Source organism: Parabacteroides faecalis (assembly GCF_022809355.1).
GTDB lineage: Bacteria > Bacteroidota > Bacteroidia > Bacteroidales > Tannerellaceae > Parabacteroides > Parabacteroides faecalis.
This window is the reverse complement of the sequence record NZ_JAKZMM010000011.1, coordinates 1-57,671: the sequence shown is the minus strand read 5'-3', so window position 1 is coordinate 57,671 and position 57,671 is coordinate 1. Positions and strand designations below refer to the sequence as shown.

Sequence of the window (57,671 nt, the reverse complement as noted above, 5' to 3'; positions counted from 1 at the left end):
ATTGGGATCGTAGTCTGCCTATCTTCCCGATTGAGCAGATAGAACTGCAGGCTCATGGCAGTAAGTGTTCTTTCCGTAATTTGTATATTAAGGAACTGAAACGGCAGGAGCCATTCCAGTTGTCTGAACAGGAAAAGAAAGAAGGCTTCCAAATTCTGTTCGATGGTACGAATATGTACGAATGGCAGGGTAATACAGTCGATTATGTATTGGAAGACGGTTGTATCGCCATGAATCCTTCCAAGAGTTTTGGTGGAAACTTATATACGAAGAAGGAATATGCCAACTTCATCTACCGATTTGAATTCCAATTGACACCGGGTGCTAATAATGGTGTCGGTTTACGTGCTCCGCTGGAAGGCGATGCTGCCTATGTCGGTATGGAAAGTCAGATTCTGGATTGTGAACATCCGATTTATAAGGATATTACTCCGCTCCAGCATCATGGTTCTATTTATGGAATTATTCCAGCTAATGAGAATCATAAGAAAGCCATTAAGCCGGTAGGTGAATGGAATGAAGAGGAAATTGTTTGTGACGGAGATAATATAAAGGTAACGGTGAATGGTATTGTCATCGTAGAAGGCAATATTCGGGATGCCGTGAAGAACGGAACTCCTGACGGTCACGAGCATCCGGGATTGTTCAATAAGAAAGGATATATCGGTTTCTTAGGACATGGTTCGCCTGTGAAGTTCCGTAACATTCGCATTAAGGAACTGAAATAACAGTTACTCGATACTAAGTTTACCGGAGTTTCTGGTGGATGGGCTTTGCCTCCACAAGGAGCTCCGGCTTTTTTCATATCTGTAGTTTTGGTGAACAGATCTAATGGAGGTTGGCTTTTCGAAAGGAAAGTTGTACATTTGTGCATCATCATTCTAATCTTAAATATAAATGTCTATGAAATCCGTATTGATTTTAGGAGCGGCAGCTGCTTTGTTGGCTTCCTGTTCTTCCCAGTCCAAGAAAGAAAATTCTTCTGCAGATATACAAAAACCGAATGTAATCTTTTTAGTGGCCGATGATATTGGCTTTGGTGATTTTAGTTGTAATGGTGCGACAGAGATAAGTACGCCGAATGTGGATAAACTGGCTTCGCAAGGGGTTCGTTTTACGGATGCTCATGCCGTAGCGGCTACCAGTACGCCTTCCCGTTATTCGTTGTTTACAGGACATTATGCCTGGAGAAGAAATGATACGGGTATTGCTGCCGGAAATGCTGGTATGGTGATTCGTCCTGAACAGCCTACAGTAGCTGATATGTTCCAGTCGTGCGGTTATGCGACGGGTGCAGTTGGCAAATGGCATTTGGGCTTGGCAAATAAGACAGGTGAACAGGATTGGAATGGTTTCATTACACCGGGACCAAAAGATATTGGATTTGAATATTCTTATATTATGGCAGCAACGGGCGATCGTGTTCCGTGTTGTTGGGTGGAGAATCAACGGATTGTCAATTTAGATCCGAATGATCCGATTGAGGTGAGCTATACAACGCCGTTCCCGGGAGAACCTTTAGGAAAAGATCATCCGGAATTATTGACAAAGTTGAAGCCGAGTGTCAATCATGGGCATGATCAGGCGATTGTGAACGGAATTTCCCGTATCGGATATATGAAAGGAGGAAAGCAGGCTTTGTGGGAAGATGAGTTTATTGCGGATAGTATCACAACGAAAGCAGTGCAGTTTATCGACCGTCATAAGGATGAACCGTTCTTCTTGTATGTAGGAACGAATGATGTACATGTTCCTCGTTATCCGCATCCTCGTTTTCAGGGTAAGAGCGGTATGGGTTTTCGTGGAGATGCTTTGTTGCAGTTTGACTGGACTGTGGGAGAGATCATGAAGGCATTGGAGAAAAACGGGTTAGCAGAAAATACATTGATTGTACTTACCAGTGATAATGGTCCGGTGGTAGATGACGGATATCAGGATCGGGCTGTAGAATTGTTGGGAAATCATCGTCCTTGGGGTGAATTCCGAGGTGGAAAGTATAGTAACTTTGAGGCAGGAACACGTGTTCCGCTGATTGTATCTTGGCCGAAACAAGTCAAGCCGGCAGTATCGGATGCGTTGGTTTCGCACATTGATTTATATGCTTCGATGGCAAAGCTAATGGGGAAGACTCTGGAAGCTGGTGCTGGAGTGGACAGTCAGGATTATCTGGATGCTTTCTTGGGCAAAGATACCAAAGGTCGTGATTATGTGATTGAATTTGCCGGAGCATTGTCGGTGTCTGACGGACAATGGAAGTATATCACACCGAATAATAAGCCGGCGTATGCCAAACTGACGAATACTGAATTAGGAAATAGTCCGGAAGATCAGCTTTATCATTTGAAAGAAGACATTGGCGAGAAGAATAACGTCGCATCCGAACATCCGGATATTGTAGCGAAACTGAAGAAAATACTGGAAACAGAAAGTTCTAAGTAATCAGAAAGGGAATGATGATGGTAAAAGCTGTTTTGTTTTCGGTGTTGCTGACTTGTTCCTGGCAGGCGGAAGCCTTGCAACCGGAGATGCAAGAAGAGAAACGTGCTGCCGAATATGTGAATCCTTTTATCGGTGCAAGTACGAATGTGCGGGATGCCGGTGCTTATCATGGATTGGGAAAGACTATTCCGGGAGCGACTTATCCTTTTGGGTTGGTACAGCTGAGTCCGAATACGATTACCGGAGGTGATAATGGTTCGGGCTACAGTGATGAGCATGAAAGTATCGAAGGTTTTGCCTTTACGCAGATGAGTGGAATCGGTTGGTATGGCGATTTAGGAAATTTCTTAGTCATGCCAACGATCGGACCGATGCATACAAATTCCGGAAAACTGGAGAATCCGGATGCCGGTTACCGTTCACGTTACGATAAAGCATCGGAATATGCCCGGGCCGGATATTATTCCGTTTATTTGTCGGACTACCGGATTCGGACGGAAGCGACGGTAGCTCAGCGGGCAGGAATGCTTCGGTTTACTTTCCCGGAAGGAAAGGATTCGCGTATCCAGATTGATTTGGCACGTCGCGTAGGCGGAACTTCTACTTGGCAGGAAATCAAAGTGGTGGATGATCATACGATTTCTGGTAAGATGATTTGTACACCCGGCGGTGGCGGTTGGGGAAATGGCGATGGAAAGCCTGACTATACGGTCCATTTTTATGCACAGTTTTCCAAACCGTTGAAGAATTATGGTGTTTGGTCGGTGGCTATTCCCGAAGGACAATCCCGAAAACGGGAATTTGTTGAATCGGAAGCGTTTCAACAGCTGACTGCCGGAGCCGAGATTCACCGACAGGTTTCTTCGTTTGAAGGGAAACATCTGGGTTTCTTTACCGAGTTTGAAACAACTAAAGATGAGGTAGTCTTGATGAAAGCTGGTATCTCTTTCGTCAGCGAAGAGAATGCACGTGAGAATCTGGAAACCGAAATAGCTGATTGGGACTTCGAACGTGTATTGCAATCCAATCAGCAGGCTTGGAATGAGGCGTTGTCGAAAGTGGAAGTGGCCTCGGCTGATGAAGAGCTGAAGCATATTTTCTATACGGCTTTGTATCGTACGATGATTGATCCGCGTTTGTATTCGGATGCGAATGGCGAGTATATGGGCGGAGACAAGAAGATTCATCAGACGGGTAGTTTCCAGAAACGGACGATCTTCAGTGGTTGGGATGTTTTCCGCAGCGAGATGCCGCTCCTGACTTTGATTCGTCCGGATGTGATCAGTGATATGCTCAATTCGTTGATTACGCTGGCTGATGAGAGTGGAAAAGGTTACTTGGAACGTTGGGAGTTCCTGAATGCCTATAGTGGATGTATGATCGGAAATCCGGCTATTTCTGTGCTGGTTGATGCCTATAAGAAGCATATACGGAACTATGATTTGGAGAAGGCATGGCAATATGCGGAAGAATCTTCGCATCTGTTTGGTAATGCGAAGTATGGTTATGTGCCGGGTTCGATTTCTTCGACGCTTGAGTATGCTTATACCGAATGGTGTATGGCTGAACTGGCAAAGGCTTTGGGCAAGATTTCCGAAGAACAGCATTATCGGAAGCTGGCTAAATCGTATCAGCATATTTATGATGCCGAGCATCGTAGTTTCCGACCGAAGGATGAAAAGGGAAATTTCTTGCCTTGGCCCGAAAAAGGAAGGTTGACGGAAGGTTATGGAAGTGTTGAGTCGAATCCTTTCCAGCAAGGTTGGTTTGTTCCGCATGATATCGAAGGTCTGACTCAATTGATGGGCGGACGGGAAAAGACAATTGAAGAACTGGATTATATGTTTGCCAATACACCGACCGACTTCCTTTGGAATCAGTTCTATAATCATGCGAATGAGCCGGTACATCATGTTCCTTTCTTTTACAATCGGTTGGGACAACCTTGGAAAACGCAGTATTGGACGCGCTTTATCTGCCAGAAGGCTTATAAGAATGAGGTGAAAGGCTTGGTGGGAAATGAAGACGTCGGACAGATGTCGGCCTGGTATGTGTTGGCATCTATCGGAATGCACCCGATCTGTCCAGGTGATACACGAATGGAACTAAGCGCACCTTTATTCGACGAAGTAACGCTTCGGCTGGCCGGAGGCAAGGTGTTTACGATCCGTGTCAAAGGACAATCTCCGCAGAATACGTATATTCAGTCTGCTACACTGAACGGTAAGCCTTATACAAAATGCTATATCGATTATCAGGACGTTGTACAAGGCGGTGTATTGGAGCTTACTTTGTCTGATCAGCCTAATAAAAAGTGGGGCGTAGGGGAATAATGAGTTCCTGAATGGCTTATTGAAGAAAAGAGAATTAGAGTTTAATTCGTTTGGCGATGAAACAGGCCTTTTTGCAATTACATCTTGCTGTTTTGTTGGCTTCTTGTTCCGGTATCTTCGGAAATCTTATATCGTTGGATCCAGTATTGATTACTGGATACCGGATGCTGTTGGCAAGTGTGATGCTGTTACTCCTTTTATTCATAAAGTATGGCAGGATTATCGTTGGTAGAAAAGACAGTCATATTCTGTGGCTTGGAGTGTTATTGGCTTTTCATTGGATATTTTTCTATGGAAGCATCAAGTATGCGAACGTATCGGTTGGAGTAGTTTGCTTTTGTTTGTCAGGTTTCTTTACGGCTCTTATTTCGCCCTGGATAAACCGGAAGAGGATTTCGTGGGTTGAACTGTTGCTCAGTTCACTGACTTTGGCAGGTATTTCGCTGATATTCCATTTTGATGCTTCTTTTCGTATTGGTATTGTATTGGGATTTGTTTCGTCTTTGCTGTTTGCGTTCTATGCTACATTGAACGAACGAGTTAACCAGTCGGGACAGGTCGTAAAGACAACGGCTTTGCAGATGGTAGGTGGAACTTTTGCCATAGGATTACTACTTCCTTTTTATCATGTAAGCAAATCTTCGTTATCCTTGCTTCCCTCTTGGGAAGATCTCGTGTTTTTGATCCTGTTAGCCTTGGGTTGTACGGTCTGTATGTGCATGTTATTGAACCGGGCACAGAAGACAATCAGTGCTTTTACCGTGAGTCTGAGTTTTAATTTAGAGCCTGTTTACAGTATTCTGCTGGCAGTTCTTTTATTTGATGAAGACAAAATGTTGGGAACATCCTTTTATGTAGGTTTGTCATTGATTGTCCTTTCGTTGGTTCTTCAGATGGTGTATCAAAAATTCTCTTCTCAATAAAACTCATTTTTAGGACTGAATAAAACAGCTGAAACGAGTTTCTTTGTCATCTCGTTTGTTCGTCAATATCGATATTAACGAACTTTATTCCTGTTTCCCGTTATATTTTTATCGTTTCACCCTTGTGATACGATCGTCTCACCTAGGTGGAACGATCGTTCCACAGCTGTGAAGAGATCGTTCCACCCGGGTGAAACGGTAAAAAATTGCTTTCTAAAGGAATTAGAAGTGTCATTTAACGGATTTAGTTGACTTGAAATCTCTTTATAAATAAAAGGGGTTGACTTTCGTTTAACTTATTTCTGAACGAGGTTGACTCGTTTATTCTTTCTCATCTTCCTCCAGCGGTCCGATTTCCGGAATGATTTTTCGGGCATCTTCTGCACTTAATGTATCCACATCTTTCAGGCGGCGTTGGATCGCACGGGTACGAACTCCCAAGACATTGTCGATTTGTCCGTTGGCAGTTTCCAGATGTTTCTTTGCCTTTTCCAGCATTCCGCCCATCGATTCAAATTCTTTCTTGACAGCTCCCAGTATCTTCCAAACCTCACCCGAATATTTCTGAATGGCAAGGGTACGGAATCCCATTTGCAAACTGTTCAGGATGGCTGCCAAGGTTGTTGGGCCTGTAACTACGACGCGATAATTACGTTGTAAATCTTCCAGCAAGGCCGACCGGCGAACCACTTCGGCATATATCCCTTCGAAAGGCAGAAACATAATCCCGAATTCGGTCGTAGCTGGCGGATCTAGGTATTTGTCTGAAATATCTTTCGCCATCTTCCGGATGGTTGTTTCCAGATTCTTCCCGGCCGTCTCGATTTGTTGCGGGTCGGCCGTATCGTACGCATCGAGCAGTTGTTCATACATATCCTTTGGAAACTTCGCGTCGATCGGTAGATAAACACATTGAGCCAGATCATCTTTTCCCGGCAATTTGACGGCAAATTCGACCAACGCGTCCGAACCTTTCTTGGTTTTTACATTGGCTTCATACTGTTCGGGAGCCAACAGTTGCTCAAGCAACATGCTTAACTGTATTTCTCCGATGTTTCCTCTCGTCTTGACGTTGCTTAATACCCGTTTCAATCCGCCTACATCCTGCGCCAAAGTCTGCATTTCACCCAAACCTTTCTGCACATTCTCCAGTTGTTCGTTGACGAGGCGGAACGACTGGCTGATACGTTCGTTGAGGGTTTTCTGTAACTTTTCTTCTACCGTGATGCGGATTTCTTCCAGTCTTTTTTCCGTATGATTCACCAAAAGCTGTTGTTGTTCGTTCAGTGAAGCAAACTTTTCCCGTTGCAACGCATTGAAACTGGCAATTCCCCGGTCGAATGCTGCCCGGAATTCATTCATGGAATTAGCCAGTTCCGCCCGGTTCTCTTTGGCTACCATACGACTTTCTTCGCGATTCAGTTTGAAATCTTCGCGGAAGTTCTTTTCAATCCGTTCAAAGCCCTGCTGGATATCGCGACGTAACAAGTCTGTTTGATTTACCGATTCTTTCTCAGAAATCCGTTTCCAGATGAAAAACTGGAAAAGTAACACCAAGAATAATAAAATGAGAATAATCCAATCCATATTGTTTGTTTTTGATTTATACGAATCTGTTTCCTCTTTAAAGGCTGCCAAAATTAATGAATGTTTCGGATGAACGAAGCTGTATAACCATATTTTTTATGTCAAAAACACACTGCTTAAAAGAAGTTAAAACGGGGAACTTTTTGCGGAAATGCTTGTTTGGTAAATGAAAAGCGTATTATATTTGTAACGCTTTGGTAATGTTTAATAATAGAAAACAAAAATCCATGGCAGAAATAACATTTAAAGGGATGGCCGTTCATACGAACGGAAACTTACCCCAAGTAGGAGCTGAAGCTCCCAATTTCAGAGGTGTTAAAAACGATTTGTCTGAATTATCTTTAACTGATTTGAAAGGCAAACGTGTAGTCTTGAATGTCTTCCCCAGTTTAGATACACCTGTGTGTGCAAATTCGGTAAGGCGTTTTAATAAAGAGGCCGCCTCTCTTCCCAATACAGTGGTATTGGCTGTTTCCAAAGATTTACCTTTCGCTCAGAGTCGTTTTTGTACGACAGAAGGAATTGAGAACGTGATCAGTTTATCTGCTTTCCGTTGTTCTTGTTTTGAGGATGGTTACGGAATGTTGATGACGGATGGTCCATTGAAAGGTCTGTTGGCTCGAGGTGTTATCGTTGTTGACGAAGCCGGAAAAGTAATTTATGAAGAATTGGTATCTGAGATTATAAACGAGCCCAATTATGAAGCAGCGTTAGCTGTATTGAAATAAATAGATTATTGTTTTTCATTGGTTAAAGTTAAGGGTTAGTGTAGGAGGCTGCTAGATGTGAATCTCGCAGCCTTTGTTTTTGTTGGCCTTCATTAATCTCTCCTTTCGATTGTGCTATTATTTGGAAAATAATCGTTTATTTTGCACCCGATTTAAATGATACAATAAAGTTATGTTGAATTTCATCAAAAACTGGACATTACCTATTGCCATGCTGGCAGGTGTCCTGGGATATTTATTGTTTGTTCATGTCCCCTTGTTAGAACCAACCAAACCCCTCGTAAATCAACTGATCGCTTTTCTGACTCCTTCATTGATTTTTGCTCAGTTATTGCTTACTTTCTGTAAGGTAAATATTCGGGATTTAATGCCGGTGCGCTGGCATGGTTGGTTACTCTTGTTTCAGATAATCTCTTGTCTGCTGATGGTAGCTGTTTTATTGTTGAGTAAACTGGATGTGGCTTATCGGGAAGTATTCGAAGGAGCGATGGTTTGTCTGATTTGTCCGACAGCTACGGCTGCTGCAGTTATTACCGGTAAGTTGGGAGGAAGTGTTTCTGCGCTGACAACCTATACGTTGTTATCCAATATCTTGGCCGCTGTGGCCGTGCCTTTATTGTTCCCATTGGTCGAACCACATGCCGATTTGTCTTTCTTTACCGCTTTCCTGAAGATATTAAGTAAAGTCTTTCCATTATTACTATGTCCGTTCTTTGCTGCCTGGCTGATTCGTCTGTATTTGCCGAAAATACATCAATGGTTATTGAATATGCATGACTTGGCTTTTTATCTGTGGGCTGTTGCATTAACCATCGTAACGGCACAGACCTTTAAATCGTTGGTGGAAAGTGATACTCCTGCATCTGTCAAGATACTGATCGCTTTAGCCGGCTTGTTTGCTTGTGCTGTCCAATTCTTGTTGGGAAAGAAGATAGGTACGCATTATCACGACCGGATCAGTGCAGGCCAGGCTTTGGGACAAAAGAATACCGTCTTGGCAATCTGGATGGCTTATACGTATTTGGATCCGGTATCGTCGTTGGCTCCCGGTTCATACGTTTTATGGCAAAACATCATCAATAGCTATCAGCTTTGGAAGAAGCGGAAGAAGGAAGGGAAATGATGTTCAAACGTTGATGAGATAAAAAACGAAAATAGAAAAGTGGGGTTATAAACGATACCCCACTTTTAGCATCAGATCGTATGTAGCGTAATCTACGGTATCGTGATATTTGTAATCGGTTTTCCGGTTGAAGAAACGATTGGAAAGAGCAATGCTCCATTGTTTCTTGAACTGATAGGCCAGAAGAATGGAGAATACCGTCAGTCGGGCATTGCTTTTGTCGCCTTGCACACTTAATTCATTCGGATCAACCGTGCTCCAGTCTAAGTCCGGATCGTATCCTTTCCAGGTAAAGATATGATAGTTTTCCAGGTTAAGCAAGAGAGCTAACTGTTTGTTATAAATCAAACCGGCTCCGCCTTTGATACTATATCCGCTTCCCAAATTATAATCGCGTTCGCCCAACTTCATATAATCCGAGAGACTAGCTCCCAAAGCAACTCCGTTGGTGTATAATTCGCCATATACCAATGTCTTGTTTCCCGGATCCGGATTCTTATAATAAATAGCGCCCAGACCGGCTGCGGCCGCTTCGGATATACGGTAAGGAGCAATTAGCTGGTTGTTTTTCGAGTTAATATCAGAATCGTAATAGTCGAAATGCTGGAAGATTCCGAACATCAGTGAGCGGTTGTCTTTCTGCCATATATTCTTTCCCCACAAGGCTCCGATTGCATTTACCTGGTTGATGAGAGGCTGATTAATTACATCCATGCCCAATTTGAAGCGAAACCATTCGTAGGGTGTATAATTCTCATCATTAAATGGATTACCATAATTCAAGGCTAAATCAAAATGCAAGCTGGAAGAGCCTTTTCTCGATTTCTCTTCGTCTGCCAGAAACCGCGGACCCATACTGAGGATCAAGTTGACGGGAACATTCGAATAACTGCGACCTTTATAACTTCTCCGTTTCCAGGATTCGCCGGTGATAAGACGATTGATTCCCCGCATGGGCGAAATGATACCGGTAAGCAATTCGCGTCCGACACGTTCCCAGCCGGTTGCTCGGTTATCGATAAATAAGTCCGACAGCCGGTAGGTGATTTCTCCCAAGGCAACTCCTCCGAAAGTAGTAGCCATCATGTCATTAATGGAAGGAGCTTCCGTTTCCATGAAAAACTCCCACATCAGGCTTCCGCCGGCCGAATAAGGTATGGATTGCCAAAAGTTCAAGCCATTACTACGTGCTGCGTTGAAGTATAATCCGCCATGATACGGATGAGCAAACAGATTGGTGGTGAATTTATCGCTGTCCCATACCGGTCCGCGCTTGAAATTGTTTTTGATGGTGTTCCAATTGATGCGAGCCCAGCTTTCTTTTACTACATAACGGTCAAAAGCCCATACGGCCAGATTGGTTCCGATAACTTCGCCGGCAGCCCAAAAAGGTTTGGGTTTCAATACAGAGATCGAATCACTGGTGAAATAACGAGATTCCATCTGAGGCAAGTATTCCTGGCTATAACTGTATCTGAAAGTAAAGATAGATAAGAATATAATAAGTAGATACTTGAACTTCATGTGTCGATAGTTTGAATTAGAACGGCAAATATCTGTAAAAATCTTTTTATATCAATGGTCAATATCACTATAAAAGTATTTGTTTTCGCAAGACAGAAGGGCTTTTTCAGCCAATACGTTGGTTTGGATAGAAAACAGTTCTTATCTTTGCGCCTAAAAAATAAAATGATAGACTTCATTACTTTATGTGATTATGTAGGAACATTTGCTTTCGCTATCAGTGGAATCCGTTTGGCATCTGCCAAGAAATTCGACTGGTTCGGGGCTTATGTTGTGGGTGTGGTAACAGCCGTCGGTGGTGGAACCATTCGAGATGTGTTGTTGAATGCTACGCCTTTCTGGATGTTGCAATTATCTTATTTGGTTATTTCCGGGTTAGCCCTGTTGTTTGTATTGGTATTCCGGAAATACGTCGTTCGCCTGAATAATACATTCTTTATATTTGATGCCATCGGACTGGGGCTTTTTGCTGTGGTGGGTATTGCCAAGACGCTCGACTTCGGTTTCCCGATGTGGGTGGCCGTTGTCATGGGAACGATTACCGGAGCATTTGGCGGTATGATGCGAGATATTCTGATTAACGAAGAGCCTCTTATCTTCCGGAAAGATATTTATGCTTTGGCCTGTGTATTCGGCGGATTGATTTATTATCTCTGTACTTGCTTTGAGCTGCCTCTTCCTCTTACCCAATTCGTATCGGCGGCATCAGTTTTTATCGCACGTGTCGTAGCAGTCAAGTATCATATCAGTTTGCCGGCTTTGAAAGGGGAGGAATAATGGTTTCTCCCTTTGTCCGGATGTCCTTTTTAGATAAACGAAGAATGTTTTCAAGATAAACGAGAATCGATTTTGATTCTCGTTGGAATCAAATTAGAAAGTCAATAGGGTAGATTCTTTTCCCAAGATAGAGGAAATTTCCGCTAGTTTGGTTATCTTTGTGATTCAAAAACAAAGGTTATGACGGATAATAAGCAGCAGGCATCTATCTTATTGATATATACAGGTGGAACAATCGGTATGATTGAAAACCCGGAAACCGGAGTGTTGGAAGTATTCGACTTTCAGCATCTGGCCGAGAATGTTCCGGAATTGAAGTTCTTGGGACACCATGTCGATACCTATCAGTTTGATCCGCCATTGGATTCATCAGCCATGGGGCCTGATTCGTGGATGAAAATCGTAAAGATTATTGCGGATACGTATCAGAAGTATGACGGATTTGTGATCCTGCACGGAACGGATACCATGTCATATACGGCTTCGGCCCTGAGCTTTATGTTGGAGAATCTGACTAAGCCGGTGATTCTGACCGGTTCTCAGTTGCCAATCGGTATGTTGCGGACGGACGGGAAGGAAAACCTGATTACCGCCATAGAGATTGCTGCTGCCAAAGAGAACGGTTTCCCGATAGTTCCAGAAGTCTGCGTATTCTTTGAGAATGAATTGATGCGCGGCAATCGTACCTGTAAGGCCAATGCGGATAACTTCAATGCCTTCCGTTCGTATAATTATCCCTCGTTGGCACATGCCGGTATTCATATCAAGTATGACGTGACTCAGATTTATTATCCGGTATCTCGCAGACCTTTGAAACCTCATTATTTATTGGATCGGAATATTGCCATCCTGAAGCTTTTCCCGGGAATATCGCCTTCGGTAGTTGAATCTATTCTGAACATTCCCGGATTGAAGGGTGTTGTTATGGAAACATTCGGTAGCGGAAATGCGCCCGTTGACAAGTGGTTCTTGCAAATGTTGGAAGAAGCCGTTGGACGTGGGGTGGTTATCGTAAACGTTACGCAATGTCGGGCTGGAAGTGTTGAGATGCATCGGTATGAAACCGGGCAGAAATTACTCGAGATAGGTGTTATCAGTGGGTACGACAGTACAACGGAAAGTGCCGTGACCAAACTGATGTTCCTGTTCGGGCACGGATTAACTCCGAATGAGGTAAAAGAGCATATGAATTGTTCGCTGATAGGTGAAATAACCATTCCCGATTCGTTTGTGCGCTCTTGAAGAAGAATAAAAATAGAACAATATATGAAATTGATTTTTTTTAGCCTGGCTAGTGGTAGCAGTGGTAATTGCTACTATTTGGGGACGCCGGAGTACGGATTGCTGATTGATGCCGGAATCGGTATCCGTACTATCAAAAAGGTATTGAAAGATCGTTCCATTGATTTATCGCAGATTGTGGCTATCTTGGTCACACACGACCATGCAGACCATATTAAGACGGTAGGTTATTTGGGAGAAAAAATGAGTATTCCGGTATATACAACCGAAGGTGTTCACCGGGGAATAGCAAAAAGCCGGTATGTGGAAGAAACTCTTACAACCTCTAAGCGGGTCATTGAGAAAGAAGTCCCATTCTTTATCCGGGATTTTGAAGTAACAGCATTCCCTGTTCCTCACGACAGTACCGACAGTGTCGGGTATTATATAAAGTATGGAAAGCATCGTTTCACAATTGCAACCGATGTGGGACATATCAATGAGAAAGTCAGTGAATACATCTGCAAGGCAAATCATTTGGTGCTTGAAGCCAATTATGATGATGAAATGCTTCGGTATGGAAATTATCCGCAGTTCTTGAAAGAAAGGGTAGCCGGACCAATCGGGCATCTGAGTAATCAGGAAGCTGCTGAATTTTTGGCAACACATTATACACTCGATTTGAAGAATATCTGGCTTTGCCATTTAAGCCGGGATAACAACCATCCGGAACTGGCTTATAAGACAGTAGATATCCGTCTTTTTGAAGAAGGAATCCGTGTCGGAAAGGATGTTTCATTGGTAGCATTGAAGCGAACGACTCCTTCGGATGTTTATGAGTTTGATGATTAATTTATAGAAAAAGGCGGGAAAGTTTTTGGTATTTCAAAAAATGTTCCTATCTTTGCACCCGCAATCGCGAAGGAGATTGTAGATAAAGTGTTGACTTCGTAGCTCAGCTGGTAGAGCAAATGACTCTTAATCATTGGGTCGAGGGTTCGATCCCCTCCGAGGTCACCTTTCAGGAAATAGAAGAATGACTTCGTAGCTCAGCTGGTAGAGCAAATGACTCTTAATCATTGGGTCGAGGGTTCGATCCCCTCCGAGGTCACTTCTTTCAGGAAATAGAAAAAATGACTTCGTAGCTCAGCTGGTAGAGCAAATGACTCTTAATCATTGGGTCGAGGGTTCGATCCCCTCCGAGGTCACAGTAATTATCTTAGATGGGAAGCCTTTTACAGCAAGAAAACTGTAAAAGGCTTTCTTTCATTCTGAGGATAATGAAAACAATATCATTGCTTTTTGTAGATTAGTCTAAAAAACGTATTTTTGTCGCGCAAAGAATCGATATATTTGAAGTATGGAAAATAAAAATAGTGGACTCATGTCGGCTGCTATGTCCTATGGTTTTTCTTTAGGAATATTCTGGATAGTGAAATATATATTCTATATGTTCAGTATGCGCTTCTCTTATTTAGTTGTTATCTATTGGGGAATGTCGCTGGTAGTTCCTTATTTGGCTTATTTGCTGACGAAGCGTTACCGGGAAGATTTAGGAGGTGTTATTTCATTTAGTCAGGCATGGCGGTTTGGTGTCCTTATCTATTTGTTTGCTGCTATGCTTGTATCTATCATGCATTATGTGTTTTATCGATTTGTAGCTCCTCCTGATTTCTTATCATCGGCAGTAGAGCAGACAATTGCTTCCTTAAAGCAGATGCAGGTAGATAGTAAGATCATTTCCTCTATTGAGTCCATGAATTTCTCGCCGATTCACATGGCACTTCAAGGTATTTTGAATAATATATTTTACGGTATCATATTGTCTCTTCCTGTAGCTGCTTTGGTTTGCCGGAGAAAGAGCTGATATGGAATAAAAGAAACATCGGTTATAAATAAAATAATATGGATATATCAGTCGTAATTCCGTTATATAATGAAGCTGAATCACTTCCGGAGCTGTTTGCTTGGATTGAGCGTGTGATGGAAGAAAACCATTTTTCGTATGAAGTTATTTTTGTAGATGATGGTAGTACCGATAACTCATGGGAAATCATAGAAGGTTTTCGACAGAAATCATCAGTTGTAAGAGGAATCCGTTTCCGTAGGAATTATGGAAAGTCTCCAGGTTTGCACTGTGGATTTCAGCGTGCAGAAGGTGATGTTGTGATTACGATGGATGCCGATTTGCAGGATAGTCCGGATGAAATTCCCGAATTGTACCGGATGATTACTGAAGACGGTTATGATTTGGTTTCCGGATGGAAGAAGAAACGGTACGACCCGCTGTCAAAGACAATACCAACCAAGTTGTTTAATGCAACGGCCCGCCGTATCTCGGGTATTCATAATCTGCATGATTTTAATTGTGGATTGAAAGCTTATAAGAAAATAGTGGTGAAGAATATTGAGATTTATAATGACATGCACCGCTATATTCCTTATCTGGCTAAGATTGCCGGCTTTACCAAGATAGGAGAGAAGGTGGTTCATCATCAGGCTCGAAAGTATGGAACAACCAAATTTGGTTTGGATCGTTTTGTCAATGGTTATTTGGATCTGATTACGCTTTGGTTTACATCTAAGTTCGGTAAAAAACCAATGCATTTCTTCGGCTTGTGGGGAAGTGTCATGTTCTTTGTCAGTTTCATTTCTTTACTGATTGTATTGGGAGCTAAAATGGTTTCTCTGATGGCTGGTATGCCAATGCGTTTAGTAACGGATTCGCCTTATTTCTATGTGGCACTGACAGGTATGATTTTGGGAACTCAGATGTTTTTATCCGGATTTGTCGGAGAATTGATTTCCCGAAGTTCTCCTAATCGTAATAATTATAAGATTGCAGAAGAATTATAATGCTTAGATAATAAAGATTGTGTCCTGTTCCTTTGGACACAATCTTTCCTGTTTTTAATACGCTATATATCTCATTCATCTTGTATGTCTTTTCTTGAAATCTTGTTGTTGGCAGTCGGCTTGTCGATGGACAGTCTGGCTGTATCGGTGACTAGTGGAGCCGTTATGAAGGAATGTTCCGTGCGCCGGGTTGTTAAGATTGCGTTTGTCTTGGCTTTTTTTCAGGCCATGTTTACTTTGGTTGGTTATTTATTGGGTTTTAGTTTTCTGAAACTGATAGAAACAATCGATCATTGGATTGCTTTTGGGCTGTTACTTTATTTGGGTGGACGGATGATCTGGGAAAGCCGTCAGGAAAAGGAAGAGGATAAAAAGATGAATCCGCTTTGTCTGAAGACTCTTTGTGGATTAGGAATTGCCACTAGTATAGATGCATTGGCCGTAGGAGTTTCATTAGCCATTATGCAAACATCGTTGTCTGTCATTACCTGGACAATTGGAATTGTGACTTTCCTGTTTTCTTCTTTTGGTGTTTGCTTTGGTGTGAAAGTCGGAAACAAAGTGGATTTGAAGTTAGACTTGATAGGTGGTGTTATCCTAATCGGAATAGGAGTAAAAATCTTGATAGAACATCTTTGGGGATTTTAATAACATCCTCTTGTCTGAGGTAACGATAAATTCTATCAAGATTCTACTTTGTGAAGTCGTTTGCGGTTGCTTTATCTTCTGCGCCTGATTTATTTCATTCTGACATCTGCTCCCCACATCAGTTTTTCCCGAAGTGTCTCGTAGAATGTATGGTTATATCGTTTGATCACCTTAGTCGTATAATCCGCTTTGCTGACCTTAAGCTGGATTCCAGCCGGGAATATTTCTGATCTTCCATCCAGCGAGATGAGGAACGTGCGGTTACGGCTTTCCACACCCAACGTAATCTCAAAGTCATTAGGAATTACCAGCGGACGAACATTCAGTGAATGAGGTGCTACCGGACTCAATACGATGCTATTATCTTGCGGTAGAATGATCGGGCCGTTTACACTCATGGAATAAGCCGTTGAACCGGTTGGTGTTGCAATAACCAGTCCGTCGGCTTGATAGGAAGTCAGATATTCTCCATTCAAGGAAGTATGAATGGTAATCATGGAAGAAGTATCACGCTTTAATACGGCTACTTCATTCAACGCATAGTTATAACCTTTATAAGCCCGGCTTTCAGTTTCCAATCGGAGCAGAATACGCTCTTCTACTTTATAGTAATGCTTGAAAAGCTCTTCGAGTGTGTCTTCTACGTCTGTGCTACCTACATCGGCCAGAAAGCCTAACCGGCCGGTATTGATACCGAGAATAGGAATATTCTGGCGGTTGACTCTGGCTGCTGTCCGAAGAAAAGTTCCGTCTCCTCCGAGGCTGATGGCAACATCGAGGTCGAAAATATCACCTGTTAAGAGGCCGTTTATTGGTGGCTCAAATCCAAAAGCATCCAGCAGATAGTCGTGAAAAAGTGTATCCACATAAATCTCTGCCTCTAAAGAAGTCAGTTTACTGAATACCCGTCGGATGATACTCTGCTTTTCTTGCTGATATTGACTGCCAAAAATTCCTACTTTCATATATTCATGTAATGTATTAATTCGTTCATTCGTTGTTGAAAAATATCATCTACCAGACCGTTTTCCATAAAGTGCCATAGGACAGTATAGTTAAAACGCTCAAAACTCCGGATAACGGCAGAGGCATCTTCCGAATCAAGTTTTAAGGTAATCAAAAGTTGTCCGTTCTTTTCTTCAGGATGTGTCTGCATGGAAAGTATATGCGCATTGTTCGATTCTACGATACGGGCAATATCTGTCACGGAATAATCAGAAGGAACAACTTCCAGAACGATTGTACTTCCTGGTGCGTCTGCCTGGAAAAAGTCTGTGCAGACATCGACTAAATGTTCGCGGGTTACGACGCCTTCGTACTCATCCATGTCGGATATGACAGGAAGAATACTCAGCTTGTTGCGGGTGATCAGCGTCAAGACCTCAAAAAGATGTGTTTCTAGCCGTACAGAAGGTACTTCCGCCAAATACAGATTCCCGATATTTGTGGATAGGTCTGTATGCGAAAGCAGTTCTTTTTCCGAAATAATTCCTTTGTAATAGAATGAATTATCCGATACAACGGGTAGATGCTTCAGCTTATAGTCGTCCATCAAGGTCAATGCATACTCACCCGTATCAAAACTTTTTAACACGGGGATTTCCTTTGTTATGAAATCTTTCACCAACATTTGTCTGCTTATTTCCTAAATACTGCTAATTTTGCAAATTACTAGGTACAAAAGTAATCAAAGAAAAAGATTTAATGATATACGATGACAAATTTAAGTGTAAACATTAACAAAGTAGCAACAATCCGTAATGCCAGAGGTGGCAATATGCCGGATGTATTGAAGTTTGCTCAGGATGCGGAAGCGTTCGGAGCACAAGGTATAACGGTTCATCCTCGTCCGGATGAGCGTCATATTCGCTACAGTGATGTGTACGGCTTAAAGCCGTTGATCAGGACGGAGTTTAATATCGAAGGTTATCCGTGCGATAAGTTCATTGATTTGGTATTAAAGATAAGACCAACGCAAGTTACTTTAGTGCCGGATGCTCCTGATGCCATTACATCAAATGCCGGTTGGGATGTCAAGACGAATCATGCTTTCTTGCAGGATTTGGTAGAACGCTTCACAAGCCATGGTATTCGGACTTCGATCTTTGTTGGAACGGAGTTGGAAAATATAGAGTGGGCAGCCAAGACGGGAACCGACCGTATCGAGCTTTATACGGAACCATACGCATCTCTTTATCCGAAAGACCGCGATGCTGCTGTTGCTCCTTTTGTGGAAGCGGCACGTTTTGCCAAGAATTTAGGCTTAGGTGTCAATGCCGGACATGACTTGAGTCTGGAGAATCTGGCTTTCTTCAGCAAGAATATTCCTTTTTTAGATGAAGTGTCAATTGGTCATGCGCTTATTTGTGATGCTTTGTACTTAGGATTAGAGGAAACGATCAAACAATATAAAGCTTGTTTGGAACAATAAAATATTAATAAAAACCTATTTAAACGATGAGTCTATTTCTTTTATTGCAGTCAGCCGCTCAGGCTGCTGATCAGATGCCTGATTTGACGCAGGTGGCAGAAACAACAGTTCCAACGGAAGCACAGATAAACATTATTGATCTGGCTTTCAAAGGAGGGTGGATTATGGTAGTGTTGTTGTTATTGTCGTTGCTGGCTATCTATATTTTTATCCAGCGCTTTATGGTTATTAAGCGGGCCGGTAAGGAAGATGAGAACTTTATGAATCGCATCAAGGATTATATACATGAAGGCAAGGTAGAATCGGCCTTGAATTTATGCCGTTCGACAAATACTCCTTCTGCCCGTATGATCGAAAAAGGAATTACACGTTTAGGACGTCCGATGAATGATGTATTGGTTGCTATTGAAAATGTAGGTAACTTGGAAGTTGCTAAGTTGGAAAAAGGTTTCCCGGTGATTGCAACGACGGCTGCTGGTGCTCCGATGTTAGGCTTTTTAGGAACAGTAACCGGTATGGTTCGTGCCTTCTTTGATATGGCAAATGCTGGAACGAATGTGGATGTCTCTTTATTATCAAGTGGTATTTATGAAGCTTTGGTAACAACTGTAGGTGGATTGGTTGTGGGTATTATTGCTTTGTTTGCATACAACTATTTGGTATCGCAGGTTGACAATGTAGTCAATAAGATGGAAGCCCGCACGATGGAATTCATGGACTTATTAAATGAGCCTGCCAATTAATAGTATATTCATCCATCTATAAATTGATTGGTTATGGGGTTAAAAAGAAGAACTAAAGTATCAGAAGCTTTCAGCATGGCATCTATGACGGATGTGATTTTCCTGCTGTTGATCTTCTTTATGGTGACATCGACGGTCGTAATTCCGAATGCAATCAAGGTAACTTTGCCGCAAGCTCAAAAGCAAACGGCGGCTAAACCGCTGACACGTGTTACCATCGATGCTTCTTTGAATTATTATGTGGCATTCGGCAAGCAGAAGGAAGTGCAGGTCTCTTTCCAGGAGATTACTCCTTTCCTGCAGGATTGTTATGCCAAAGAACCGGAAATGTATGTGGCTTTGTATGCAGACGAAACAGTTCCTTATAAAGAGATTGTTAAGATTCTGAATATCGCAAACGAGAATAAATTCAAAATGGTACTTGCTACCAGACCGCAGAAATAATCGGATGTAGATATGTTTAATAAAGATGACATATATGGAGCAATCGGATCGTTGGCTTTCCATGCGGTCATTTTTCTGATTCTCTGGTTTACTGTCCTGAAGACGGTCGTTCCTGAGGAAGATGGAGGCGTTTTGGTTAACTTCGGAAACGTTGATTCTTCTGCCGGAACTTTCGAACCGCAATATACCGGACAGCAGCTTCCGCAAGAGACAACGACTCCTCCGCCTCCAACTCCTACACCAAAGGTGGAAACGCCCAAGGAAGATTTGTTGACGCAGGATTTGGAAGAAAGTGTTTCTTTGGATGATAAGAAGAAGGAAGAGGAGAAGCGCAAGAAAGAGGAAGAAGAGAAGAAACGGAAAGAAGCTGAGGAAAAAGAACGTATCCGTAAGCAGAAAGAAGCCGAGGCCAAGCGTATTGCTGAAGAGCAGCGTAAGAAGGCCGAAGCCATCAGTAATAAGGTGGCGGGTGCGTTTGGTATCGGTAGTGCCGAAGGAAATAACCAGGGTGATGCCGAAACCGGTACAGGCAATCAGGGAAGTCCGTTCGGAAATTCGGATCATGGTGAGAATGATGGCATCGGAGGATATGGTTCGTTCAACCTGAATGGCCGTTCGATTGGTGCCGGAGGTTTGCCTCGTCCGGCTTATACGATCCAGGAAGAGGGAAAGATTGTGATTAATATAACCGTTAATCCGAAAGGTAAAGTTATATTTGCTGAAATAGGTCGAGGTACAAACATTGATAATGCTTCGATGAGAAAAAGTGCCCTTGAAGCTGCCAAGCGGGCAACTTTCAACAGCATCAGCGGTGCAAACAATCAGAGTGGTACAATCACCTATGTGTATAAACTTAAATAAACAGACAACAAGATGAAAAGTGCATTTGTATTTTTAGCTACAGGCTTCGAAGAAACGGAAGCTATTGGAACGGTAGATGTATTGCGTCGTGCTGGTATTCAGGCGGCAACCGTATCCATTACAGGCAGTAAGCTTGTGACAGGTTCTCATCAAGTAACGATTGAAGCAGATTATCTGCTGGAAGAAGCTCCGCTGGCAAATGCTGCCGCTTTGATATTGCCGGGCGGACTGCCTGGGGCAACAAACTTGAATGCTTGTGTTCCTTTGAAAGAAGCTTTATTACAGCAGTATCGGGACGGTGGAATTGTGGCTGCAATTTGTGCTGCTCCGTTGGTATTGGGTGGATTAGGTTTGTTGAAAGGTCGTAAGGCTACTTGTTATCCGGGCTTTGAAGAATATCTGATTGGTGCTGAAACTTGTGGCGCCGACGTTGAAGTGGATGGCAATGTCATTACAGGTAAAGGTCCGTCGCTGGTATTTAAGTTTGGTTTGGCTTTGGTGGCTGCTATCAAAGGTAATCCGGTTGCCGAAGAGACTGCTGCAGGAATGTTGTTATAAGTATTGTATATAAATTGTTTTTATCCCGGAAAGATTTCCTGTCTTTCCGGGTTTTTTTGTTTCTTGTTTTTGGCAGATAAGGCGATTTTTCAGAAATTTGCCGCTCATTTTATAGAAGGTGTATGTCATGAATAATTTGAAAGGTTTTTTGTACGGGATAGCTACTTCGGTTACATTCGGATTAATCCCGTTGTTTACTTTGCCGCTGATGGCGAAAGGATTGATTTTTGATTCCATCTTGTTTTATCGTTTCCTGTTGGCTACCGCTGCATTGGGCGTGATGATGTTGCTGAAAAAGGAGACCTTCCGGATACAGATGCGCGACGTTCCGGTATTGATTTTATTGGGTTTGCTTTATACGGGTTCGGCTATGTTTCTTTTCTGGGGATATAATTTCATGGGAGCCGGCGTCGCTACAACGATTCATTTTACGTATCCGATATTTGTTACCCTGCTGATGTTTGTTTTCTTCCGTGAGAAGGCTTCCTGGATTACCTGGCTGGCCATATTATTGGCAATAGCCGGCGTGGCGAAGCTGTCGATTAAAGGAAACGAACTGACACTCGATCCGCTGGGTATGCTGATTGTAATTCTTTCTGCCATGGCTTATGCCTCTTATATCATTGTGGTGAACAAATCACGTGTCCGTTCGATGAATGGGCGCAAACTGGCTTTTTATGTCTTTATTGTGAGTACCTTGCTTTTCGCTGTCAAAGCCATGTCTAACGAAGGGATTCAGCCGGTTCCTGATGCTCTTTCCTGGATAAACCTGTTTTTGTTGGCTGTTGTCCCGACAGTAATTTCGAATATTACGCTGGTTTTGGCTGTTCATCATATCGGTGGAACGCTGACTTCGGTACTGGGTGCTATGGAACCGGTGACGGCAGTCTGCATCGGTGCCTTTGTTTTCCAGGAAGAATTTACCTGGCAGTCTGGCTTCGGTATTCTATTGATCATTACAGCCGTAACACTGATTATCCTCTCGAAAACGATTCAGAAAACATTATCTACGGTGGTCCGGAAGATTCGTCCGCGCCATGCCTGATCCTTCCCTGAGTTTTTACTGTCAGAGAGAAGAGCGTTGAATAAATTCCTGAGGATATATTCTTACGAAGCTATTTGTCTCTTCTTCTCAATCCAATGAATAAAACTTTGTTCTTCGGTGGCGATTTTATATTCGCCGTCGGAGAATATATATTCGTCGTGGGCAACTATATGTTCGCCCAGGGCGAACAAAGAAAATCTCCTTGTTTCTATCCGAATAATTGGTAGGTTCTGGACGTTTTTATTACTACCTTTACCTCGGCTAATGGAAACGGAAAAGGAAAGATGAACTATATTGCGAAATTATATCAGCGTTGGAATGACTTTCTGCATAATGAAGAATTAAAGGAAAAAATTTACACCATCGTTTTTGAGTCGGATACACCGAAAGGAAAACTGTTCGATATCGTGCTGATCGGAAGTATTATCCTGAGTGTGTTGTTGGTGATTTTGGAAAGCATGCATATATTCCCGCATTCGGCATATATCGTCTTGCGCGTGCTGGAATATCTGCTGACCTTATTCTTTACGATTGAGTATCTGGCCCGTATTTATTGTCTGAAACAACCCCGGACGTATGTTCTCAGTTTCTTTGGTATTGTCGATTTGCTGGCAACCCTGCCGGTATATCTGAGTTTCTTTTTGCATGGTTCGCATTACCTGTTAGTGATCCGGGCTTTTCGTCTGATCCGGATATTCCGTATCTTCAAACTCTTCCAGTTTATCAACGAAGGAAATCTGCTTTTGCGCTCTTTGTGGATCAGCGCTCCGAAGATCTTTATCTTCTTTTTCTTTGTCTTGATCCTGGTAACTTCGATGGGAACGGTGATGTATATGATAGAAGGGACGAATCCGGATTCCGGGTTTAATAATATTCCGAATAGCATTTATTGGGCGATTGTTACGATGACGACCGTCGGGTATGGCGATATTACGCCGGCAACGCCTTTGGGACGTTTCTTTTCGGCCGTTATCATGCTGATCGGTTATACGATTATTGCTGTCCCGACTGGTATTGTTTCGGCAACGATGGTCCGACAACATAAAGCATTGGAGAAACGCCGTTGCCCACGTTGTCACCGCGACGGACATGAACCGGAAGCTCTTTATTGTAAATATTGCGGGGCTAAGTTGAAGACGGAGCGTGTTCGGAAAGAAGAGAAGCAGTCGGACGATATGAAACTTTAAGGAGATAATTTATAAAACAGATAGCATATGAAAGGAAAAGTGATTTTCATCACCGGTGCTACAAGTGGTATCGGTGAAGGTTGTGCCCGCAAGTTTGCGGCGATGGGCAGCAACCTGATATTGAACGGACGGAATACAGAAAAGTTGGAAGCTTTGAAGCAGGAACTGACGGCACAAGGAGTGGATGTATTGACATTGCCTTTAGACGTCCGTGACCGCCAGGCTATGCGCCAGGCTGTCGATTCGCTTGAAGGAAAATGGAAAGCGATTGACGTGCTGATCAATAATGCCGGACTGGTTATCGGGATGGATAAGGAATACGAAGGTTGTTTAGACGAGTGGGACGTCGTGATTGATACCAATATCAAAGCCTTGTTGGCCATGACTCGGATGATTGTGCCCGGAATGGTAGAACGAGGTTGCGGACATGTAATCAATATCGGCTCCATTGCCGGAGATGCAGCCTATGCCGGAGGAAGTGTCTATTGTGCAACCAAGGCAGCTGTGAAAGCCTTATCCGACGGATTACGGATTGATTTGGTCGATACACCAGTACGCGTGACCAACATCAAACCGGGTATGGTAGAAACGAACTTCTCTGTTATTCGTTTCCGGGGTGATAAGCAGAAAGCCGATGCGGTATATGACGGTATTCGTCCGTTGACAGGCGACGATATCGCCGATGTTGTTTATTATGCTGCTTCAGCTCCGGCCCATGTGCAAATAGCCGAAGTTTTGGTGATGCCTACTTATCAGGCAACCGGTACCGTGTGTCACCGACAGAAGTAAACCGGAAAGAAATGAACGTGATTCGTTCTTTGCTGGTTTGGCTATGCTTCATACCCGTCGCTATCTTAAACGGCGGGTTGAGGCAATATGTTCTTGTCCGATGGTTAGGCGAAGTAGGAGCGAATGCCTTGAGTGGTGTACTGCTTAGCTTATTTATCTTATTAATTACCTGGCTGCTTTTACCCCGTATTGTCAGGTACAACCAGAAAGAAAGTTACCGGATCGGAATCGTATGGATGCTGCTAACAATCGGATTTGAATTCACTTTTGGTTTGATGGGCGACATTTCATTCCGAGAATTATTGTCTGCCTATAACCCAATGTCAGGTAATTTATGGCTGTTGGTAGTCATAACTACATTCGGGGCACCAAGACTAGTAAGTAATAAGGAAAGGAGATAAACAATTATGAATGCAAAGAAAGAATCGCAAGAGTCGTTTGACCGACAAGCTTTAACCTATGATATGGATAGAAATGGTTCTCATGCTCGGGAACAATATTCAATCATATTACAGAAAATGGAAAACTTTCGGTTCGCGAATGTACTAGATGTAGGATGTGGTACTGGTGAAATCTTAAAACGAATACATAAACGTTATCCGGAGGTTTCACTTACAGGAGTTGACATATCAGAGAAAATGCTAGAAGTGGCCAAAGTGAAAATTGGAAATAAAGCTACATTATTATGGGCCGATGCAGAGATGTTACCTTTTAGTGATGCTACATTTGATTTAATTGTTTGTAGTGATTCGTTTCATCATTATCCGAATCCACAGAAAGTTCTTGCAGAATTTCGCAGGGTTCTTAAAGGAGGCGGTAACCTTTTGATTTGTGATTATAGTATTGGTTTCCCATTGAGACAACTAATGAATCTCTTTATTCGATTTAGTCATGATGGTGATGTGCACATCTATTCGAAAGAGGAAATAACTAAATTAGTTATTCAGGCTTCGTTCAGTAATATCCAGTATGAACGTACAAATGCCACTGCATTTATTATAACGGGAGAGAAATGTAAATGATCTTAATATCGGAGCTAGATGACGAAAAAAGAAGGAACAAAGCAGCATGAACTACGAAAAATACCGAACGTAGGAGTTCAGACCCAACGGGATTTGATCGCGATGGGTTACACGACGATAGACTCTTTGAAGGGTAAACGGGCAGAAGAGCTTTACGCGGAGGAATGTCGTCTGCGGGGTTGTGTTATCGACCGTTGCCAACTTTATCTTTATCGGGCTGTTGCGTATTTTGTGAATACCGATAATCCTGATCCGATCAAGTGCAAATGGTGGTTGTGGAAAGATGATTTTGTGAATCCATCGCCTTGTGGGGCAGTATGTATAGAATGCAACTATTATCCTTCAGCTTGTGTTGGTTGCCGAAAGATTCGGGGAAAAGCTTTCTGGTTACCTAATACCGGAGATGATGTATGTCCCATTTATCAATGTTGCCGGAATAAAAAGAAACAGAACTGCGGAGGATGTCCGGAATTACCTTGTGTTCGTTTCATGAAAGATCCGACAATATCGGACGAAGAAAATGAAACTAATTTACGACGGATGCTGGAAAGGTTAAAGGACTGGAAGGAATAAACGCCTTATCCTTTGCGCTTCTGTCTGAAAAATACTATCTTCGCAAGAGGAAGATAGTTAATAATCCACGATTATGGCAAAATTATATCCAGTTGGCATACAAGACTTCAAGAAGATCCGTACGGGCGGATATGTTTATGTGGACAAGACGGCACTACTTCATCGGTTGGTTAGTACCGGTAGTTATTATTTCTTTGGTCGTCCGCGCCGCTTTGGTAAAAGTCTGATGATTTCTACATTGGAAGCATACTTCGAAGGTAAGAAAGAACTTTTCGAAGGACTTGCGATGGAGCAGTTGGAAAAAGACTGGATTGAGCGTCCGGTTTTGCATATTGATCTGAATAGCCAGGAATATAACTCTCGTAAAAGCTTGGAAGATATTCTGGATGGTTACTTAACGCGTTGGGAAGAACAGTACGGTCGTGATCCGGGAGGTAATTCATTATCCCTTCGTTTTGGAGGTGTTATCCGTCGCGCAGCCAAACAGACGGGGCAGAATGTGGCAATTCTTATTGATGAATACGACAAACCTCTTATTCAGGCATTAGGTAATGAAGAGTTGCAGGATGAATATCGTAATATTCTGAAGGCCTTCTATGGGAATTTAAAATCGTGCGACGGTTATATTCGTTTTGCTCTGCTGACAGGTGTGACACGTTTTAGTCGAGTTAGCATCTTTAGCGACTTGAATAACCTGAATGATGTAACGATGGATCCACAATATGCCACTATGTGTGGAATTACCGAATCCGAACTTTTACCCAATTTTGAGGAAGATATTCAAGAATTGGCACAACGGCAGAAGATCAGTTTTGAGGAAGCTTGTACACTCTTGCGCAATAAGTTTGACGGATATCATTTTGTTCCCGGCGGTGAAGGTATATATAATCCTTTTAGTCTGCTGAATACATTCTACCGGATGTCTCCGGATAATTATTGGTTCAGCACGGGTACGCCGACTATTTTAGTAAAACTCTTGCAACAGAACCATTATAATTTGAGTAACTTGGATGGGAACGTAGAAGCTTCAGCCGATAATCTGACTGGTTTGGAGAATATACAGAAGAATCCTATCCCATTACTGTTCCAAAGTGGTTACTTGACAATTAAAGATTACGACCGTGAATTTCGGATTTATACGCTTGGTTTTCCTAATAAAGAAGTCGAACAGGGTTTCATCAATTTCTTATTACCTACTTATGTGAACATTGATACGAGTGATTCCTCATTTCAAATAAAGCAATTTGTGAAGGATGTTCGTATGGGACATGTTGACGACTTTATGTTGCGCTTACAAAGTTTTCTAGCAGATACGCCTTATGAGCTTATCCGTGAACAGGAATTACACTACCAGAATGTACTTTTTATTGTCTTTAAGTTATTAGGCTTTTATACCGAGGCGGAATATCATACTTCACAAGGGCGTATTGATCTTATGGTGAAGACTTCCGATTATATTTATGTAATGGAATTCAAATTCCAGGGAACGGCTGAGGAAGCGTTGGCGCAAATCAATGCCAAGAATTATGCAACACCTTTTGTAGCTGATACACGTACGCTTTATAAGATTGGTGTGAATTTCAGTAACGAAACGCGTAATATCGAGCGTTGGGTTGTAGAGTAAAGGACTTGAATAGCTTTAGGAATGAATCGTGATGCTTATTATGATGAATCAGTTCCCAAGATTAAACTTCAGGAAGAGAAGCCATCTTTTATCATTCGTTCTTTACAAGTAAACGAAACATCTTTGTTGCGCGATTTTCTTTACGAAGCAATTTTTGTGCCCGAAGGAATGAATGCTCCACCTCGTAATGTGGTTGACTTACCAGAACTACAAGTATACATCCAAGATTTTGGTAGTCGTATAGGCGATTATGCCCTCGTTGCTGAAAGTTTTGGAAGAGTACTTGGTGCTGTATGGGTTCGTTTGATGAACGATTATGGGCATGTGGATGACCAAACGCCTTCGCTGGCTATTTCACTCTATGCAGCATATCGGGGAAAAGGAATTGGGACTGCGTTGTTACAAGCTGTGCTTGGCTTATTGTACAGTGAAGGATATAAGAAGGTGTCTCTTTCGGTACAGAAAGCAAACCCAGCTGCTCGTTTATATGAACGATTAGGCTTTAAAACTGTGCGCGAGACAGACGAAGAATATGTGATGGTGTGCTTTACTTCCCAGCCTTGATGAGTGGCCCGAAGATTTCCCATAATCCCATGTAACGCATGATGAATTCTACTCCGCAGGTACCATGTTTAGACATCTCAAGGTCTGTTAGGCTAGTGGCAGGCCAAGAGGAGTGTGCATTTACTGAATTAGAATAAGGCACTTGCTCATCTTTTGGTGAATGATATAGATGAATGTATGTTTGTGGTTGGGGCGAAGCATTCAGCAATGAGTTGGTTCGAAGCGCTTCAACAATAGCCAGTACATCTTCATTACCATTAAATGATGGTTGTGCGAAGAAGTCCGGATGCATTACACGGGTAATGTCGGTACCCAATGCCTGATGCCATTCCGAAAGTGGGCGAGTGGAGAACATCTTGTTCAATCCTTTGCTGATTACTTCCGGTGCATATACATTCTCATCTTGTACATCTAGTTGTTCTCCATACGCCATTCCACGAATGAGATAAGGTGCATAGCCGGTATGCGAGTAAGAATCTAGTGCATCGGTAGAAGAGATAAAAGTTTGTAAAGTCTCTTCCAAGTCGTAAACACCTCCGCCGGCATAGACTGCTCGGATACTTTTCCCTTTACCGCGCCGTTCGAGTTCAAGAACGGTGGCGATGGTTGCTTGTCCGCCTTGCGAATAACCAATTAGTTCGAGGCTATCCGTTTCTTCTTTGATTCCTTTATCATGCAGATATTCCCGCGCAGCTTCAATCATATCGGCGCATGCTGTTCCTGTCAGTCGGGCATGTAAGTAAGGATGTTGCCGGTCGGGAGTCTGACTGGAGCCGTATCCCAAGTAATCTGCCATGACGACGATATGTCCATTTACTACCGGAATCATCTCAAAATAGAAGTCTTGACGTGACGGAGCTTGATCGATATCTAATGTTACATGCTGTATACTGAGCAAATGGTCGTATGAAATAGTACCGCTCGGAATAGCAATCACACCTGAGGCCGTCACTGTAGAGCCGTCTGCTCCGACCGTGTTGTATTCGATTGCTGCCACGTCGATATCACGCAGAAAACCTAGAATCAAGGCTTCGGGCAAATTGATTCCTTGACCGGAGATAAAATCGGTTATTTGGGCTGCTAATTCAGTCTTTTCGATTTTCCTTTCTTCAATCACATGGGTCAGATACTGGTTTCCTTCCTGTATCTCTAAGTCATTGTCTTTGTTACAGGCCACCAATGCGACCAGCAAAAGCACAATCCACCATCTGTTTGTCATATTCCAAGTCATTTCCGTATATTTATTAGTGGTTGATTTTACAAAAGTAGTTATTTTATGAGAGACACGTGTAAAACTTTCCTATCTTTAATCGCTGAAACTTGTATGTAGTCGGATGCGAATAGCAGATACAAGCTAATTATTTGTAGTTGATTAACTTCTCAGTTGAGAAAAACAATAAAAACGAATCGTTATGAAGAAAGTAAAGATTACGGTGTTGAGGAAAACGCTTATTGAAGATTTGGCTAAGGAATATGGTACCGAAGGATTAACCAAGTGTCCGATGTTGCAGGAAGGACAAGTCTTTTATGCCGATTATGCCAAACCGAAAGGATTCTGTGATGAAGCCTGGAAGGCTATTTATCAGTATGTATTCGCTTTGGCTCATGGAGCCGGTAATCAGTTATTCTATTATGGCGATTGGATTCGTAAACCGGGAGTGGCTATCTGTAGTTGTAACGATGGTTTGCGTCCGGTTATCTTTAAGTTGGAAGCGACCGATGAAGAGGCGGAAATTGATTATACACCAGTGAAAGATTAGAGAGAATACCCTAAATATGGAGATCAGAAAACTACATCAAACTGAACAAGCACAGGCAATCTCGTTGGCATTGGATGTGTATCTCACTTGCGGAAAAGCAGACTATGATGAAGAAGGCTTAGGCGTGTTTAAGAGTTTCATTCATGATGAAGGACGTTTGCAGGAACTAACCTTTTGGGGAGCATTCGAGGAAACCGGGGCGTTGGTGGGAATGTTGGCGATGCGGGAAAAAGATCTGCATCTGTCGATGTTTTTCATTCATCCCGATTATCACCGGAAAGGAATTGGACGGGCTTTGTTTACCTTTGCGATACAAGAACATCCTTATCGAAGTATTACGGTGAACTCTTCAACCTATGCTGTGCCTTTCTATAAAAGCCTGGGGTTTCTTCCTTTGGATGGACCGCAGAATTATCATGGATTGATCAGTGTGCCGATGAAGCGGACTTCTTTTCGGCTTCGCCCTTGGCAGAAATCGGATGCAATGTCGTTGGCCCGGTATTTGAACAACAAAAAGATCTGGGACAATTGCCGGGATCGCCTTCCTTTTCCTTATACGGAAGATGATGCACACGCCTTTATTGATTATGCGGTAGCCCAGCAGGAATGGAATGAGTTCTGTATTGAGATCGGTGGCGAAGCGGCCGGGAATATCAGTTTTATGCGAGGAACTGATGTGGAACGTTTCAATACCGAAGTTGGGTATTGGTTGGCAGAACCCTATTGGAATCAGGGAATTATGGGCGAGGCTTTGCGGGAAGCGATGTATTTGTATGGGGGAAATTCGGATGTAAAGCGTTGGTTTGCGCACGTGTACGAAGGTAACATGGCTTCCATGCGTGTCCTTGAAAAAGTAGGATTCCGACAAGTTGCAGTTTTTCGCCAAGCGTGTTTCAAGAACGGAGGCTTTATGGACTTACATTATTTTGAATGTTTGAAAGACGAATGGACTGGCAAATAAAACAAGTTTCAACGAATAAAAAGCAATTCCTTTCTTTGCTTCTTTTGGCAGACGAACAGGAATCGATGATCGACCGTTATTTGGATCGGGGCAATTTGTTCGTGATGTATGTGGATGAAGCAACATGGATTGCCGTGGCTGTAGTAACGGAAGAGGAAGAAGGTGTCTATGAATTGAAGAATCTGGCGGTTGATCCTGCTTACCAACGAAAAGGATTCGGAAGGCAAATGGTTGATTTCCTTTGCCGCCATTATCAGCAAACGGGACATACCCTATTGGTGGGTACGGGCGATAGCCGACAAACGGTTTCTTTTTATCAGAGTTGTGGTTTTACTTATTCGCATACGCTTCCTGGTTTCTTTACGGAGAATTATGATCATCCGATTGTAGAAGATGGGAAAGTCTTGACGGATATGATTTATTTCCGGAGGAGTTTAACTTTTAATCGTTAGGAAGAATGGATACGATACTAATAGTTTTCCTGTTGCCTGTTTTTTTTATGCTTCATGAATTGGAAGAGATTATTGGGATTCGGCTTTGGATGGATAAAAATGGGGCAGCACTTTACAATCGTTTCCCTCGTTTTAGACAAACAATCCGTAGGTTGGGTTCCATAACAACACCAGCGTTTACCGTTATTGTTGCAGAAGAGTTTATTCTTGTTTCTTTCTGTACATTCCTAAGTGCATATACTGGTAATTGGATAGCTTGGTATTGTTGTTTGGTGGCTTTTGGTTTTCATCTTGTCGTTCATCTTTTTCAGTTTTTGTTGTGGCGTGGATATATACCGGCTATAGTTACTTCATTGTGCTGCCTGCCTTATTGTATTTGGGCTTTTTGGGAAACTTATAAGTTCTTTACACCCTGTGAACAAGTTGGATATGCTTTGATTGGAATCTTGTTTGGTGCATTGAACTTGTTTGTAATGCATAAAATTGTAGGTGATAGACTATTGAAAAGAATTTGATTTTTAATAATACTCAATATAATAAAATGGACAATGAAAAGGTTTATCAGATGCCTTTGGCTAAAGTTTATCCTTTGCTGGTAAACAAGGCTTTGCGAAAAGGCCGGACACAGGCAGAAGTGGACGAGATTATCCGTTGGCTGACGGGTTATACGCAGGAACAATTGGTGGAACTGTTGGAACAACCGACTTCATACGGCGATTTTTTCCGAAAAGCTCCTGCCTTGAATCCGAATCGGAAGAAGATAAAAGGTTCGATTTGTGGTATAAAAGTAGAAGAAATACAAGAGTCTTTGATGCAGGAAATCCGTTATCTGGATAAATTGATTGACGAACTTGCCAAAGGGAAAGTTATGGAGAAAATCTTGAGAGTTTAGCGGTTGTTTCTTCGGAAAAGCGGGTATCGATGTATCTTCTAGTCTGGAAACAACTCCGAATCTCGTAGGATTTTAATTTTTTTGACAGCTGTCGAAAAGCTTTTCCATATCTGTCAAAAAGCTTTATCACATATATGGAAAAGCTTTAGCACAGTTGTCAAAAAATTGAATGTTCACTATTTTTATACGTTCTGATCATATAGAACGTATTGTATGCCCTTTATTTTTAGTATAAAATCAGAAAGACAGACAGCAAGATGGAGAAGAGCAACACATTGCGAGCTGTATGGGCTAATGTCTGGTTCAGCTCTTTTCCGTTCTTATGTCTCATTTCCTGCCATGTAGCCATAAACAGGACAAAGAATAGTCCGAAGGCGGCCAACATCCAGGTGCTGGCTTGCATCAGAAAAGGAAAGACAAGCAACAGGGCAATGATTCCGTTCAGCAGATAAAGAATCCGCCCGAAACGACGTCCGAAAAGGACGATGGTTGTACGTTTCCGTGCAGCTTTGTCTTGTACATAGTCCCGATAATTGTTGATGACCAGGATATTGACCGATAACAAACCGACGGCAATGGATAATAGCAAAGACAGCAAAGAGAAACTCAACGCCTGTACGTAGTAAGTAAAGCAGACGGGAATAATACCATAGAATAATAAGACACAAACGTCACCCAATCCATTGTAGGCCAAAGGAAACGGGCCCGCTGAGTAGGCAAGTACGCACAAGGCGATGGCAATTCCTACAGGAATCAGTTCCCAGCCGGCAAAGAACAGGAGCATACATCCGCAAAAGCAAGCCAATCCCAAGGTGATGAAAGTGCCTTTTAGCATACTTTGGGGCTGAATCCAACCTTGGGCAACGGCTCTTTCCGGACCGAGCCGGTCGGCTCCATCGGCACCTTTCTTGAAATCGAAATAATCATTGGCAAAATTGCTGGCAATCTGTGCTAACAAGGCTACTAAAACACAAAGCAGGGTAGGAACCCATTGAAAACAACCGTCACGAAAAGCCAACGCTGCTCCGACCAGTACCGGACTTAAAGATGCCGGAAGTGTGCGTGGACGGGCCGCTTCCAGCCAGGCTTTTCCTTTACTTGGAGATGATAAATTATTCATAACATTTATTTTGGACGCAAAATTAAAACTATTTTACCAATACACTTTTTTTCTATTCCGAAAAAACATTCTATATTTGCGGCATGAAACAGTTTCTATTAGTCATCGGATTTGTATTGGGAACTGTGCTTTTCTTCAATCAGAGTGAGAAAGCACAGCCATTCGATGTATTGTCTGCTCTGACAAAAGAAGCTGTCATGGAAGATTCGGAAACGAAGGATATGCAGACTTGTCTGGCTGTTTTGACTAGTGATATGAAGAACAGCAACTTGCTTTCTCCGCGCCGGGTTATCCAAACCATTACTTATAATTTTAATTTGCGCACGCAAAACCAGGTCGAAAAAACGACCCAGTATTTGCGGTTAAAAGGACATGATTTGATTTCCAAACTATTGGAATATAATTCCATTACTCATCATATAAATTATTCCGCTTTACTTACCCGTAACGGTTATCATGTCTTTGCGTTACGGAAGTTACTGATTTAGTCTTTTTTTGTGATGTAAGGAGAAGTTATGCCCGGCTGTTGCGTGGGTATTATCTGGATATGGACTGTTTATTACAGTTCGTTTGCAGTTGTGTCTTCCCTTATGTGTTTTCTTTAATCCTTTATTTATTATTATCCGGTCGCGGAGGATTCGTCGTGACCAGCTTATTATTCACATCACAAAAAAGAAAATTATTATGGCTAAAAAATCAAATAAATTCAATCTTTGGGTTTCTATCGTATTAATCCTGGTAGGCTGTGTATTGGCTTGTAGTTCTATTATTTCAAATGATTACCTGAAACTGGTAGTAGTATTGGCATCTTTGGCATACGGTCTGTATGGAATTATGAAAGCATTAAGTACATCTGAAGAAGCAGATGTAGTGAATAAATGATGGTTAAATTAAAAAACAAAGGAGGAATTTATCATGAAAATAAGTAAAGATTTAGCAGATGCAGTGATGATGGTTGCATGTATTGTTTTGGTATTGATCGGAACAACAACTTTTGAATCAGCATCCACAAAAGCGATATTGATGACAGTGATGGCCGTTTTGGCGGTATTTATGGGCGCTGTCAGATTTTGGGGAGGGAAAAAACAGACACACTAACCCTTTAGATAAAGTACAATTGTTGCTATTCCGTCGGGATGCCGGGATTATCTGTCGCTTATTTTTCTGCCTATTTTTAAACTTGCTATAAATCATCAGATATGGAGATATTCCAGGCGACATGTGTACCCATAATGAAGAGGCTGAGGTTGAAACTTCAGCCTCTTTTTATGTGTGAATCTGATTTTATATAGGTATATGGAAAAGATTTACTATTTTTGCGCTTTCTTAACGTAAAGATAGTAAACAGAGTATGCGGAAATTATTTTTATTAGCCTTGTTATCGTTGGCTGTTTGGGCAGGTAAAAGTCAGAATGTACAATTACATTATGATCTTGGAGGAGCTTTGTATGATAAAGATTTAGATGGTCGTCCGGTATTGACCAGTACGGTTGAAATGTTCAAGCCGGATAAATGGGGTAGTACTTATTTCTTTGTGGATATGGATTATACTTCCAAAGGAATTGCTTCTGCTTATTGGGAAATAGCTCGTGAGCTGAGTTTCTGGAAAGCTCCTTTTTCGGTGCATGTAGAATACAATGGAGAACTAAGTAACCAGTCGTCGTTCAATAATGCTTATCTGGGTGGTTTGACCTATACGTTCAATACGAAAGATTTTACGAAAGGCTTTACTTTGACTGGTATGTATAAATACATCCAAAAATCTGAAAAGCCCAATAACTTCCAATTGACAGGAACTTGGTATGTACATTTTGCCAAGAACGGTCTTTGTACCTTCAGCGGTTTTGCGGATTGGTGGCGTGAAAAGAATCCGCATGGAAACTTTATCTTCCTGACAGAACCACAATTCTGGTTGAATCTGAACCGATTTGAGAAGATAGACGACAAGTTTAAGCTGAGTGTAGGTACGGAAGTTGAGTTAAGCCATAACTTCAGTTTCAGAAACGGCTTTTATGCCATACCTACTTTGGCTATTAAATGGTCGTTTGATTAGAAATCAATCAATAGTCGGACATTGATCTGTCGGCCGGTCAAGTAATTAGGTACGGCAAACTGATTATTGTCTGAGCGCGTAATCCAGTAATAGGAGTTGACATTCTTCATATCAAATAGGTTGAATACATCTAATCCTAGCCAGGCATTCTTCAGGTAACGGAAGAAACCACGGTTACGGATTAGATCGTCTTCTTCTATTAATTGATAAGAAATACCCATGTCCACACGTTTATAGGCTGGTGTACGGAAGTAGCCGTCTTCATATCCTTTGTTTGGAATAGTAACAGGAAGTCCTCCTGACAATACGCCTTTCAAGTTTAGCTGGACACGTTTATAACCGGGGAAGTAATCTTGGAAGAACAATCCGATATTATAACCGGGACTATTGGGAAGTGGAGCTTTCGTAGTTTCCCGGATTGTTTGTTCGGACTTCATCAAAGAGAAACTGATCCAGGAGTCGGTACCAGGAACAAATTCACCGAAGAATTTGACATCCAGTCCGGCTGCATATCCTTTGGCACAGTTCTCACCATAATATCTGATTTTGACGTTATCTACCGTATAAGGAATCAGATTATCCAATTTCTTATAATAGAGTTCTGCTGTTACCTTAAAGTTACGGTCGACAGCACGGAAGGTATAATCACCGCCGGCTATAAAGTGAATGGAACGCTGGGATTTAAGCTGATCGTTCAGTTGAACAATATCATTTCCTTCTTCATCCGTAACCACTTGTCTTAATTCTTTATAGAATGGCGATTGATAATACAGACCAGTCGCCAGGCGGAACGTCAAATCTTGGTTGGCATTGGGGATAAATCCGACAGAGACACGCGGACTGAAGATAAATTCTTTATTATAACTCCAATAACTGCCTCGGATACCACCGGTCACATTGAAAAGACCTTGTTTGGTACGGAACTTGAACGCATCTTGTACGTAGGCCGACAGACGAGTACTTTCCAGCTTGTTTTGTGAATATAAATTAGAGAACAGATTCACTCCATCTCCGGTATGAGGCAATGAATAGCCGGACGAATCCCGCTTTTCCCATTCTACTATTTTATCGCTGATTCGTTCCATTTGTACCTGAGCTCCCCATTTGATGGTGTTGTTCAATAAGCGTGCACTTCCGTAATGCCCTACATTCATAATGTTGGAATGAAGCCGGTTGCGGGCATGTTCCTGATAACGTCCAACAGAAAGAGCAGAACTTCCGGCATCTAAAGCTGAGTCGTCGCTACTTCCATCATTAAGCCAATATTCTCCGGCGATATCATAGCGTTCGTCTTCCTGACTGTCGAAAGCAGAGGCTTGTATGCCTAATGTCGTATTGTCATTAGGTTTGTAAGCAAGCGTCAATGCCCCAAACAGGGTTTGGAACTTATCGTTTTCATTACTGTTCGGAAACCAGACGGTAAACTTCTGGCTGTTTTCGATTGTACCGAAAGTCGTTTCCCGGCTATGAGGCACGAAACGATATTTGTTGGTGGCGAAGTTTCCTAGGAAAGTAGCTTCCCATTTCGGAGAAAAGGCATAAGTCATATAAGTTTGTAAGTCCATGAAGCGAGGATCGTATTCCGCATCGGTATCCATTGTTCCTAACAAAGAACGACCGCTTTTATAACGGAAACCGGTAACTTGGGTAAAATTCCCGATTGAACTGCCGACAGACACGTTACCACCCAGTAAACTGGCCGAAGCCGACCCTTCGAACTCTTTGGGTTTCTTATAGGTAATATCAAGGACAGAACTCATCTTGTCTCCATACCGTGCTTCAAAACCTCCGGCAGAGAAGTTGACTTCCTGCGTCAGATCCGGATTGACGAAGCTCAATCCTTCCTGTTGCCCGGAACGAATCAGCAAAGGACGGAAAACCTCAATCCCATTTACGTAGATGATGTTTTCGTCGTAACTTCCTCCGCGTACCGAATATTGGGAACTTAATTCGTTGTTGGAAGATACGCCGGCAAAGGTTACCACCAGACTTTCGATACTTCCACCCGATGGATCAGGTAATAACTTAACCTTATCGGCTTGCATGGTTTCCATCGTGGAAGTTTGTTTTCGGATAGCCGTTACGGCAAAGTCTCCCAAATTGATGGACGTATAATTCATCTTTACATTCAGACGCATATCGGCTTGCAGGGAAGGAACGATGCGTTCTGCCTTATTATAACCTAGGCAAGAATAGATAAAGGTGACCGAATCGCCGGGAGTGACGTTCAGCGAATAGAAACCTTTTTCGTTGGTCATGGTTCCGTTAAGCGTATTCTTCACCAGAATATTTACCAGTTCCAGCGGATTGCCGTCGGCATCTCGCACGTAACCAGTTACTTTTACCCGCTTTTGGGCATATACAGTTGTTACTGTGAGGAAGAATAACAAAGAAATAATTGTTCGTATTTTCATATTTTATGATGTTCGTCTGTTCCATTCATGCGTACATCCTTCATTATACATGAATGTTGTTCTAAATGTATATAACGTAAAAAAGGATAGAAACGTATAAACCGTTTGTTTTTATTTGTGCAAAGGTACGTGATTCATCATAAAATGGCAAGAACATAATAAATGGAAGAGTCCGCTTGAAACATTGCATGTAGGAAAGATTCTCTTAGACAAGCTATGATTGTCTTAAAAGATCACAATTGTTTCAAGCGGACTTGAAGAATGTATTTTAATAACCGCCACCTAAGGCATGATATAGATTGATGACTCCCTGGATTTCATCAAAGCGATCGGAAGCAACATCCAGTTCGGCTTGCAGTAAAGCCTGACGGGCTGTCAATACTTCCAGATAATTTTGTGAGCTGTGTTGCATCAGCAATTCAGAACTACGCAAGGCAGATTGGAGGGAAACGACTTGCTGTTTATCCAGCAGAATTCGTTTCCGGGCTGTTTGCCATTGTACCAACGCGTCATTTACTTCCGCCCCAGCATCCAATAAACTTTGGCGGAAAGAAAGCAATGCTTCTTCCTGTTGCGCTTTGGCTATTTCCAGATTAGCCAGGTTTTGTCCCTTGTTAAACAATGGTTGAACCAACGAACCAACCGCTGATAGTAACCATTGTCCCGGATTGGAGATAGCTGCGCCTCCGGCATTCGTCCATCCGGCCGAACCACTCAGTGTAATACTGGGATAAAAGGCCGAACGGGCTTCATTGGTGGCATAATAGGCAGCAGCTAAAGCCGCTTCACTTTGCCGGATATCCGGTCGACGACTCAAGAGTTGTAACGGAACTCCGGTAGAAATAGAGTCGGGGAAAACTTGTGCATCCAATGTTGAACGACCGATTTCTTGTGGATTCATGCCCAACAGAACCGATAAGGAATTTTCCATGGCATTGATTTGCTGTTCGAGTGAAAGCACAGATGCATCGACCGACAACTTACTGGCTTCGGTTTGTGCAACGGCCATTTCGGTCGTTTGTCCGGCACGCTTCAATGCTTTCATGGCACGGACGTTTTCATTCCATGTTTCAGCGGTTCGGCGTGTAATATCCAGCTGCTCGTCCAACATCAATAAACTATAATAACTATTGGCAATAGTAGCTACCAGTTGTGTTTGTACTGCTTGCCGATAAGCTTCACTTTGTTCAAGAGCCGCTTTAGCACCTCGTTTGGCATTGAGTAATTTACCGAAGATATCAATTTCCCATTCCGCTGCCGCTGCCAGATCATACGTCTTGGTGGCTTTGGCTCCATCTTGGCTGCTGATGGAACCTTGTGGTGTGAGTGATATCGCTGGCAGATAAGCCAGACGAGAAGTCATCAGCAAAGCTTCAGCCTCTTTAACTTTCAGATAAGCGATATTTAAATCCGTATTGTTATTGAGACCAATCTCAATGAGCTGTTGCAGTTGAGGATCGGTAAAGAGCTCTTTCCAGGAAAGAGAAGCTAAGGATGTCGTGTCCGCTGTCGAAGTCGACTGACGATAAAGGCTGTCGGAAACAGCTATGTCCGGGCGTTCGTAAGCCCGATAAATATGACATCCGCTGAGGGTTACGATTCCCCATATACATAACAATATCTTTTTCATATTCTTATTCATTTCCTCTTAGTTCTTTTTCTGATTGTGGTAATTGACGTGCTGGCATAATTTTCTCTTGCAGATACTGGAATACCATGAATAAAGGTGGTACGATGAACAGTAATGCAATTGTTCCGATAAGCATACCGCCAACTGTACCTACACCGATAGATATATTACCATTGGCACCTACACCGGTAGAGAACATCATAGGCAACATACCGAAGATCATGGTCAATGAAGTCATGAGAATCGGACGTAAGCGAACCTGTGCAGCCGAGATGGCTGCCTGCATGATACTCATACCATGATGACGGCGTTCGGAAGCATATTCCGTAAGCAGGATAGCCGTCTTGGAAAGTAATCCGATCAACATGATCAAACCAGTTTGCAAATAGATGTTGTTTTCCAATCCGAACATCTTGGCAAAAAGGAAACTACCGGCCAATCCGAAAGGAACAGAAAGAATGACGGCCATCGGGACAAACAGACTCTCATAAAGAGCACAAAGAATCAGGTAGATAAATACTACGCAAATCACGAAGACAAGTGTAGTTGTATTTCCTGTATTGGATTCTTCACGTGACATACCTCCAAATTCATAACCGTATCCGGTCGGTAAAACTTGTGCTGCTACTTCTTTCTCGGCTTGGATTGCTTGTCCGGAACTATAACCGGTAGCCGCTGCGCCATTGACCTGAATAGCCGAGAACAAGTTAAATCGTGTCAATGTTTCAGAACCGTAAATACGAGTCAGCTTTAAGTACTGTTTGATAGGTGTCATTTCACCGGCATCATTACGGACGAAAATATTGTTGAGCGATTCAGTATTAAGACGAAACTCAGGTGGAGCTTGTACCATGACACGATAGAGTTTGGAGAAACGGTTCATGTTAGAAGCATAATTACCACCAATATATCCCGAAAGCGTACTTAATACGTCTGAAGGAGATACGCCGTTACGCTTGCAAAGAGCGGCATCTACTTCCAATAAATACTGCGGGAATTTGGTATCAAACGATGTTGTTGCACGTCCAATTTCCGGACGTTTCTTGAGTTCATCAATAATTTGACGGGTATATTTGAGCAGGTCTTCAATCGAACCACCTTTTTGGTCTTGGACATATAGTTCAAAACCGCTACTTGCTCCGTAACCAGGAATCATAGGACGAGTAAACGGCATGATGTCTGCACTTGAAATAAAAGCTGTACTACGGCTGATTTTATCCATGACGGCATCAATAGCATCTTCTTTGCTGGTACGTTCACTCCAATCTTTCAAGCGAATGGTAAACATACCGTTACAAGCACCTTGTCCACTCAGCATGGAGTTACCGGTAATCGTAGAATACAGTTCGATTTGCGGAATGGTACGTAAACAGCTATCTACTTGCTCCATGACAATGCTGGTTTCTTGAAGACTACTTCCCGGAGAAGTTCGTACATCTACATAGATGGTTCCCATATCTTCGTTGGGAACAAGTCCTGTTTTCGTTGTCATCATCAGAACGGCAAAACCTCCGCAGGCAATAAGGAGTAGTATTCCTGCTAACCATTTACGTTTGAGCATGAACAGAACACCTACTTTGTATTTCATAACCAACCGATGGAACGCCGTATCAAAGGCAATATGAAAACGGGAAGAGAAACTCATCTTGTTTCCTCCTCCGGTCGTTTGGTGAGGTGTCATGATGAGAGCACAAAGAGCCGGACTTAATGTCAATGCATTTAGCAAGGAAATAGCTACGGCGGCAGCCATCGTCAGACCGAATTGGGTATAGAAAGTTCCTGTAGTTCCACCGATAAAACTTACTGGAATGAATACTGCCATGAATACGAATGTAGTTGTTACCAAAGCCGAGGTAATACCATCCATCGCATCGATCGTTGCCAGATAAGAAGATTTATATCCTTCATCGAATTTTGCTTGCACGGCTTCAACTACCACAATGGCATCATCCACGACCGTTCCGATAACAAGAACCAAGGCAAATAAAGTTAGCATATTAAGACTGAATCCTACCAAGGAAAGGAACGCAAATGTACCGATGAGTGATACAATGATGGATAAGGCCGGAATAAACGTAGAACGCAAACTCTGTAAGAATACATAAACCACGAGGACAACCAAAATGATGGCTTCGATCAATGTCTTGACCACGCTTTTGATTGAAGCGTCGAGGAAGTCTTTTGTACTCATCAAGTCTGCAATCTTGATACCTTTAGGTAAGGTTTTCAAGATTTCCGCAATAGTACGGTCTATTTCCTCAATGATTTCATTCGCATTCGAACCGGATGTCTGGGCAATCATGATGTTACAACCCGGATGACCGTTTACCTGACCAATATAGTCGTAGGCACGTGTTCCCAGCTCGACTGTTGCCACATCTTTCAATCGGAGAATTTCTCCGTTTGGAAGTGATTTAATAACCAGATTCTCGTAGTCTACTTCATTTTCATAGCGGCCACGATATTTCAATACATATTGGAACGTGTTTTCTGATTCAGCACCTAATGTACCTGTAGCTGCTTCTACGTTCTGTTCATCCAAAACGGCTGTAATGTCAGAAGGTACTAATGAATATTTCTTCATCTTATTTGGATCAAGCCAGATACGCATAGAGTAGTCATAGCCGTACACATTGACTTCTCCCACACCTGCAATACGAGACAAGCGTGGTTCGATATTGATTTTCATATAATTGTTCAGGAAACTCTGGTCAAATGAGTCATCTGGACTATAAACAGCTAATTGCTTGATGTTACTTGTCTGTCGTTTACGTACCGTGATACCACTTTTGGTTACTTCGGCAGGAAGTAATCCTTCTGCAGTGGCAATACGATTCTGCACATTGACAGTAGCCATATCCGGATCTGTTCCCTGACGGAAATAAACCGTAATACGTGCCGATCCATTGTTTGCAGCAGTAGAAGTCATATACATCATGTTTTCCACACCGTTCAACGCTTCTTCCAATGGTACGACTACACTCTTCTGTACGGTTTCTGCATTTGCTCCCGTATATGAAGCCGATACGCTGACTGTCGGAGGAGCGATTTCCGGGAATTGTTCGATCGGCAATTGAGTAAGACCGATCATTCCTAATAGTAGGATAAGCACTGAGATGACACTCGCCAAGATGGGGCGGTCAATAAATGTTCTGATTTTCATAGGGCGTGCTTATTTTATGGGTTCGGTTGATGATTCGGTATTAACGGCTGTACCTTCACGCATCAGACCAGCTCCTTCGGCAATAATCATATCGCCTTCTGCTAAACCGGAAAGAACGATGTAGGTTTTTCCGTCATTATATTTATATATGGTAATAGGTGTTGATTGTGTTTTTCCATCAACAACCTTCCATGCAAAAACTCGATTCTGTAATTCGTAGGTAGCCGCTTGAGGAATGGCGATACAATTTTTATGTACTGTGGGGACAGAGATTGTTCCGCTACCTCCATTACGCAGTAAATGACCTGTGTTTGGGAAAGTGGCACGTAAGCTTACTACGCCAGTACCTTCATCTACTGTACCACTGATGGCATCAATGCGTCCTTCGTAGTTGTAGATTTGGCCATTACTTAATGTCAGACTAACTGCCGGCATTTTCTCTTTGGCTTCTTCCAGTGATCCATATTGTTGAATAAGGTCGAGCATTTGGCTTTCGGCCATTGAGAAATAGGCATAGATTTGGGAATCATCTGATACAGTAACAAGGGGGTCTGAGATACTACTATTAACTAAAGCACCAATACGGTATGGAATCATACTGGCTACACCGTCAACAGGACTCTTCACTTCTGTATAGGATAAATTATTCCTAGCATTGGTCTCTTCCGCTTTGGCTTGTGCTAATGCGGCTTCCGCTTCGAGTAATTGGTTACGTGCCGTCTGTCGGTCGAAATCAGATACAATGTTTTCTTTAAACAATTCTTCTTTACTGTTGGCCGTCAGGCGGGCTGTTTGTAATTTAGCCTCTGCACTTTTTACATTGGCAAGAGCTGTTTCTAACGCTGCTTTGTAAGGAACTTGGTCGATGATAAACAATACTTGTCCTTTCCGAACCAGATCGCCTTCGTTAATACGGATGTCGGTAATAGTTCCGCTCACTTGTGGACGGATTTCTACCGATTGTTGTCCACGTAAAGATGCTGGATACGTGGATTGTAAGGTCTGATTACTGGTCTCTACAGTCAGTGTTTTGTACTTTTCGCCTGGCATTGTCTGCTTCTTTTCTCCACATGCACACAACAACGACATGCTGCATAGCATGAGGTACATACTAGTCTTCATCTTCATAATTATATAGTGTTTTATATTTTGTCGTGTTTGCTACATGACAAATCTATATAAAATAGGTGAGTTTTCAAACAGTGTAGTGACGAATGGTGTGAATTAAGTGATGAATCGATACTACGGACGGTCAGCTGCACGTTTACGACTGAGATTATGTTTCCTTTTTGATGTTAAAATGTGATGTCTTGTTATCATATCTTTCAATATAGGGAAGCTTTACTCTTGATGTATCCAAGCCGTTTGTTTTACCAGACTTCTGGTGATGAATACCGAAAATGTAGTGACGAACAAGCATTCGCTTGATGTTCATCTCTTCTTAAAATATCCTATCTTTGTGCAGGATAAAATTGCTCCTGATGAAGAATAATCATATTTCACTTTACATCGATTTGTTGTTTTGCCTGGTCATTATGCCGTTGGTCATTATGTTGCTTCCGGTAGATCATTGGATCGTGAATAACACGGCTTTTCTGGTGACGCTTGTCGTTTATGTCTATTTGCTTTATTTTGTTTACCGTTGGGCCTGTCTGCCCAAGATGTTCATGCAAAAGAATTATGTGCAGATCTCTGTGATGATGTTGGCGTTAGTGGGGATTACGGTGGCATTAACTTATTTTCCGATTCCTTCTGGCTGGGCTGATAGTACTACTAAAACGGTAGAAGCTCGTTTACGTGTCCGTACACAAACTATCTGGTTCTTTTTCCTTATGGTAACAGGATTTTCGTTGGCTATTGAACTGACTTTCGAACTATTTCGTCAGATTCTCTCCCGACAGGAAATGGAAGCCGAGAAAAATAAAGCAGAGTTAGCTCTCTACAAGGCTCAAATTAATCCGCATTTCCTTTTTAATACGCTCAATACCTTGTATGCCTTGGTCCTTTCTGGGTCAGAGAAAACCGAATCTGCATTTGTGAAGTTTTCCAACATTTTGCGTTATATGTATTCCCAAACCCATTCGGAAACGATACCCGTGAAACAGGAAATCGACTATATCCGGCAATATGTAGATTTACAGTCTCTGCGGTTGAATCGACATACCCAGGTGGAACTGACGGTAGAAACAGACAATGAACAAACTCCTGTTCCTCCCATGATTCTTATTACTTTCGTAGAAAATGCTTTCAAATACGGAACTTCGTCGGAAAAGGATTGTGTGATCCGGATTCTTATCCGTTTATATAATGGGCAGTTAATATTAGAAACTGAGAATCAGATTATGCGGACGCATGAGGAAGGAAGACCTGCTATCGGTATTGCTAATTGCCGGAAACGTCTGGACTTACTTTATCCCGACCGGTATAAATTATTGTCTGGTCCGGAAGGCTCTTTGTATAGAACAAAATTAACCATACAGTTACGATGAGAACGATTACGTGTATAGCGATAGACGACGAACCGATGGCTTTATTAGTCATCGAGCAGTTTTGTCGTCGCAAAGGAGGAATGGAGTTAACCACCTATAGTGAGCCTCATGTCGGTTTGGAGGAAATCCGTCGCCGAAAGCCAGATTTGGTGTTCTTGGATATTCAGATGAATAGTATTAGTGGGTTGGAGATAGCCGATTTGTTACCACGCGAGTGCTGTTTTATTTTCACAACCGCTCATGCTCAATATGCCCTCGATGGCTTTAATCTCGATGCTGTTGATTTCTTACACAAACCTTTTGCCTACGAGCGTTTTGAGATTGCAGTCGAAAAAGCAATCCGTCGCCTAGAGGCTCGTCCTGCGGCTGTTCCCGATTGTTTGGTCGTCAAGCAGGAATATAGCAATGTGAGTATTGCCTTGGAAGATATTCTCTATATTGAAGCTTTAGGAAACTACATCAAGATTTTCCGGTCGAGTGGTGGTTATGTCCTTTCGCACACGAACTTGAAAAGTATTCAGAAAATGTTGCCACCGGGACTTTTCCTACGTATTCATCGCTCTTATGTTATTTCTATTAAGAAAGTGGAGCGGTTTACGAAAAATTATATTCAATTGGAAAAGACAACTTCTTTGTTGCCTATCGGTGAATGTTATGCAGCTCAAGTCAATCAAGTGTTGACGAATGCGAAGGTGTTTTAGCCAAAATGTGACTGATTCGTATTATCTTTGTCTGCATAAGAATATATAAAGTAGAATAAAGAGCATATGAAAGACTTCGCATCATTGATCAAAGAGAGAAGAAGTACACGAAAGTTTACCAGCCAACTGTTGAATCCTGACCAAGTAGCAGCTATTCTGAAAGCAGGGTTGATGGCTCCGGCTTCAAAAAGGAAAAATCCGTGGCAGTTTGTTGTCGTGGAAGATAAGGAAATGTTGAAGAAACTGTCCGCTTGCAAACCGCATGGGGCTGCCTTTTTGGAAGGTTGTGCCTTGGCGGTAGTTGTTTTGGCAAACGTGATGGAAAGCGATGTTTGGATAGAAGACGCTTCCATAGCTTCTATTTTTATGCAGTTGCAGGCTGAAGATTTAGGGCTGGGTAGTTGTTGGTGCCAGATTCGGAATCGACAGACAGAACATGAAGAAGATGCTTCGCAGTATATTCGTGGATTGCTGAATATCCCGTATCAATTGGAAGTATTGTCGGTTATTGGTTTTGGTTATAAAGAGCAGCCCAACAAACCATTTGATGAATCTCGTCTGCAGTGGGAGAAGATCCATTTAGGTACCTACCAATTGCCGGAAGAAAAAGCAGAAAAGGACGAGGTATGAAAGTTGTCATTGTAGGTTCAGGAAATGTAGCTACCCATCTGTCGTTGGCGATGGCATCGTTGGAAGGGATTGAAATCTGTCAGGTTTATAGTCCTACTGAAGCCCATGCACAGATTTTGGCTGAACGGTTGAATTGTGATTTTATTACCGATCCTACTCAAATTCGGAGGGATGCTGATGTATATCTCTTTGCCTTGAAAGATCAAGCTTTGGAACCGGTAATACGTGCAGTGCCTGCCAACAACGGACTGTGGTTGCATACCTCTGGAAGCATGCCGATGCAAGTCTTTGCTGGTTATACCGAACGATATGGTGTGTTATATCCGTTACAGACATTCTCCAAAAGCCGGGAAATCTCTTTTCGGGGAATTCCGTTGTTTATAGAATGCCATCGCGAAGAAGATAAGAACTGCCTGGAAGATTTGGCTCGTCGTTTGTCTGGTAAGGTGTGCGAACTTTCTTCCGAAAAGCGGCGCTCGTTACATTTGGCCGCTGTCTTTGCCTGTAATTTTACCAATCATATTTATGCGTTGGCAGAAGAGATTCTGGCAAAAGAAGGTTTATCTCGCGATTACCTGTTTCCTTTAATCGATGAAACGGCAGCCAAGGTGCACGAACTGCCGGCACGGGAAGCACAGACAGGTCCGGCAATCCGATATGATGAAAATATAATTAACAAGCATCTGGGTATGTTGGCAGACTATCCGGACGTACAGATGTTATATCGTTTGTTGAGCCAGAGTATCCATAAAAAAGTCTGATATGAGTACGATTCCTTATGATTTAAGAAAGATAAAAGCCTTTGTTTTTGATGTGGACGGTGTGTTGTCGCGTGAAGTCATTCCTCTGTCACCTGATGGTGATCCGATGCGTACCGTAAATATAAAAGATGGTTATGCCCTGCAATTGGCTGTGAAAATGGGATATGAGGTAGCTATTATCACCGGAGGGTATACAGAAGCTGTACGTGTTCGTTTTGAACGGCTGGGTATTCGCCATATTTATATGCGAAGCGCGGTTAAGATCCATGATTATCATGATTTCTTACAGAAAACCGGATTAAAACCAGAAGAGGTTGCATACTGTGGAGACGACATTCCTGATTATGAGGTGATGCGCGAAGCCGGACTTCCGGTTGCGCCTGCTGATGCTGCTCCGGAAATAAAGCAGATCGCTAAATATATTTGTCAGAAAAACGGCGGTGATGGCATTGCTCGTGACGTGATAGAGCAGACGATGAGAGCACAAGGTCGTTGGATGCAAGGTGAAGCTTTTGGATGGTAATTTATAAATAAGATAATAATACTTCGGTAAATCTGGACCGAAGTATTATTTTATGGAAGAATAGATGATTTTTATTTTATTCGCTCACGTTGATTATATATTCGCCCACGGCGAACATATAATCTTCGACGCCGAATATATGTTCGCCCTGGGCGAATAAAGATTTCTTAATTATTAACACGAGAACTATTGAGGTAATATGTTGGAAAATTTAGCAGCTTATCGTATCATACTCGGTTCCAATTCTCCACGAAGGAGAGAACTGTTAGCCGGATTGGATCTTTCATTTGATGTGCATGTTATTCCTGGGTTGGAAGAGAATTATCCGGATTCGTTACAACCACAGGAAATACCGGTCTTTTTATCCAAGCAGAAGGCTGAAGCCTATTTGTCTACGTTGGAAGATCAAGTTTTATTAATTACAGCAGATACTATTGTCTGGAACGAGACGGAAGTAATCGGAAAGCCTAAAGATCGGGAAGATGCGATTCGTATGTTACGCAGTTTATCCGGGCATGAACATCAGGTCGTAACTGGGGTTTGTCTGACAACAACAAAGAAGCAGGAAACTTTTTCTGTTGTTTCTTCTGTTCGTTTTGCGTCTTTGACTGACGAAGAAATTATTTATTATGTTGATAAATACAAACCCTTCGATAAGGCTGGAGCCTATGGAATTCAAGAATGGATCGGATATGTAGGCGTTGAAAGTATTTCCGGGAGTTTCTATAATGTTATGGGGTTACCCGTACAACGCCTATATCAGGAATTGAAGAGATTTGTATAAAACAAGCTTTGCCATCAGAATGGATATCCGACGGCAAAATGCCAGGCAAAGTTATCAAAGTTAGGGTTCTTGATTGCCCAGCGATCTCCTCCGCGTTGTTGGGGATCGTAGGCTCTCATACCCGTGTCAAAACGAAGCAAGAAGAAATCGAAGTCTAATCGAAGTCCTAATCCGTATGATACGGCTATTTCTTTATAAAAGCGGGAAAAGTCGAAGTTACCGTTTGGATGATCCGGATCATTATGAAATAACCAGATATTACCCGCATCTACATAAGCGGCTAATTCAAATTTCCAAAATAACTTGGTGCGATATTCCAGATTTAGGTCTAAACGGATATCGCCGATTTGATCGGCAAATGTGCCTGCGTATTCCATCCCCATACTACCAGGGCCAAGAGAACGTACAGACCAGCCACGTACACTGTTGGCGCCACCAGAGAAATAACTGCGCTCAAAGGGGAGTTTTCGTGTGTTCCCATACGGATAACCGACACCAACACCAATGTGATAGGCAACCTTGTTTCGTGCATCAATTGCCATACTTTTACTGAAATCGAAATCTACCTTAGTAAACTGCGAATACGGTATGCCAAATAATTCATACATACCGTCAGGATTCTTCCCTTGATGTGTCAATTTCGAAATACCATATAACAAGTTTCCTGCCATTTCAAAAGAGAAACGCAGCGAGTGAGTATTCCGCAATTTATTCTGTGGGACATAATTGCTGAAGGAATACGTATAACCTGTTCCCAATACAAACTGGTCGGTAAAATTGTATAGCTTGGTAGATTCCGGCAGACTGTCGGCAAAAGCTCGATCTATTTTAGGTAAATGAACATAATCAATGTCTATCAACTTGAATACATGTTTTGCTTGGGTATTAAATCGATCTTGCCAAATGTAATTCCATCCTCCCGATAAAATAGCTCGTTGATATTCCGGACGTGTTTGGAAACTATAGCTTACTTTGAATTCAGTGGTTGCCCGCAGGCGTCGGGCAATACGTTCACTCAGGAAAGGGAACAAGAACTGAGGAAAAGAAATTCCTGTTTCTGCTCCAATTTCCCAATAATTGCCGACACTGTTGTCTGACGACGATCCTAGATTTTCGTATGCTCCCCTGATTTTGGCAGTAAAAGCTTCCGAACCTTTGAATAGATTGCGATGTTGATAATTGATACTCGATGCAAATCCTAGATCTCCGGCAGAGTTCGTTCCTTCCAAATCCACGCCGAAACCTTGTAGCTTACTAGGTGAAGTCAGGATTGTACAATTCAGTTTAAGAGAATCATTTTCTTCAAACTCCTGAAAGCGAAGGTTGATGTTTTTCAGTGCACGTAAACGGGCAAAGGATGAATACGTTTGTTCTACAGAACGTTCATTATATAGTCTGCCAGGCATTAAATACACAGAACGAGCTAAGACAGAAGGTCTGATAAATCGGCCGTTTTTCCCATACACAATTTCTATGTGACCTTGGTGTAAAGTATCCGTTAATTGAAGGGCATTTTCACTTTCCGGTTTTAAAGGGTCATAATCGGATAGAATTGTTATTTTGTTCAGGTAATAAGGACGATGCGGCATTTCCTGGATATTTCCATCAGGTAATAACTTTCTGTATGGTTTTAAGAACATTTCCAGATCTACTACATTCTTTTGGAATGAGCTATCTGCCAGATAAGTCAAATATTCTTTGTTAAAACCATAATAACCCCGATAACGAAGTAGCTTAGTAATCCGATCACGTTCCTGGTCCAACATGTCACGGTCAAATAAACAACTATCTAGGATGAGTGAAGTATAATCATCTGTAGAAGTATGAAATGCATTTGACAACCAAGAACGTTTTCTAGGCTTTATATGAGCAATACTATCAATTACGGGATCATTTAATCGCATCTGATAATCTCTGATACGGTAAGGCTCATTGGAATGGATGGTATAAGTGACAGTTGCTTTTTTATGTTTACTGGTATCAACTCTATGAGTCACTTGTGCATTTATATATCCTTTGTTAATTAGGAATTGCTGCAATTCTTTTTCAGATTCAGTTATCAGAATCGTGTCCATGATGACTGGAGCTTCTCCCATACGGCGAAACTGCTTGTTGAACCAGTTTTTTTCATTCTTTCCAGACCAATTGTACAGATATAGCTGCCATTTCATTAATCCGAATACTTTAAAATTAGGACGTTGTTGAAGATAATCCCGAAGTTCAGACGATTTGAATTGTTTATTGTCTGAAATGATTTCAACTTTGTCCAACAAATATTGATTATCCGGAACAAATTTGGTGGAACTACATCCATTCAATATAAGTATGCTTACCAAACTAAGCAATAGATATTGCAGGAACTCCTTCATTCGTATTTGTTTTGAATCACAAAAATAGTTGAATTTGCAGAATATTTCTCTATTTTTGCGAGGCTAAAATAAGGAAAGATGCTTAGTAAAAATAAAATAAAGTACATACATTCGCTGGAATTGAAGAAAAACCGGATTGCGGAACGAGCTTTTGTTGCTGAAGGGAATAAGTTAGTAGCTGATATGCTTCCTTTTTTCGCTTGTAAGTTGTTAGTGGCTAAACCTTGCTGGATGGCAACACAGGGAGATATTTCTGCCGAAGAATTGCTTGTGGCTGAAGAAGAGGATATTCGGAAGGCGAGTTTCCTGAAGAATCCACAAGATGTATTGGCCGTTTTTGCTATGCCAGACTGGCAAATAGAAACGGCTTCACCGCAGCAGGATTTGGTATTAGCTCTTGATGGAATTCAGGATCCGGGGAATTTAGGAACGATTATTCGCTTGGCCGATTGGTTCGGTATTGAGCATATTGTATGTAGTAAGGATACGGCTGATGTATTTAATCCGAAAGTTGTACAGGCAACGATGGGAGCTTTGGCTCATGTAAAGGTTTGTTATACGGATTTGGAAACTTATTTGACAGCTTGTCGTAAGCAATCCATACCGGTGTATGGTACTTTTCTGGATGGAGAGAACATGTATGACCGGACCATTTCATCTCGAGGTGTGATTGTAATGGGAAATGAAGGAAATGGTATTCGGCCAGAAATTGAAGCATTAGTTTCAGAGAAACTTTATATTCCCAATTATCCACCAGAGAGAGAAACAGCGGAATCATTGAATGTGGCAATTGCCACTGCTGTAGTCTGTGCTGAGTTCAGACGCAGAGAGGGGATGAAGCCGGATTTGAAATAAACGGACTTTTTCTCCCAATCCGGGAGTATGCAAGGCTTTCTCCATGAAAAAAGTAATTAACGAAGAATAGTCAGGAAATTGTTTGGATGACAGCCAATGACGAATTTCTTCTTGGGTAGGAGCTAATGATGCAGGAACTGCTAATAGAATTCCTTCGACAAAGGAAGTTCCTGCTATTTCTTCTGTGAGAGGAAAATATCGCTGGAGATTTCCGGTTGCATCCAGTTCCAAGCAATGCATTTTGTATGCCTTCGTTCCTAATAATAGAAAATGAGTTGCCCAACGTGACATAGTAAACTCTTTGTATTGGGTTAATTTTCTCTGGGCTTTACTTCTTTAGTAGTCTCAAAGCCTACAGATTTGTAATTGTAACGCATGAGAGAAATACTATCGGTGTAGATTTTATAATAATTCATATCCCGATTGTTCAGATAGATGAAACCATATACACGTTTGGTACGTTTGGTGACGACACTCTTGAGTGTTGTCTCATGATAACCGTCACGCATGATTTGATCGTTGATAACGACCGTTGTGTCTCCTTGATCCAAACAGATACGGATTTGAGGTTTATGCTTGGCTTGTTGAGGAATACCCCATACGTTCATACCTAGTTTAAATGTACTTCCCGGCGGATAGGATTCTTTGGGTTCTATGTTGAATGTAGTTCCGTTAAAAGAAGCCTTGGGCGAGAAGGTAAGATAGTTTCTTCTTGACCAAATGTCGACAGAATCACTCTTTTGAGTGTCAACCTCCGTCCTTTCAACATCTCCTAAATCATGGATACGATCTTCTATATCTTTGCTGACCAAATTGTATACGCGCATGTAGATATCCAGATTCTGTGCATACCAAGTGAGTGAACTGTCGTATTCAGCTTGTGTAATATGATATTTATTGAACACGGATTCGTATAAGGCCAACTTTTTAGCATCGTCCCTGTAAGTATCCTGATCAGCATTGATGATAGCTTCTGCTATTTGCATGTCTGCCAGGACTGCTCGCATTTCCTTTTGAGAAAGAATATTCTCGGGTACCGGACTACAAGCAGATAGTGCGCATAAGGAAGTTAGACCGTATATGAACCAGTGTTTACACATATTACATTATTTTTCTTCGTTACCCAAACTTTTCGAAAACGTGTTTCGATAGAACAATAAAAGGAGGAATACACCTACACAGATAGCAGAGTCTGCCAAATTGAATATCGGACGGAAAAAGATGAATTCCTGACCACCCCAAATAGGTAACCAATCAGGCCATGTTGTCTCAATAAGAGGGAAATAGAACATATCTACTACTTTACCATGTAGCCAACCGGCATATCCGCCTCCTTCCGGAAATAGCGTTGCTACTTGGCCAAAACTATGGTCGAAAATAACGCCATAGAAAACGGAATCTATAATATTACCGATGGCTCCTGCCAGAATGAGTGAAACGCAGGCGATGAATCCGAATGGATAATTCTTTTTCACCAATGAATATAGGTAGTAACCGATGAAACCGACGGCTACAATTCGAAAGATTGATAAAAATAACTTACCAATCACTTCTATACCGAAGGCCATGCCCGGATTTTCTGTAAAATAAAGATAGAACCACGAAGTAATCTTTATACTTTCGTGCAATTCCAAATGAGTTTTGATCCAAATTTTCAAGATTTGGTCTAAAAGAAGGAGCAGTATTACAATGCATACTGCTCCTTTTCCTTTTGAATATTTCATTTACTTTGCGCCTCCTTGTTTAGCTTCAATACTTAATGTTGCGTGAGGTACAGCCCGTAACCTTTCTTTCGGAATCAGTTTCCCAGTTTCCCGGCAAATGCCATACGTTTTATTTTCGATACGTACTAGCGCTGCCTGCAAATTCTGTATGAATTTCATTTGTCGCTGTGCCAATCGGCCGGCTTCTTCTTTGGAAAGGGTAGTGGCACCTTCTTCCAGAACTTTAAATGTAGGTGATGTATCAGCTACATCGTTTCCATCTGAATTGGTAACACCCGATCTCAACATTTCATAATCTCTTTTTGCTTTTTCAAGCTTGTCTAATATGATGGCTCGAAATTCTTCGAGTTCCGCATCTGAGTATCTTGTCTTTTCTGCCATGGCAAATTTAATTTTAAGTTTAACATTCAAGTTTATTATTCAAAAACGGCTTTTATGGAAATATCTTTACCGATTTGTCGGCAAAGATAATATAATTATCATATTATGCGCATTTTTGCAGGAAAAAATGACGGAGGGCGCGGATTTCAAGCCTTTCCGCGCCCTCCATCAATATTTACTTCAATTTATTTGTTCGTATTATCTTTCCGACTTCTGATTAAATTTTCTCCACCTTTACAGCTAATGTGAAATCTTCGAAGTCAAGTGATGTAGCATCTGAAATCGGTTTGGCTGTTATAACAAGGTTATTGGCCAATACCTGTGACTTGATGTACTCTTGATAAGCTTCTACGGCTCCATCCATTTCTGCTGAAGATGCAAGGGTAATGTTTACTTTGTCTGTAATCTCGAAACCGCTGCTCTTGCGCAGATTTTGGATACGGTTAACCAATTCGCGGGCAAGTCCTTCCTTCTTTAACTCGTCGGTTACGGTAATATCGAGCGCTACAGTCAGTCTACCTTCGTTGGCAACCAGCCATCCTGGAATATCTTCGGAGATGATTTCTACATCTGCTCTTTCCAAAACTGCTTCCTGACCATCTACCTGTAGAGTGAATGTTCCAGCCTTTTCAAATGCATTGATATCGTCTTGACTCATCTGCTGAATAGCGGCAGCAAGGGCTTTCATAATCTTACCATAACGCGGGCCGAGTTTCTTGAAATCTGGCTTGATACGTTTTACTAAGATACCTGCTGTATTATCCACAAACTTCATGTCTTTTACGTTGACTTCGTTCAGGATAAGCTGTTTTACGGCTTCGATACTTTCCTTTTGGTGCTCGTCCAAAACAGGAACCATTAAGACATGCAACGGCTGACGAACCTTAATGTTAACCTTACGACGCAATGCCAATACCATTGATGAGATAGTTTGTGCCATCTGCATTCTTTCTTCCAGATTCTTGTCGATAAGTGCTTCCTGACATACTGGGAAGTCTGACAAGTGAACAGAATAAACTTGCTCACGACCTGTTACAGAGATCAAATCGCAGAATAACTGATCAGCATAGAACGGAGCGATCGGTGCCATCAGTTTAGCTACAGTTTCCAAACATGTATATAATGTCTGGTAAGCCGACAACTTGTCTTCTGTCAATCCACCCTGCCAGAAACGTTTGCGGTTCAAACGAACATACCAGTTACTTAAATGGTCATTGACAAAATCTGAAATAGCACGTCCGGCGCGAGTCGGTTCGTAGCTGTTCAGGAAGTTGTCTACGTCTTTAATCAACGAATTAAGCAGAGAAAGAATCCAGCGGTCGATTTCCGGACGCTTTTCCCAGGCAACTTCCGGTTGCGAGAAATCGAATCCATCTACATTTGCATACAGGGCGAAGAATGAGTACGTATTATATAAGGTACCGAAGAATTTACGACGAACTTCTTCTACGCCTTCAATATCAAACTTCAAGTTGTCCCACGGTGAGGCGTTAGTGATCATATACCAACGTAATGGATCAGAACCGTATTTCTCGATCGTTGCAAAAGGATCTACAGCATTGCCCAATCGTTTTGACATCTTGTTTCCATTCTTGTCGAGAACCAGACCGTTAGAAACAACAGCCTTATAAGCCACACTGTCGAAGATCATCGTTGCGATGGCATGCAATGTGAAGAACCAGCCACGAGTCTGGTCTACACCTTCTGCTATAAAATCAGCTGGATAATAGGTACGACTGTCTACCAATTCTTTATTTTCGAATGGATAATGTAATTGTGCATATGGCATAGCTCCTGAATCGAACCAAACATCGATCAGGTCACTTTCGCGTTTCATCGGCTTGCCTGAAGGTGATACCAAAGTAATATCATCTACATATGGACGGTGCAAGTCTATCTTTTCGTAATTATCTTTCGTATAAACGCCCGGTTCGAAACCTAATTTCTTATATGGATTCTCAGTCATGAATCCTGCAGCAATAGCTTTTTCGATTTCGTTGTACAGTTCTTCTACCGAACCGATACAGATTTCTTCACCGTCTTCACTACGCCAAATCGGAAGCGGAGTTCCCCAATAACGAGAACGGCTTAGATTCCAGTCGTTCAAATTCTCCAGCCACTTACCGAAACGGCCTGTTCCGGTAGATTCCGGTTTCCAATTGATTGTCTTGTTGAGTTCAATCATCCGGTCTTTACAAGCTGTTGAACGAATGAACCAGCTATCCAACGGATAATACAATACCGGCTTGTCGGTACGCCAGCAATGCGGATAATTGTGTACATGCTTTTCGATCTTGAAAGCCAAGTTAGCTTGCTTCATCTTCATACAGATATAAATATCCAGTGATTCGGCAGCTTGGGCAGCTTTCTCGTCGTATTTGCCATCGATGGTAAATTGTGGATCATAGGCATTCTTTACCCATTTACCTTCGTATTCTTTGTATTTTTCTACATCCACACATTCGGCAACGAATTTTTCATCCAGTTCGTCCAACAGATAGAATTTACCGGTCAGATCAACCATCGGGCGGGTTTCGCCTTTCTTATTAATCATAAACAACGATGGGATTCCGGCAGCTTTTGCCACGAAAGCATCGTCGGCACCGAATGTCGGTGCAATGTGAACGATACCGGTACCATCTTCCGTTGTCACATAATCTCCAGCAATTACCCGGAATGCTTTGGCAGAGGCTTCTTTCCATCCGTCTTCAGTAGCTTCTACTGGTTTTACCCATGGAATCAGTTGCTCATATTCCATACCAACCAAGTCAGTACCTTTATATTCTCCAACCACTTTGAATGGCACCAATTTATCGCCTGGCTTGTAGTCTTCCAAAGCAATTCCTTCTGCTTTTTTGTTGAAATGAGCATATAAAAGAGGCTTAGCCAAAACGACAGTCATTTTTTCGCCGGTATACGCGTTGTAAGTTTGTACGGCTACGTAATCAATCTTCGGACCAACGCAAAGGGCGGTGTTGGATGGCAAAGTCCATGGAGTAGTAGTCCAAGCGATGAAATAAGGAGTTCCCCACTGCGTCATTTCCGGCTTCGGATTCTTCATCTTGAACTGGCCTACTACAGTGGTGTCTTTCACGTCCCGATAACATCCCGGCTGGTTCAATTCGTGAGAACTTAAGCCAGTTCCAGCTGCCGGAGAATACGGTTGGATAGTATAACCTTTATATAAAAGGCCTTTGTTGTATAGTTGCTTCAACAACCACCACAAAGTTTCGATGTACCGATTGTCATATGTGATATACGGGTTCTCCAGATCTACCCAATATCCCATCTTTTGTGTCAGGTCGGTCCATTCTTTGGTGAACTTCATGACATCTTTACGACAAGCCGCATTATATTCGGCTACAGAGATCTTTTTGCCAATATCTTCTTTGGTAATACCTAATGATTTTTCTACGCCCAATTCTACCGGCAGTCCGTGAGTATCCCAGCCCGCCTTACGGTTCACCTTGTAACCTTTCATGGTCTTGTAACGACAGAAAATATCTTTAATCGAACGGGCAATGACGTGGTGAATACCCGGCATACCGTTAGCAGAAGGTGGTCCTTCGTAGAATACGAAAGAAGGATGACCCTCGCGGATTTCAAGACTCTTGTGGAAGACGTCGCCGTCTTGCCATTTCTTCAGTATTTCCTTATTCACATTCGACAAGTCGAATTTTGAATATTCGGCAAATTTCTTACTCATATCGTGATGTTATTTGTTTTGCTACAAAAAATTACGCGCAAAGGTAGCTATTTAATTTCAAATAGACAACGGAGAACAGTTAGGAAGCATGATGTAAATGTGTCTCTTTTCTCTTTATTTTTTAGAAAAGTTTCTCAGAAGTAAGGCTGATATGTAGACAGGCTAAAAAGGTTCTGGGTATGTATGAAAAAATTTGTCATGCTACAGATTTACTTTACACCCATTTAACAAAAAAAGAGAAAGCAATGGGAAAGAAAGGAATCAGTCATCGCAAATTCAGTATTGAGTTCAAATTGTCCGTTT

The 57,671-nt window shown here is 42.1% G+C and carries 56 protein-coding genes, 3 tRNA genes and 1 pseudogene (1 of these 60 running past the window's edge); 45 read left to right on the top strand and 15 right to left on the bottom strand.

The window, feature by feature from the left end:
• The 4 genes from MUN53_RS06065 to MUN53_RS06050 all read left to right on the top strand — a co-directional run.
• A protein-coding gene (locus MUN53_RS06065; protein ID WP_243323913.1) for a DUF1080 domain-containing protein crosses the window boundary here: on the top strand, nt 1-728 show its 3' end. It extends 2,728 nt beyond the left edge of the window; the window shows 728 of its 3,456 coding nt (coding positions 2,729-3,456); its start codon lies off the left edge, out of view; the stop codon is at nt 726-728.
• A gap of 175 nt (nt 729-903) precedes the next feature.
• Nucleotides 904-2,439 (top strand): sulfatase family protein, encoded by a 1,536-nt coding sequence (locus MUN53_RS06060; RefSeq protein WP_243323908.1) that lies wholly within the window; start codon nt 904-906, stop codon nt 2,437-2,439.
• Nucleotides 2,440-2,450: 11 nt separating this feature from the next.
• Nucleotides 2,451-4,772, top strand: coding sequence for a GH92 family glycosyl hydrolase (locus tag MUN53_RS06055; RefSeq protein WP_394803044.1), 2,322 nt, complete (start codon nt 2,451-2,453; stop codon nt 4,770-4,772).
• Between the two features lie 56 nt (nt 4,773-4,828).
• Complete coding sequence (locus MUN53_RS06050; RefSeq protein WP_243323907.1) at nt 4,829-5,695, top strand: DMT family transporter; 867 nt, start codon at nt 4,829-4,831, stop codon at nt 5,693-5,695.
• A 321-nt stretch (nt 5,696-6,016) separates the two neighbouring features.
• Here the strand turns inward: MUN53_RS06050 and MUN53_RS06045 are convergent, their stop codons facing one another.
• Nucleotides 6,017-7,282: a DNA recombination protein RmuC gene (locus MUN53_RS06045; protein ID WP_243323905.1), complete on the bottom strand. Its 1,266-nt coding sequence runs from the start codon at nt 7,280-7,282 to the stop codon at nt 6,017-6,019.
• 227 nt (nt 7,283-7,509) lie between these two features.
• Between MUN53_RS06045 and tpx the strand changes: the two genes are divergently transcribed.
• Nucleotides 7,510-8,010, top strand: coding sequence for a thiol peroxidase (tpx, locus tag MUN53_RS06040; protein ID WP_243323904.1), 501 nt, complete (start codon nt 7,510-7,512; stop codon nt 8,008-8,010).
• Between the two features lie 172 nt (nt 8,011-8,182).
• Nucleotides 8,183-9,133: a hypothetical protein gene (locus MUN53_RS06035; protein WP_022457066.1), complete on the top strand. Its 951-nt coding sequence runs from the start codon at nt 8,183-8,185 to the stop codon at nt 9,131-9,133.
• A 45-nt stretch (nt 9,134-9,178) separates the two neighbouring features.
• Here the strand turns inward: MUN53_RS06035 and MUN53_RS06030 are convergent, their stop codons facing one another.
• The gene (locus tag MUN53_RS06030) at nt 9,179-10,657 is read right to left on the bottom strand and encodes a DUF3943 domain-containing protein (protein ID WP_243323903.1); all 1,479 of its coding nucleotides are present in this window, start codon (nt 10,655-10,657) and stop codon (nt 9,179-9,181) included.
• Nucleotides 10,658-10,822: 165 nt separating this feature from the next.
• Between MUN53_RS06030 and MUN53_RS06025 the strand changes: the two genes are divergently transcribed.
• The 9 genes from MUN53_RS06025 (at nt 10,823) to MUN53_RS05985 (ending at nt 16,159) form a co-directional block, all read left to right on the top strand.
• Complete coding sequence (locus MUN53_RS06025; RefSeq protein ID WP_022457068.1) at nt 10,823-11,434, top strand: trimeric intracellular cation channel family protein; 612 nt, start codon at nt 10,823-10,825, stop codon at nt 11,432-11,434.
• A 180-nt stretch (nt 11,435-11,614) separates the two neighbouring features.
• Complete coding sequence (locus MUN53_RS06020) at nt 11,615-12,676, top strand: asparaginase (protein ID WP_243323902.1); 1,062 nt, start codon at nt 11,615-11,617, stop codon at nt 12,674-12,676.
• Between the two features lie 24 nt (nt 12,677-12,700).
• Complete coding sequence (locus MUN53_RS06015; protein WP_022457071.1) at nt 12,701-13,507, top strand: MBL fold metallo-hydrolase; 807 nt, start codon at nt 12,701-12,703, stop codon at nt 13,505-13,507.
• A gap of 92 nt (nt 13,508-13,599) precedes the next feature.
• A tRNA-Lys gene (locus tag MUN53_RS06010) sits at nt 13,600-13,672 on the top strand.
• Nucleotides 13,673-13,693: 21 nt separating this feature from the next.
• A tRNA-Lys gene (locus MUN53_RS06005) sits at nt 13,694-13,766 on the top strand.
• A 24-nt stretch (nt 13,767-13,790) separates the two neighbouring features.
• Nucleotides 13,791-13,863 (top strand) — tRNA-Lys (locus tag MUN53_RS06000).
• A 152-nt stretch (nt 13,864-14,015) separates the two neighbouring features.
• Nucleotides 14,016-14,522, top strand: coding sequence for a DUF4199 domain-containing protein (locus tag MUN53_RS05995; protein ID WP_243323901.1), 507 nt, complete (start codon nt 14,016-14,018; stop codon nt 14,520-14,522).
• Between the two features lie 38 nt (nt 14,523-14,560).
• On the top strand, nt 14,561-15,511 hold the full coding sequence (locus MUN53_RS05990; protein ID WP_022456072.1) for a glycosyltransferase family 2 protein: 951 nt from the start codon (nt 14,561-14,563) through the stop codon (nt 15,509-15,511).
• Nucleotides 15,512-15,595: 84 nt separating this feature from the next.
• A complete protein-coding gene (locus MUN53_RS05985) occupies nt 15,596-16,159 on the top strand; it encodes a manganese efflux pump MntP (protein WP_243323900.1) in 564 nt (187 codons plus the stop codon).
• Between the two features lie 89 nt (nt 16,160-16,248).
• Here the strand turns inward: MUN53_RS05985 and MUN53_RS05980 are convergent, their stop codons facing one another.
• Both MUN53_RS05980 and MUN53_RS05975 read right to left on the bottom strand, forming a co-directional pair.
• On the bottom strand, nt 16,249-17,124 hold the full coding sequence (locus MUN53_RS05980) for an NAD kinase (RefSeq protein ID WP_022456074.1): 876 nt from the start codon (nt 17,122-17,124) through the stop codon (nt 16,249-16,251).
• The gene (locus MUN53_RS05975; protein ID WP_243323893.1) at nt 17,121-17,789 is read right to left on the bottom strand and encodes a CBS domain-containing protein; all 669 of its coding nucleotides are present in this window, start codon (nt 17,787-17,789) and stop codon (nt 17,121-17,123) included. Before MUN53_RS05975 ends, MUN53_RS05980 begins: the two co-directional genes overlap by 4 nt.
• A gap of 84 nt (nt 17,790-17,873) precedes the next feature.
• Between MUN53_RS05975 and MUN53_RS05970 the strand changes: the two genes are divergently transcribed.
• From MUN53_RS05970 to MUN53_RS05910, 13 genes are all read left to right on the top strand, one after another.
• Nucleotides 17,874-18,590: a pyridoxine 5'-phosphate synthase gene (locus MUN53_RS05970; protein WP_022456076.1), complete on the top strand. Its 717-nt coding sequence runs from the start codon at nt 17,874-17,876 to the stop codon at nt 18,588-18,590.
• Nucleotides 18,591-18,616: 26 nt separating this feature from the next.
• Nucleotides 18,617-19,333 (top strand): MotA/TolQ/ExbB proton channel family protein, encoded by a 717-nt coding sequence (locus MUN53_RS05965; protein WP_394803043.1) that lies wholly within the window; start codon nt 18,617-18,619, stop codon nt 19,331-19,333.
• A gap of 33 nt (nt 19,334-19,366) precedes the next feature.
• The gene (locus MUN53_RS05960; protein WP_022456078.1) at nt 19,367-19,777 is read left to right on the top strand and encodes an ExbD/TolR family protein; all 411 of its coding nucleotides are present in this window, start codon (nt 19,367-19,369) and stop codon (nt 19,775-19,777) included.
• 12 nt (nt 19,778-19,789) lie between these two features.
• On the top strand, nt 19,790-20,638 hold the full coding sequence (locus MUN53_RS05955) for an energy transducer TonB family protein (protein WP_243323891.1): 849 nt from the start codon (nt 19,790-19,792) through the stop codon (nt 20,636-20,638).
• A gap of 12 nt (nt 20,639-20,650) precedes the next feature.
• A complete protein-coding gene (locus tag MUN53_RS05950; RefSeq protein WP_022456080.1) occupies nt 20,651-21,196 on the top strand; it encodes a DJ-1 family glyoxalase III in 546 nt (181 codons plus the stop codon).
• Nucleotides 21,197-21,323: 127 nt separating this feature from the next.
• Nucleotides 21,324-22,241 carry a DMT family transporter gene (locus MUN53_RS05945; protein ID WP_243323890.1) on the top strand — a complete coding sequence of 306 codons (918 nt, stop codon included), beginning with the start codon at nt 21,324-21,326 and terminating at the stop codon, nt 22,239-22,241.
• A 284-nt stretch (nt 22,242-22,525) separates the two neighbouring features.
• Nucleotides 22,526-23,428 (top strand): ion transporter, encoded by a 903-nt coding sequence (locus MUN53_RS05940; RefSeq protein WP_243323889.1) that lies wholly within the window; start codon nt 22,526-22,528, stop codon nt 23,426-23,428.
• 27 nt (nt 23,429-23,455) lie between these two features.
• Nucleotides 23,456-24,217: an SDR family NAD(P)-dependent oxidoreductase gene (locus MUN53_RS05935; protein WP_243323886.1), complete on the top strand. Its 762-nt coding sequence runs from the start codon at nt 23,456-23,458 to the stop codon at nt 24,215-24,217.
• The gene (locus tag MUN53_RS05930) at nt 24,199-24,618 is read left to right on the top strand and encodes a hypothetical protein (protein ID WP_243323884.1); all 420 of its coding nucleotides are present in this window, start codon (nt 24,199-24,201) and stop codon (nt 24,616-24,618) included. Before MUN53_RS05935 ends, MUN53_RS05930 begins: the two co-directional genes overlap by 19 nt.
• Before the next feature lie 6 nt (nt 24,619-24,624).
• A complete protein-coding gene (locus tag MUN53_RS05925; RefSeq protein WP_243323883.1) occupies nt 24,625-25,239 on the top strand; it encodes a class I SAM-dependent methyltransferase in 615 nt (204 codons plus the stop codon).
• 18 nt (nt 25,240-25,257) lie between these two features.
• Complete coding sequence (locus MUN53_RS05920) at nt 25,258-25,812, top strand: helix-hairpin-helix domain-containing protein (RefSeq protein ID WP_243323881.1); 555 nt, start codon at nt 25,258-25,260, stop codon at nt 25,810-25,812.
• Nucleotides 25,813-25,885: 73 nt separating this feature from the next.
• A complete protein-coding gene (locus MUN53_RS05915) occupies nt 25,886-27,436 on the top strand; it encodes an ATP-binding protein (protein WP_243323880.1) in 1,551 nt (516 codons plus the stop codon).
• A 21-nt stretch (nt 27,437-27,457) separates the two neighbouring features.
• Complete coding sequence (locus MUN53_RS05910) at nt 27,458-28,000, top strand: GNAT family N-acetyltransferase (RefSeq protein ID WP_243323878.1); 543 nt, start codon at nt 27,458-27,460, stop codon at nt 27,998-28,000.
• Here MUN53_RS05910 and MUN53_RS05905 read toward each other — a convergent pair.
• Complete coding sequence (locus MUN53_RS05905) at nt 27,984-29,219, bottom strand: lipase family protein (protein ID WP_243323876.1); 1,236 nt, start codon at nt 29,217-29,219, stop codon at nt 27,984-27,986. The genes MUN53_RS05910 and MUN53_RS05905 overlap by 17 nt on opposite strands.
• Before the next feature lie 193 nt (nt 29,220-29,412).
• Here MUN53_RS05905 and MUN53_RS05900 point away from each other — a divergent pair, with 193 nt between their 5' ends.
• From MUN53_RS05900 to MUN53_RS05875, 6 genes and pseudogenes are all read left to right on the top strand, one after another.
• Nucleotides 29,413-29,760, top strand: coding sequence for a TIGR04076 family protein (locus tag MUN53_RS05900; RefSeq protein ID WP_243323874.1), 348 nt, complete (start codon nt 29,413-29,415; stop codon nt 29,758-29,760).
• A 16-nt stretch (nt 29,761-29,776) separates the two neighbouring features.
• Nucleotides 29,777-30,196 (top strand): annotated as a pseudogene (locus MUN53_RS05895) (GNAT family N-acetyltransferase); the annotation flags it as partial.
• On the top strand, nt 30,197-30,721 hold the full coding sequence (locus tag MUN53_RS05890) for a GNAT family N-acetyltransferase (RefSeq protein ID WP_243323971.1): 525 nt from the start codon (nt 30,197-30,199) through the stop codon (nt 30,719-30,721).
• Entirely contained in the window at nt 30,706-31,173 is a 468-nt protein-coding gene (locus MUN53_RS05885) for a GNAT family N-acetyltransferase (protein ID WP_243323873.1), read from the top strand. The genes MUN53_RS05890 and MUN53_RS05885 overlap by 16 nt, the downstream gene beginning before the upstream one ends.
• Before the next feature lie 5 nt (nt 31,174-31,178).
• Entirely contained in the window at nt 31,179-31,688 is a 510-nt protein-coding gene (locus MUN53_RS05880) for an HXXEE domain-containing protein (protein ID WP_243323872.1), read from the top strand.
• A 26-nt stretch (nt 31,689-31,714) separates the two neighbouring features.
• The gene (locus MUN53_RS05875; RefSeq protein ID WP_243323871.1) at nt 31,715-32,065 is read left to right on the top strand and encodes a DUF2200 domain-containing protein; all 351 of its coding nucleotides are present in this window, start codon (nt 31,715-31,717) and stop codon (nt 32,063-32,065) included.
• Between the two features lie 226 nt (nt 32,066-32,291).
• Here MUN53_RS05875 and MUN53_RS05870 read toward each other — a convergent pair whose 3' ends face one another.
• Nucleotides 32,292-33,185: a 1,4-dihydroxy-2-naphthoate polyprenyltransferase gene (locus MUN53_RS05870; RefSeq protein ID WP_243323870.1), complete on the bottom strand. Its 894-nt coding sequence runs from the start codon at nt 33,183-33,185 to the stop codon at nt 32,292-32,294.
• Between the two features lie 83 nt (nt 33,186-33,268).
• On the opposite strand from MUN53_RS05870, the gene MUN53_RS05865 reads away from it, so the two are divergent.
• From MUN53_RS05865 to MUN53_RS05850, 4 genes are all read left to right on the top strand, one after another.
• Nucleotides 33,269-33,673 (top strand): hypothetical protein, encoded by a 405-nt coding sequence (locus tag MUN53_RS05865; protein ID WP_243323867.1) that lies wholly within the window; start codon nt 33,269-33,271, stop codon nt 33,671-33,673.
• Between the two features lie 196 nt (nt 33,674-33,869).
• Nucleotides 33,870-34,067, top strand: a complete 198-nt coding sequence (locus MUN53_RS05860; protein WP_243323864.1) for a hypothetical protein — start codon at nt 33,870-33,872, stop codon at nt 34,065-34,067.
• A 33-nt stretch (nt 34,068-34,100) separates the two neighbouring features.
• Complete coding sequence (locus MUN53_RS05855; protein WP_022456095.1) at nt 34,101-34,283, top strand: hypothetical protein; 183 nt, start codon at nt 34,101-34,103, stop codon at nt 34,281-34,283.
• A gap of 253 nt (nt 34,284-34,536) precedes the next feature.
• Entirely contained in the window at nt 34,537-35,238 is a 702-nt protein-coding gene (locus tag MUN53_RS05850; RefSeq protein ID WP_243323863.1) for a nucleoside-specific channel-forming Tsx family protein, read from the top strand.
• On the opposite strand, the gene MUN53_RS05845 is transcribed toward MUN53_RS05850, so the two are convergent.
• From MUN53_RS05845 to MUN53_RS05830, 4 genes are all read right to left on the bottom strand, one after another.
• Entirely contained in the window at nt 35,235-37,652 is a 2,418-nt protein-coding gene (locus MUN53_RS05845) for a TonB-dependent receptor (protein ID WP_243323862.1), read from the bottom strand. The two genes, MUN53_RS05850 and MUN53_RS05845, sit on opposite strands and share 4 nt — an antisense overlap.
• A gap of 268 nt (nt 37,653-37,920) precedes the next feature.
• Nucleotides 37,921-39,282, bottom strand: coding sequence for an efflux transporter outer membrane subunit (locus MUN53_RS05840; protein WP_243323861.1), 1,362 nt, complete (start codon nt 39,280-39,282; stop codon nt 37,921-37,923).
• 4 nt (nt 39,283-39,286) lie between these two features.
• Entirely contained in the window at nt 39,287-42,445 is a 3,159-nt protein-coding gene (locus tag MUN53_RS05835) for an efflux RND transporter permease subunit (RefSeq protein WP_243323860.1), read from the bottom strand.
• A gap of 9 nt (nt 42,446-42,454) precedes the next feature.
• Nucleotides 42,455-43,567, bottom strand: coding sequence for an efflux RND transporter periplasmic adaptor subunit (locus MUN53_RS05830; RefSeq protein WP_243323970.1), 1,113 nt, complete (start codon nt 43,565-43,567; stop codon nt 42,455-42,457).
• A 359-nt stretch (nt 43,568-43,926) separates the two neighbouring features.
• On the opposite strand from MUN53_RS05830, the gene MUN53_RS05825 reads away from it, so the two are divergent.
• The 6 genes from MUN53_RS05825 to MUN53_RS05800 all read left to right on the top strand — a co-directional run bounded on the left by MUN53_RS05825 (nt 43,927) and on the right by MUN53_RS05800 (nt 48,333).
• The gene (locus MUN53_RS05825) at nt 43,927-44,934 is read left to right on the top strand and encodes a sensor histidine kinase (RefSeq protein WP_243323859.1); all 1,008 of its coding nucleotides are present in this window, start codon (nt 43,927-43,929) and stop codon (nt 44,932-44,934) included.
• The gene (locus tag MUN53_RS05820; protein ID WP_243323858.1) at nt 44,931-45,635 is read left to right on the top strand and encodes a LytR/AlgR family response regulator transcription factor; all 705 of its coding nucleotides are present in this window, start codon (nt 44,931-44,933) and stop codon (nt 45,633-45,635) included. The genes MUN53_RS05825 and MUN53_RS05820 overlap by 4 nt, the downstream gene beginning before the upstream one ends.
• 66 nt (nt 45,636-45,701) lie before the next feature.
• Nucleotides 45,702-46,265 (top strand): nitroreductase family protein, encoded by a 564-nt coding sequence (locus tag MUN53_RS05815; RefSeq protein WP_243323857.1) that lies wholly within the window; start codon nt 45,702-45,704, stop codon nt 46,263-46,265.
• Nucleotides 46,262-47,026, top strand: coding sequence for a Rossmann-like and DUF2520 domain-containing protein (locus MUN53_RS05810; protein ID WP_243323856.1), 765 nt, complete (start codon nt 46,262-46,264; stop codon nt 47,024-47,026). The genes MUN53_RS05815 and MUN53_RS05810 overlap by 4 nt, the downstream gene beginning before the upstream one ends.
• A gap of 1 nt (nt 47,027) precedes the next feature.
• The gene (locus tag MUN53_RS05805) at nt 47,028-47,549 is read left to right on the top strand and encodes a KdsC family phosphatase (protein ID WP_243323854.1); all 522 of its coding nucleotides are present in this window, start codon (nt 47,028-47,030) and stop codon (nt 47,547-47,549) included.
• A 199-nt stretch (nt 47,550-47,748) separates the two neighbouring features.
• Entirely contained in the window at nt 47,749-48,333 is a 585-nt protein-coding gene (locus MUN53_RS05800) for a Maf-like protein (protein WP_022456107.1), read from the top strand.
• Nucleotides 48,334-48,347: 14 nt separating this feature from the next.
• On the opposite strand, the gene tamL is transcribed toward MUN53_RS05800, so the two are convergent.
• Nucleotides 48,348-50,702, bottom strand: a complete 2,355-nt coding sequence (gene tamL, locus MUN53_RS05795; RefSeq protein ID WP_243323851.1) for a translocation and assembly module lipoprotein TamL — start codon at nt 50,700-50,702, stop codon at nt 48,348-48,350.
• Between the two features lie 78 nt (nt 50,703-50,780).
• Here tamL and MUN53_RS05790 point away from each other — a divergent pair, with 78 nt between their 5' ends.
• The gene (locus tag MUN53_RS05790; RefSeq protein ID WP_243323849.1) at nt 50,781-51,557 is read left to right on the top strand and encodes an RNA methyltransferase; all 777 of its coding nucleotides are present in this window, start codon (nt 50,781-50,783) and stop codon (nt 51,555-51,557) included.
• Between the two features lie 311 nt (nt 51,558-51,868).
• On the opposite strand, the gene MUN53_RS05785 is transcribed toward MUN53_RS05790, so the two are convergent.
• From MUN53_RS05785 to ileS, 4 genes are all read right to left on the bottom strand, one after another.
• The gene (locus tag MUN53_RS05785) at nt 51,869-52,657 is read right to left on the bottom strand and encodes a DUF4296 domain-containing protein (RefSeq protein WP_243323848.1); all 789 of its coding nucleotides are present in this window, start codon (nt 52,655-52,657) and stop codon (nt 51,869-51,871) included.
• A 6-nt stretch (nt 52,658-52,663) separates the two neighbouring features.
• Nucleotides 52,664-53,281, bottom strand: coding sequence for a lipoprotein signal peptidase (locus tag MUN53_RS05780; protein WP_022456112.1), 618 nt, complete (start codon nt 53,279-53,281; stop codon nt 52,664-52,666).
• Complete coding sequence (locus MUN53_RS05775; RefSeq protein ID WP_022456113.1) at nt 53,282-53,662, bottom strand: TraR/DksA family transcriptional regulator; 381 nt, start codon at nt 53,660-53,662, stop codon at nt 53,282-53,284.
• Nucleotides 53,663-53,879: 217 nt separating this feature from the next.
• Complete coding sequence (gene ileS, locus MUN53_RS05770) at nt 53,880-57,368, bottom strand: isoleucine--tRNA ligase (protein ID WP_243323847.1); 3,489 nt, start codon at nt 57,366-57,368, stop codon at nt 53,880-53,882.
• Between the last annotated feature and the right edge of the window lie 303 nt (nt 57,369-57,671).

What these genes read in the sequence shown, in the direction of transcription:
- MUN53_RS06060 (WP_243323908.1), top strand. Translation starts at nt 904, where the DNA reads ATGAAATCCGTATTGATTTTAGGAGCGGCAGCTGCTTTGTTGGCTTCC.
- MUN53_RS06055 (WP_394803044.1), top strand. Translation starts at nt 2,451, where the DNA reads ATGATGATGGTAAAAGCTGTTTTGTTTTCGGTGTTGCTGACTTGTTCC.
- MUN53_RS06050 (WP_243323907.1), top strand. Translation starts at nt 4,829, where the DNA reads ATGAAACAGGCCTTTTTGCAATTACATCTTGCTGTTTTGTTGGCTTCT.
- MUN53_RS06045 (WP_243323905.1), bottom strand. Translation starts at nt 7,282, where the DNA reads ATGGATTGGATTATTCTCATTTTATTATTCTTGGTGTTACTTTTCCAG.
- tpx (WP_243323904.1), top strand. Translation starts at nt 7,510, where the DNA reads ATGGCAGAAATAACATTTAAAGGGATGGCCGTTCATACGAACGGAAAC.
- MUN53_RS06035 (WP_022457066.1), top strand. Translation starts at nt 8,183, where the DNA reads ATGTTGAATTTCATCAAAAACTGGACATTACCTATTGCCATGCTGGCA.
- MUN53_RS06030 (WP_243323903.1), bottom strand. Translation starts at nt 10,657, where the DNA reads ATGAAGTTCAAGTATCTACTTATTATATTCTTATCTATCTTTACTTTC.
- MUN53_RS06025 (WP_022457068.1), top strand. Translation starts at nt 10,823, where the DNA reads ATGATAGACTTCATTACTTTATGTGATTATGTAGGAACATTTGCTTTC.
- MUN53_RS06020 (WP_243323902.1), top strand. Translation starts at nt 11,615, where the DNA reads ATGACGGATAATAAGCAGCAGGCATCTATCTTATTGATATATACAGGT.
- MUN53_RS06015 (WP_022457071.1), top strand. Translation starts at nt 12,701, where the DNA reads ATGAAATTGATTTTTTTTAGCCTGGCTAGTGGTAGCAGTGGTAATTGC.
- MUN53_RS05995 (WP_243323901.1), top strand. Translation starts at nt 14,016, where the DNA reads ATGGAAAATAAAAATAGTGGACTCATGTCGGCTGCTATGTCCTATGGT.
- MUN53_RS05990 (WP_022456072.1), top strand. Translation starts at nt 14,561, where the DNA reads ATGGATATATCAGTCGTAATTCCGTTATATAATGAAGCTGAATCACTT.
- MUN53_RS05985 (WP_243323900.1), top strand. Translation starts at nt 15,596, where the DNA reads ATGTCTTTTCTTGAAATCTTGTTGTTGGCAGTCGGCTTGTCGATGGAC.
- MUN53_RS05980 (WP_022456074.1), bottom strand. Translation starts at nt 17,124, where the DNA reads ATGAAAGTAGGAATTTTTGGCAGTCAATATCAGCAAGAAAAGCAGAGT.
- MUN53_RS05975 (WP_243323893.1), bottom strand. Translation starts at nt 17,789, where the DNA reads ATGTTGGTGAAAGATTTCATAACAAAGGAAATCCCCGTGTTAAAAAGT.
- MUN53_RS05970 (WP_022456076.1), top strand. Translation starts at nt 17,874, where the DNA reads ATGACAAATTTAAGTGTAAACATTAACAAAGTAGCAACAATCCGTAAT.
- MUN53_RS05965 (WP_394803043.1), top strand. Translation starts at nt 18,617, where the DNA reads ATGAGTCTATTTCTTTTATTGCAGTCAGCCGCTCAGGCTGCTGATCAG.
- MUN53_RS05960 (WP_022456078.1), top strand. Translation starts at nt 19,367, where the DNA reads ATGGGGTTAAAAAGAAGAACTAAAGTATCAGAAGCTTTCAGCATGGCA.
- MUN53_RS05955 (WP_243323891.1), top strand. Translation starts at nt 19,790, where the DNA reads ATGTTTAATAAAGATGACATATATGGAGCAATCGGATCGTTGGCTTTC.
- MUN53_RS05950 (WP_022456080.1), top strand. Translation starts at nt 20,651, where the DNA reads ATGAAAAGTGCATTTGTATTTTTAGCTACAGGCTTCGAAGAAACGGAA.
- MUN53_RS05945 (WP_243323890.1), top strand. Translation starts at nt 21,324, where the DNA reads ATGAATAATTTGAAAGGTTTTTTGTACGGGATAGCTACTTCGGTTACA.
- MUN53_RS05940 (WP_243323889.1), top strand. Translation starts at nt 22,526, where the DNA reads ATGAACTATATTGCGAAATTATATCAGCGTTGGAATGACTTTCTGCAT.
- MUN53_RS05935 (WP_243323886.1), top strand. Translation starts at nt 23,456, where the DNA reads ATGAAAGGAAAAGTGATTTTCATCACCGGTGCTACAAGTGGTATCGGT.
- MUN53_RS05925 (WP_243323883.1), top strand. Translation starts at nt 24,625, where the DNA reads ATGAATGCAAAGAAAGAATCGCAAGAGTCGTTTGACCGACAAGCTTTA.
- MUN53_RS05920 (WP_243323881.1), top strand. Translation starts at nt 25,258, where the DNA reads ATGACGAAAAAAGAAGGAACAAAGCAGCATGAACTACGAAAAATACCG.
- MUN53_RS05915 (WP_243323880.1), top strand. Translation starts at nt 25,886, where the DNA reads ATGGCAAAATTATATCCAGTTGGCATACAAGACTTCAAGAAGATCCGT.
- MUN53_RS05910 (WP_243323878.1), top strand. Translation starts at nt 27,458, where the DNA reads ATGAATCGTGATGCTTATTATGATGAATCAGTTCCCAAGATTAAACTT.
- MUN53_RS05905 (WP_243323876.1), bottom strand. Translation starts at nt 29,219, where the DNA reads ATGACAAACAGATGGTGGATTGTGCTTTTGCTGGTCGCATTGGTGGCC.
- MUN53_RS05900 (WP_243323874.1), top strand. Translation starts at nt 29,413, where the DNA reads ATGAAGAAAGTAAAGATTACGGTGTTGAGGAAAACGCTTATTGAAGAT.
- MUN53_RS05890 (WP_243323971.1), top strand. Translation starts at nt 30,197, where the DNA reads ATGAAGCGGACTTCTTTTCGGCTTCGCCCTTGGCAGAAATCGGATGCA.
- MUN53_RS05885 (WP_243323873.1), top strand. Translation starts at nt 30,706, where the DNA reads ATGGACTGGCAAATAAAACAAGTTTCAACGAATAAAAAGCAATTCCTT.
- MUN53_RS05880 (WP_243323872.1), top strand. Translation starts at nt 31,179, where the DNA reads ATGGATACGATACTAATAGTTTTCCTGTTGCCTGTTTTTTTTATGCTT.
- MUN53_RS05875 (WP_243323871.1), top strand. Translation starts at nt 31,715, where the DNA reads ATGGACAATGAAAAGGTTTATCAGATGCCTTTGGCTAAAGTTTATCCT.
- MUN53_RS05870 (WP_243323870.1), bottom strand. Translation starts at nt 33,185, where the DNA reads ATGAATAATTTATCATCTCCAAGTAAAGGAAAAGCCTGGCTGGAAGCG.
- MUN53_RS05865 (WP_243323867.1), top strand. Translation starts at nt 33,269, where the DNA reads ATGAAACAGTTTCTATTAGTCATCGGATTTGTATTGGGAACTGTGCTT.
- MUN53_RS05860 (WP_243323864.1), top strand. Translation starts at nt 33,870, where the DNA reads ATGGCTAAAAAATCAAATAAATTCAATCTTTGGGTTTCTATCGTATTA.
- MUN53_RS05855 (WP_022456095.1), top strand. Translation starts at nt 34,101, where the DNA reads ATGAAAATAAGTAAAGATTTAGCAGATGCAGTGATGATGGTTGCATGT.
- MUN53_RS05850 (WP_243323863.1), top strand. Translation starts at nt 34,537, where the DNA reads ATGCGGAAATTATTTTTATTAGCCTTGTTATCGTTGGCTGTTTGGGCA.
- MUN53_RS05845 (WP_243323862.1), bottom strand. Translation starts at nt 37,652, where the DNA reads ATGAAAATACGAACAATTATTTCTTTGTTATTCTTCCTCACAGTAACA.
- MUN53_RS05840 (WP_243323861.1), bottom strand. Translation starts at nt 39,282, where the DNA reads ATGAAAAAGATATTGTTATGTATATGGGGAATCGTAACCCTCAGCGGA.
- MUN53_RS05835 (WP_243323860.1), bottom strand. Translation starts at nt 42,445, where the DNA reads ATGAAAATCAGAACATTTATTGACCGCCCCATCTTGGCGAGTGTCATC.
- MUN53_RS05830 (WP_243323970.1), bottom strand. Translation starts at nt 43,567, where the DNA reads ATGAAGACTAGTATGTACCTCATGCTATGCAGCATGTCGTTGTTGTGT.
- MUN53_RS05825 (WP_243323859.1), top strand. Translation starts at nt 43,927, where the DNA reads ATGAAGAATAATCATATTTCACTTTACATCGATTTGTTGTTTTGCCTG.
- MUN53_RS05820 (WP_243323858.1), top strand. Translation starts at nt 44,931, where the DNA reads ATGAGAACGATTACGTGTATAGCGATAGACGACGAACCGATGGCTTTA.
- MUN53_RS05815 (WP_243323857.1), top strand. Translation starts at nt 45,702, where the DNA reads ATGAAAGACTTCGCATCATTGATCAAAGAGAGAAGAAGTACACGAAAG.
- MUN53_RS05810 (WP_243323856.1), top strand. Translation starts at nt 46,262, where the DNA reads ATGAAAGTTGTCATTGTAGGTTCAGGAAATGTAGCTACCCATCTGTCG.
- MUN53_RS05805 (WP_243323854.1), top strand. Translation starts at nt 47,028, where the DNA reads ATGAGTACGATTCCTTATGATTTAAGAAAGATAAAAGCCTTTGTTTTT.
- MUN53_RS05800 (WP_022456107.1), top strand. Translation starts at nt 47,749, where the DNA reads ATGTTGGAAAATTTAGCAGCTTATCGTATCATACTCGGTTCCAATTCT.
- tamL (WP_243323851.1), bottom strand. Translation starts at nt 50,702, where the DNA reads ATGAAGGAGTTCCTGCAATATCTATTGCTTAGTTTGGTAAGCATACTT.
- MUN53_RS05790 (WP_243323849.1), top strand. Translation starts at nt 50,781, where the DNA reads ATGCTTAGTAAAAATAAAATAAAGTACATACATTCGCTGGAATTGAAG.
- MUN53_RS05785 (WP_243323848.1), bottom strand. Translation starts at nt 52,657, where the DNA reads ATGTGTAAACACTGGTTCATATACGGTCTAACTTCCTTATGCGCACTA.
- MUN53_RS05780 (WP_022456112.1), bottom strand. Translation starts at nt 53,281, where the DNA reads ATGAAATATTCAAAAGGAAAAGGAGCAGTATGCATTGTAATACTGCTC.
- MUN53_RS05775 (WP_022456113.1), bottom strand. Translation starts at nt 53,662, where the DNA reads ATGGCAGAAAAGACAAGATACTCAGATGCGGAACTCGAAGAATTTCGA.
- ileS (WP_243323847.1), bottom strand. Translation starts at nt 57,368, where the DNA reads ATGAGTAAGAAATTTGCCGAATATTCAAAATTCGACTTGTCGAATGTG.